The sequence below is a fragment of the Sphingobium sp. FW305-3-2-15-F-TSA7 genome, assembly GCF_058787155.1.
In genome coordinates this window covers 1-56,014 of sequence record NZ_JBYSZM010000023.1, presented here as the reverse complement: position 1 = coordinate 56,014, position 56,014 = coordinate 1, and the positions used below count along the sequence as shown (strand labels likewise).

The following is a 56,014-nucleotide window of genomic DNA, read 5'->3' as shown; positions in this document are numbered from 1 at the left end:
ACGCGATCATGCCGCTTGCCGAATGGCTCGGCCCCGCGCGCAAATGGATCGACCTGTTCATGAAGCAGGGCGCGGGCTTCGGCGTGAAGACGCTGGGCGAACATCGCTTCCGCTTTCCCGGCAACTGGAAGATCCAGCTCGAGAACACCACCGACGCCTATCATTTCCCGATCGTCCACAAGACCTTCCTGTCCTCGCTCGACGAGGACACCGAGAATCTGATGGACGTGCTCGGCCAGGGCGGCTGGGTGGAGGATCTGGGCAATGGCCATAGCGTGATGGTGATGATCCCCGATCTGATCGATCTGGAGGAGAATCTCGACGCGCCGATCCCCGATCGCTTCGCGGCGCTGGCGGCGGAGCTGGTGGCCGAAGGGCATGACGGTGATCAGGTGCGCCGCATCGTCCGCGCTGTCGGCGGCAGCGGTTTCAACCTGAACCTGTTCCCCAATGTCGCCTGTTCGATGGCGTTCTTCCGCGTGCTGCGCCCGGTGGCGGTGAACGAGACCGAGATCCAGCATATCGCGATCGGCATGGATGGTGGCCCGGAAGCGGGCAACCGGGCGCGGTTGCGGCTGCACGAGCATTTCCAGGGGCCGATGGGCTTCGGCACGCCCGACGACGCCGAGGGCTGGGAGCGTGTCCAGCGTGGCGCCGCCGCCGGGGACGCGCTTTGGGTGATGCTCAACCGTGGCGTCGATGCGCCGGAGGGGCGGCCCGAACCCGGCCATGAAGCCGGCGACGTCAGCGCCGAAACCGGCATGCGTGCCGCCTATCAGATGTGGAAAAGGATGATGACGGCATGAGCGTCGACATGGCGATAGCCGGCATTTCGATGGCGGAGGCGCAGGAGTTCATCTGGCGCGAAGCCGATATGCTCGACCGGCTCGATTATCGCGAATGGCTGAAGCTATGGACGGCCGAGGGCGAGTATATCGTGCCGATCGAGCGCGACGCGGAGGATTATGCGGCGGCGCTCAACATCGTCCATGACAATGCCGAAATGCGCGAGGCCCGTGCGAAACGCCTGCTGTCGGGTTTCTCGATGTCGTCGGCACCGCCTGCGCGGACGGTGCGCACCGTCTCCCGCTTCGTCATGCTCAAGACCGCGCCCGAACGGGTGAAGCTGCGCTGCGCGATGCATATCGTCGAGTATAAATATGATCGCACGCGCCTGCTCGCGGCGGACGTCACTTATCGGCTCAACGTGACGCCGCAGGGCATCGCGCTCGATCGCAAGATCGTCCAGCTCGTCAATTCGGACGATGCCCAGTTCGGCATCGGTTATCTGCTGTGAGCGCGGCGCTCGTCACCGGCGGGGCGCAGGGGCTGGGCGCCGCGATCGTCCGCGCGCTGCACGCCGCCGGCCACAAGGTCGCGATCGGCGACATCGACATGGACGCCGCCTCGGCGCTGGCCGGCGAACTCGGCGACGGCGCGATGGCGCTGCGGCTCGACGTGCGCGAGCAGGCGAGCTTCGAAGCTGCGCTGGCGGCGATGGTCGCCGCATGGGGATCGGCGGAGATCCTGGTCAACAATGCGGTGATGACGGTCGCGCGGCCGGTGCTGGAGATCAGCCCGGAGGAATTCGATGCGGTGATCGCGGTCAATCTGCGCGGCACCTTTATCGGCAGCCAGGTCTTCGGCCGGTATTTCCGCGACCGCAACCATGGCCGGATCGTCAATATCGCCTCACTGGCCGGGCAGAATGGCGGCACCGCCACCGGCGCGCATTATGCCGCGTCGAAGGGCGGGATCATCACGCTGACCAAAGTGTTCGCGCGCGATCTCGCGCCCTTCGGGATCACGGTCAACGCGATCGCGCCGGGGCCGCTCGACCTGCCCTCGGTCCGCGCCCTGGTGCCGGCGGACGGGCTCGACGCGCTGGTCGCGGGCATTCCGGCGGGCAGCCTGGGCGATCCGGCCTTTGTCGCGGCGATGGCCGTGCAGCTTGCCTCTCCCGCCGCGGGATTCACGACCGGTGCCACCTGGGACGTGAATGGCGGCCTGTTCATGCGCTGAGGATCCATGGTCGAACCCCAGATCTTCCGCGCGGCGATGGCGCGGCTCGGCGCGCCGGTGACGATCATCACCTCCGATGGCGCGGGCGGGCGTTACGGCATGACCGCATCGGCGGTGTGCAGCGTCACCGACGACCCGCCGACCCTGCTCATCTGCGTCAACCGGTCCTCGAACGCCAATATCGTACTCAAGGCCAATGGCGCGCTGTGCGTCAACATTTTGGCCGGGCGGCATCAGCCCGTATCCGAACGCTTCGCGCGATCGGGGCTGACGATGGCGGAGCGTTTCGGCGAGGAGGCGTGGGGCACATTGGCCACCGGCGCGCCGGTGCTCGCCGATGCATCGGTCGCGCTCGATTGCCGGCTGGTCGAGGTGAGCGAGGTCGGCACGCATAGCGTCTTCTTCTGCCGGGTGGAGGATGCGCGTTTCCATGACGATGTCGAAGGGCTGATCTATTTCGACCGCGCCTATCATCGCGTCGGTCCGGCGCGGGATGGGATGCGCGCATGACGCGGATCCTGGGCTTTGGCGAGGTGCTGTTGCGGCTGGCGTCGCCGGCGGGCGTTCCGATGGCGCACGGCGCTACGCTCGATATCCATGTCGGCGGGGCGGAGGCGAACGTGCTCGGCGCGCTCGCGCAGCTCGGCCACGACGCCGCGATGCTTTCGGTGCTGCCCGATACGATGCTTGGCGACAGGGCGGCGAACGGCCTGCGCCTGATGGGCATCGATACCGCGCCGATCCGGCGCGGGCCGGGGCGGATGGGGCTTTACTGGCTGGAGCCGGGCGCGGGGCCACGACCCGGCCGGATCGTCTATGATCGCGCGGGATCGGCCTTTGCCGAAACGGCGGGCGATATCGACTGGGCCGATGCGCTCACGGGCGCGGACTGGCTGCATCTCTCCGGCATCACCCCGGCGCTGACCGGCGCGTGCGCCCGGGCGACGCTGGCGGTCGCGCGTGCGGCGCGGGCGGCGGGCGTGCGCGTCTCGCTCGACTGCAATTACCGGCCGAGCCTGTGGGCCGCCTCGGGCGGCGACGCGCCGGGCCTGCTCGCGGCACTTGCCGGAGAGGCGGAACTGCTGTTCGGCAATCATCGTGACATCGCGCTGATGACGGGTGAGGGGTTTGCCGAAGAGGATCGCGATCGGCAGGCCACGCTGGCGGCGTTCCGCCGTTTTCCGTCGTTGCGCCTGATCGCCTCAACCCGGCGCGAGGTCGAAAGCGCGGCGCAGCAGAGCCTGTCGGCGCGGCTCGACATGCGCGACGGCGCCTTCGTGTCGGATGCGGTGGCCATGACCGGTATCATCGACCGGATCGGCGCAGGCGATGCCTTTGCGGCAGGCGTGCTGCATGGTGTGTTGTCGGGGGAAAAGCCCGCTCGCATGGTGGAGCTCGGCCTTGCCGCAGCGGTGCAGAAGCATTTCATCGCCGGCGATATGTGGATCGGCGGTATCGGTGATCTGAATGCCGAGGCGGGGGATATCAGCCGGTAACACGAGATCGGGGTGTGACTTCTCCTCCCTGCGCTTCAGCGCGGGGAGGGGGACCGCGCGACGCAGTCGCGTGGTGGAGGGGAAGTGCGGTGCATCCCGCCGCACCTCATTCGCCGGAGATTGTCCCGGCGACGTAAGCTCAGGCGTCCAAGCAGTATCGACATTGTATTTCCCCTCCACCACGCCGCTTCGCGTCGCGGTCCCCCTCCCCCCGCTGAAGCGCAGGGAGGAGAGGGGAGTTCAGCCCGGCTGATCGGCACCACCAATCCACCAGCCGATATCCGCGACATCGTCGAGAAACCGCATCCGGCCGGCATCGTCGCCGGCCAGCAGCTTCGCCATCACGCGTTCGGCCACCGGATCGGCGGCCCAGCGCAGCCGGCGGCCGTCCGATCGCGATATGTCGACGATCAGCCGGCCGAGCGTGTCAGGCGCGAAGCCCTTGTCGGCATTGCGGGCATGTTCGGCCTGCTGCGCGGCGATGAGCGGATGATAGGGGGAGGCGGGGCCGCTCGCGCCCGTCATGCCTTTCGCGGCGTCGGTGAACAAATTGGTCGAGAAGCCCGCGGGCTCGACCAGCGCGACGCGGATGTCCCAGCGCGCGACTTCCTGGCGCAGCGCTTCGGCCAGTCCCTCCAGCGCGAACTTGCTCGCGGCATAGATGGCGTCGCCGCCGCGACCCGCCAGGCCGGAAAGCGAGCTGATCATGATCACATAGCCGCCGCGCCGCGCGCGCATCGCCGGCAGCACCGCCCTGGTGAGCAGCGCGGCGCCGAAGAAATTGGTTTCCATGACGCGCCGGATCTCGGCCTCGTCCATGTCCTCGAACGCGCCGACCGGCAGCATCCCGGCATTGTTGACCAGCACATCGATGCGGCCGTGCCGGGCGAGCAGATCGGCGACGAAGGGCGCGAAGCGTTCGGATCGGGTGACGTCGAGCGCGGCGATCTCGATGGTCAGGCCGCGCGCTTTCGCAGCCTCGGCGAGCGCGCGCCCGCGCGCGGGATCGCGCATCGTCGCGATCACGGTGTCTCCGCTTTCGGCGAAGGCGAGCGCCGTGGCGAGGCCGATGCCGCTCGAACAGCCGGTGATGAGAATGGTCCTGCCCATCGGATCAGCTCAGCAACATGGTGACGCCGACGCCGATAAAGGTGCCGATCGCCTTGCCGAAGATCGCGCACATCACGCCGGGCGTCACCAGCGCGTACCAGCCGCGCGCCGAGGCGATGGCGGCGGCGGGGGCCGGCCCCACGACATTGGCGGCGGACGCGATCACCGCTTCTGCGAGGTCGATCCGGAACAGCTTCGCGGCGCCCAGGATCAGCGTGAAATGCACGGCCAGCACGATCACGCCGAACACGAACATCGGCAGTGCATTGTCGATAAAGGCGAGCGCGTTGGTGGTCATGCCGATGCACGCGAAGAAGACGTACATCAGCAGCATGCCGAGATCGAAATCGGCGCGGAACCGTTCCATCTGGCGCGGGAACAGATTGGCGATGGCGAGCGAGATCAGGGTGACGACGAGGATCGAATAATGCTCGATCCCGAATCGGACCGCGATCATGTGCGCCGCGGCGCAGATCGACAGGCTGAGCGCGAGCAGGCCGGTAATCTCGACGGGGCGGAAGGGCGGGGTGGTATCGACCCTGGCCTCGACGCTCTCGGTTTCGATCGTGTCGAAACGCGTCGGGATGGCGCGGCGGATGAAGCCGATCGCCGGGATGCTGACCAATGTGATCAGCCCGAGCACGCTGACCGGGCTCGACGCGCTGATCGCGGCCGCAAAATCGGTCTTGGTCAGCTCGACCGCATCGGCCACCGCGACAAGTGCGACCGCGCCGCCGATCCAGCCGCCGGTATAGACGCCCGCGACCTTGGCGCCGAGCGGCCCGAGATCGATCAGCAGGAACGCGACGGTGCTGCCGATCATCACGGTGACGCTGCCGAGCAGGAAGATGATCAGCAACCTGCCGGTTTCGCGGACGATCTTGCGGATATTCGCCTTGAACAGGAACAGCGGAATCGCGGCGGGCACGATCACCGAAAAGACGAAGCCATAGGTCGGCGCCTCGAACGGCACGACCTTGAAATTCGACAGTGCCATGCCGCCGACGATCACCCAAAGCACGCCCGAGGTGCGCTTGAGGATGCGGTGGCCGTCCGCCCAGAAGCCCAGAAAGGCCAGGGCGATCAGCAAGGCGGACAGCAATTGTACATTGTCCGCGGCGATCAGGGGCATCGTCCACTCCTTGGCCCAGCGGGCCGGATGACCCCCATCTTTGCCCAGTGTTGCCGTATATCGGGGCGATACAACTCAATGTTGCTCATCCGGGCAATCAACAAAGCTAATTTTATGCGGATCCTGCGGCCACCTAGGCTGGCGACTGGACGATTTTCCAGGAAGCAGGTGGTGCGGTGTCCGATTTCGACGTTGTGATTGCGGGCGGCGGGGTGAACGCCCTGGCTTGCGCGGCCACGCTGGCCCGCCACGGATTGAGCGTGTGCGTGCTCGAACGCAACGCCAATGTCGGCGGCGGCGCGATCACCGAGGAAGTGACGCTGCCCGGCTTCAGGCACGATCTTTACGGGTCGTCGCATGTCTGGATCCAGTGCAACGAGGATTTCAAGGCGATCCAGCCCGAGCTGGAACGCTATGGCCTGAAATATATCGAGCCGAGCGACCATATCACCGGCCACCCCGATCGCGGCGGCGGGCCGGGCATCGTCATCCACAAGGATATCGAGAAGACCTGCGCCTCGATCGCCGCTTATTCCAAGGCAGATGCCGCGCGCTATCGCGGGGTCTATGCCGATTTCGAGCAGGTGCGCGAAGGCTTCATCAAGGCGTTCTTCTCGCCGCCGGCCATGCCCTCCGCGCTGCCGCGCGCGCTGGAGACGAGCGAGGCCGGATTGCGGCGGCTGCGCGAATTCTCGATGTCGGCGCGCGCCTGGGTCGAAAGCAATTTCGAGAATGATTTCATCAAGGCGGTGATGCTCAACTGGGCGCTGGCGCCGCAGATCCTGCCCGACCAGGAAGGGGCGGGGCAAAGCTTCTACATCATGATCCCGGCCATCCATTATTATGGCCAGGCGATCCCGGAAGGTGGCAGCATGGAGCTGCCCAAGGCGATGGCCCGCTATGTCGAGGCGCATGGCGGCAAGGTGATGACGCGCGCCAGCGTGGCCTCCGTCATCGTCGAGAATGGCCGCGCGGCGGGCGTGCGGCTGGAGGATGGGCAGGAAGTGCGCGGGCGCCGCGCCACCGTCTCCGCGCTCGACCCCAAGCAGACTTTCCTCAAGCTGCTCGGCGAGGAGCGGCTGGAGCCCGGCTTCGCGTCGATGGTGAAGGGCTATTCGTTCGGCAAGATCTCGATCTGCCGCGCGCAGCTCGCGCTCAGCGAAGCGCCCGAATTCCTCAACGGCGCGGACATGAGCGCCTGTCCCTTCCACCGCATCGTCGATTCAATGCCGCAGATGATCAAATTCTATGCGGAGATCGCGATGGGCGTGCCGCCTTCCGATCCGTTCCTGTGGTCGGCCTGCTGGACCAAGCTCGATCCCAGCCGCGCGCCGGCGGGCAAGCACACGCTGATCTTCGACACCTATGTCTCCAACTGGCTGGCCGATGGCCGGACCTGGAACGATATCGGCGAGGATTATTATGCGCGCGTGCTGCTGCCCAAGCTGCAGCAATATGCGCCCAATATCGCCGGCGACGTGATCCTGGGCCATCACATCCAGCATCGCGGCACGCTGGAGGCCGCCAATCTCAGCTTCGTCGAGGGCACGACCAATGGCGGCGAGCGCATCGCCGCGCAGCTCGGCTCGTTCCGCCCGTTCCCCGGCTATGCGCACTACCGTTCGCCGGTGCGCGACCTCTACATGACCGGGCCGCATTGCCACCCCGGCGGCGGCATCTCCGCGATGGGCACGATCACGGCCCGCGTGATGCTCGACGACATGGGCATCGCGCCCGCCAATTTCTGGTGATCTGATTCAGGAGACCGACGACATGACCACACCCGCGCCCAAGATCGACAAATATACCGCCCTCATCATGCAGCCGCATGTCGAGGTGGCGGAGGACCGTGACGGCATCACCCGCAACCTCGACCGCGCGATCAACATGATCGATTTCGGCGTCGGCTATTTCTGGGAATTGCCCGCCAAGCTCGTCGTCTTCCCCGAATATTTCATGCAGGGCGTCACCACGCCGGGCAAGGGCGAGCATGGCATCGACGGCTTCATGAAAAAGGCGATCGAGCTCGACGGGCCGGAGATGCGGCGGCTGGGCGACACCGCGCGCGAATATGGCCTGTATATCGCGGGCGGCGGCGTGATCGAGCGCGTGCCCCAATTCCCCGATCGCTGGTTCAACACCGCCTTCATTATCGGCCCGTCGGGCGATGTCGTGCTGCGCTACCACAAATGGCACATCCCGGCCTCGATCGGCCTGGGGACTTCTCCGCACGATATTTTCGACGAATATCGCGAGGTGTTCGGCGGCGATATCTCGACGCTGTTCCCGGTGATCGACACCGAGATCGGCAAGCTCGGCACGATGACCTGCCATGACGGCTGCACGCCGGAGGTGTCGCGCGCGCTGGGCTATAACGGGGCGGAGGTGATCTGCCATCCGGTCGCGCTGCAGGAAGTGGAGGGCGTTTCCGAACCCTGGGATTTCTGGGTGTTCACGCGCCGCGCCCGCGCGCACGACAATATGGCCTATGTGCTCGGCTCCAACTGGGGCACGGTCGATTACGCCTATTATCCCAAGGCCTTCTGCCCCGGCGGCTCCTTCGCCATCGATTATACCGGCATGATGATGCGCCACGCGCCCTATCCGCAGGAACAGGTGCTGGGCGTCACCATCGACATCGAATCGCTGCGCGAGCACCGGTCGCGCTGCAACCACAACACCTGGGTCGATGTCCGGACCGAGGGTTTCCGCCAGATCTACGAAAAGCCGATCTATCCGGCCAACCAGTTCCCCTCGGGCAAGCCGCCGCGCACGCTGGCGGACAAGATGGGGCCGGTGAAGGAGGTCTTCACCGATCTCTACGGCCGTGGCCAGTTCACGCCGCCGGCGGGCAAGACGGTGGCCGACATGGCCAACCAGCATGCGAACCGCGTCGCCGCCGCGCAGGAACGCGGCACGCTGCGCAAGAGCTGAGGAGAGGCAGGATGCGTGTCGTCAGTTCGCTCGCCGATATCGACTTCAATGTGGGCCGGGTGCGCCGCGAAAGCGGCAATCTGGTGATCGAAAGCAGCGCGGACAGCACGCTGGAAACCACCGTCACGATCACGCCGCGCGACGCGCGCCATGCGCTCAGGCGGCTGATCGGGGCGGGGGCGGTCTGGGGTTTCCTGCCCGCGATCCTGTTCGGGGGCAGCGGCGGTGAAGCGCCCGTCGCCGCGACCGATCATTGGGAGGAACGCCGCAAGTCGACGGGGCTCAACAAGCCCTGGTGACGCGCGGTCCATTCGGGCAAGCCGAAAAAGGCCCGCTTCCCCGTCCAGCTATCCGATGTGTTTCGGGCGGCTGGACGGGGAAGCGGGCTTTCATCATTCGCAAGCGGCGTTTCGAACGACCCTCACCAGTTCCACAAGGTTCCGTCCTCAAGCCGGTTCACCGGCAGATAGGAGGGCTGGTAGGGATATTTGGTCGCCAGCGCCTCGTCGATCTCCACGCCATGGCCGGGCACATCGCCGGGCAGCATATAACCCGCGTCGAAGCTGTAGGCGTGCGGGAAGACGGCATCGGTCGCTTCGGTATGGCGCATATATTCCTGCACGCCGAAATTGGGGACGCTGATGTCGAAATGCAGCGCGGCGCCCATGCACACCGGCGACAGGTCGGTCGCGCCGTGGCAGCCGGTACGCACCTGGTAGAGCGCGGCGAGGTCGGCGATGCGGCGCAGATGGCTGATGCCGCCGGCATGGACCACCGTCGCGCGGATATAGTCGATCAGCTGGTTCTGGATCAGATCCTTGGCGTCCCAGATCGTGTTGAACACCTCACCCACCGCGATGGGGGTGACGGTGTGCTGGCGGATCAGGCGGAACGCCTCCTGATTCTCGGCGGGGGTCGGATCCTCCATCCAGAACAGCCGATAGGGTTCGAGCGACTTGCCGAGCCGGCCCGCCTCGATCGGGGTCAGCCGGTGGTGAACGTCATGGAGCAGGTGATGCTCGAAGCCGAAACGGCTGCGCAGCGCCTCGAACAGCTTGGGCGCGTGATCGAGATATTTCTCGGTCGACCAGATATTCTCGGTGGGGAGCGCGCCGTCGGCGGGCTCGTAGTACATCTTGTCCTTCGACACGCCATAGGTGGAGGCGAGGCCGGGAACGCCCGACTGGGCGCGGATCGCCTTGTAGCCCATCTCGATATAGCGCTGCACTTCGTCGACGGTCTCGGCGATGTCGGCGCCATTGGCATGGCCATAGACCATCACGCCGTCGCGGCTGCGTCCGCCGAGCAGCTGGTAGAGCGGAAGCCCCGCCGCCTTTGCCTTGATGTCCCACAAGGCGGTGTCGACCGCCGCGATCGCGCTCATCGTCACCGGGCCGCGCCGCCAATAGGCGCCGCGATAGAGATATTGCCAGATATCCTCGATGCGATGCGCGTCGCGGCCGATCAGGCAGGGGATGACGTGATCGGTCAGATAGGATGCCACGGCGAGTTCGCGGCCGTTGAGCGTTGCATCGCCGATGCCGGTCAGCCCCTGGTCGGTTTCGATCTTCAGCGTCACGAAATTGCGGTCGGGGCAGGTGACGATGATGCGGGCACCCGTAATCTTCACGTTCATTATCCTTGTTCGATAGGGCGGTTGGGACGACATAGTGGCCGGTGGCCGAGGGCGCGACAAACTGGCGCTGGTCATCGGCGCGATCAGATTTTCTTATCGATGCGAAGGAAGAAGCGATGAACCGGAAGCTGCCACCCCTACTGGGTCTGCGCGTGTTCGAATGCGTCGCCCGGCATCTGAGCTTCACGCGCGCCGCCGACGAATTGTGCGTCACCCAGGCGGCGGTCAGCCATCAGGTGAAGGCGCTGGAGGACTGGCTGGGCGCGCCGCTGTTCCAGCGGCTGAGCCGCACGATCAAGCTGACCGAGCTGGGCGAGACGATGGTGGGGCCGCTCACCCGCGCCTTCGACATCATGGCGGAGGCGACGGGCCAGGCGCTGGAGCGTGACCAGGTGGTGCCGCTGACCGTCGCCACGTTCGATTCCTTCGCGAGCGCGTGGATCATCCCGCGCCTGTCGCGTTTCCAGGAGCGCTTTCCCGATATCGACGTCCGCTTCATCGCCAAGCGGCAGGAGGACGACGCGCTGTCGAGCGGCGATGCCGATATCGAGATCCGCTATGGCAATGGCGGCTGGCCCAATCTGCAGGTCGAGAAGCTGATGGGCGAAAGCGTGGTGCCGGTCTGCGCGCCATCGCTGCTCGAAAAACATGGTGCGCCGACTGAGCTGGCGGAGGTCGGCATGCTGCCGCTGCTCCACGACGTCTTCGCGATCGACTGGACCGAGTTCCTCAACCATTTCGACATACGTGGCGTGAATGTGCGGCGCGGCTTCGGCTTCAGCCATTCGCATCTGGTGAAGCGCGCATGCATGGCGGGCTATGGCGTCGCGCTCGGCCGCTGGCCGCTGGTCGCGGACGAAGTGAAATCGGGCGTGCTGGTGCGGCCGTTCGAAGAGGCGCTGATGCTCGACGACGCTTATTATGTGGTGTGCCGCAGGAGCGTGTCGGACGAGGCCAATGTGAAGGCCTTCGCCTATTGGATGCTCGACGAGGCCGAACTGTTCCTCAAAGAGTCCGGACCATCACCGACTTGAATTCGGTGAAGGCCTCGAGCCCGGCAAAGCCGTGCTCGCGGCCATGGCCCGATTGCTTCATCCCGCCGATCGGCATCGACAGTTCGGGAAAGCCGTGGCTGTTGACCCAGACGATGCCGGCCTGGATGTCGGCGGCGACGCGGTGCGCGCGGCCGACATCGCGCGTCCAGATGCTCGCGGCGAGGCCATAATCGGAATCATTGGCCAGGCGCAGTGCGTCCGCCTCGTCGTCGAAGGGGATGACGGTCAGCACCGGGCCGAACACTTCCTGACGGACGATCGCGCTTTGCTGGTCGACGCCCGTGAGGATGGTCGGTTCGTAGAAGAAGCCGGGGCCGTCGCGGAACGAGCCGCCCGTCGCCACCTGCGCACCATCGGCCCGCGCGCGTTCGACATGGCCGTGCACCGACTGTCGGTGCGCGGCGCTGATCAGCGGGCCCATCTGCGTATCGGGGGCGAAACCCGAGCCGAGCTTCAACGCGGCGGCATGGTCGGCGAGCCCGGCCACCACCTCGTCGAGCACTGAACGTTGAACATAGAGGCGCGAGCCCGCGACGCAGACCTGGCCGGCATTGCCGAAGATCGCGTCGGCGGCGCCGGCGATCGCCTGGGGCAGATCGGCATCGGCGAAGATCAGGACGGGCGATTTGCCGCCCAGTTCAAGCGACAGGCGTTTGAGGCTGCCGCTGGCATCGGCCATCAGCTGACGGCCGACCGCGGTCGAGCCGGTGAACGAGATCTTGGCGATCAGCGGATGCCGCACCATCGCGGCACCCAGTTCGGGGCCGGGACCGTGCAGCACCGAGATCACGCCCTCGGGCACGCCGGCCTCCAGCGCAAGCGCGGCGAGATGAAGCGTGGTGAAGGGCGTCAGTTCGGAGGGTTTGACGATCGCCGAGCAGCCCGCGGCAAGCGCGGGTGCGAGTTTCCACGCCGCCAGCGCCAGCGGCCCGTTCCAGGGCGTGATCAGCCCGGCGACGCCGATCGGTTCCCGGATGCCATAGCCGAGAAAGCTCTGGCCGGGCAGCGAGGGGGAGAAAGTGCCGCCGTCGATCTTGGTAACCCAGCCGGCATAATAGCGGAAGGTATCGGCGCTGTGCGCGACCTCGCCGTGGAATGCCGCGCCGAAGGGCTTGCCGCCGTTCAGCGTTTCGAGTTCGGCGAGCAATTGCGCGTCGCGTTCGATCAGTTCGGCGATGCGCAGCAGGATGCGCTGGCGCTCGGCCGGTGTCTTGCCGCGCCAGCGCTTGTCGGCGAATGCCTGCGATGCGGCCTGGGCCGCGCGATCGAGATCCGCAATGCCCGCCGCATGGGCTTCGCCGAACGCTTCGCCCGTCGCCGGATCGATTCCGATGGTCGGTGCGCCGGCACCCTCGGCCCATTGGGCACCCGCCAGAAAGGGGCGCGGCCTGGCCAGAAAGGCCCGGGTTTCGGGCGCCAGCGCGTCGCTCATGACGCCATATACTCGGTCAGCACCTGGATGACGCGATCATTCTGGTGGGGCCGACCGACCGAGATGCGCAGCGCCGCTTCCGGCCCGCCCGCGGCGACCGGGCGCGGAATGATGCCGCGCGCCTCCAGATAATGCGCCGCGCCGTCCGGATCGTGGCCCGGGGTCGGGAAACGGATGAGGTAGAAGTTTGCGACGGAGGGGATGACGTCGATGCCCGCATCGCCAAGCGCCGCCGCGATCCGCGCCAGTTCGGCATTGTTCTCCGCCCGCACCATTGCGGCATAATCGACGTCGCGCACTGCCGCTTCGGCGGCCGCAAGTGCTGCAGCATTGCCGTTGAAGGGGGTGCGGATGCGCTGGACCATGTCGATGATCGCCCGGGGCGCGTACATCCAGCCGATGCGCAGCCCGGCCAAGCCGTAGAGCTTGGAGAAGGTGCGTGTCATCACGACATTGTCGTGATCGCCGACAAGCGCCGCGCCCGCCTCGTAATCGGGGGCATCGACATAATCGGCATAGGCGCTGTCGAGCAGCAGGATCACGTCGCCGGGCAGCCCGGCATGCAGCCGCCGCAATTCGTCGCGCGGCAGATATTGGCCCACCGGATTGTTCGGGCTGGCGAGCACGACCATCCGCGTCCTGGGCGTCAGCGCCGCCAGCAGCCCGTCGACATCGGGGCGCAGATCGGGCTCGTCGACCGCGATCGCATTGGCGCCCTGCGCGATGCTGTGCACGAACGCCATGGCGAAGCTGTACTGGCTCAGCACGACATCGTCGCCGGGGCCGGCATAGGTGCGGATCAACAGCTGGATCAGTTCGTCGGAACCGTTGCCGCAGACGATGCGATCGGGATCGATGCCGTGCACTTCGCCGATCGCGGTACGCAAAGCCGATTGCGATCCGTCGGGATAGAGCTGGAGCTCCGACGCCAGCGCCCGATAGGCCTCGAGCGCACGGGGGCTGGGGCCGAGCATCGATTCGTTCGACGACAATTTCAGCGGCTGGGCCACGTCGTCGAGCGCGATCTTGCCCTGGCGATAGGGGGCGAGGCCGGCGATCGCGGGCAGGGGGCGTGGGCGCGTGTCCGCCATGCCGGTCACTCCACGCCCTCGAATGCGGGCGGGCGGATGATAAAGGGCCAGGGCGAATCCATGTCGCCGCACGGCACCTCGATCAGTGCGGGTTCGTTCCGCTCCAGCGCCGCCTTCACCGCCTTGTGCAGCGCCTCGGGCGTGGTGACGCGCTCGGCGCGGATGCCGAAGCTTTCGGCGAACTTGCAGAAATCGGGGTTTTTGAGATCGGACGCGATCAGCCGGCCGCCGAACCATTCCTTTTGCTGGCGCTGGACATTCTGGAACTTGTTGTTGTTGAACAGCACGGTGACCAGCGCGATATTGTGCTGCGCGGCGGTCGCCATCTCGTTGGCGGTGAACAGGAAACCGCCGTCGCCGGCGATATTGACCACCGCCTTGTCCGGATGCGCGGCCTTCACGCCCAGCGCGGTCGCATAGCCATAGCCCAGCGTGCCCTGATAGCCGCAGGTGACGATATGGCGCGGTTCATAGACCGGGAAGGCATACCAGGACGTATAGCCGACCTGGGTGATCTCATCGACGAAATAGCCGTCATCGGGCAGCGCCGACCGGATCGCGGCCAGATAGGATGCCTGGGGCTGGACGCGATCCTCGACATCGCCGCGGATGCGTGCGGCAAGCTGGGTCAGCTCGTCTTCGCGCGAGGCCCTTTTGTCGAGCACGCCCGCCAGCTTCTCGACCAATGCGGGCACGGCGTCGGCGGCGTCTGCATGGATGGCGACGGCGGGTGCGGCGATCCGGTCGAGCTCCTCCGCATCGATGTCGATGCGGATCACCTTCATGTGCGGCGGCACTTTCCAGTAGAGATATTGCTGTTCCATCCGGGTGCCGAGGCCGATCACGACATCGGCATTCTTCCACAGCTCATAGCCGGCGGGGAACATCTGCGAGAGCGGGGAGCGATCGGACACCACGCCGCGCCCGCTGCGGAACGACACCACCGGCGCCTGCAGCATTTCCGCGAGCTGATGGAGCGATGCGCCGGCCGCGATCGCGCCGCCACCGGCCAGGATCAAGGGATTGCGCGCAGTCTTCAGCAGCGCGACCGCGTCGGCAATGGCGTCCTCGTTCAACGCGGGGGCCTTGTCGATCACGGCGGCGGGCAGCAATTGCGCGTCGGCGCGGTCGCCCATCACGTCCATCGGCATTTCCAGGCTGACCGGGCGGGGGCGTCCGCTCAGCATCCGGTTGAAGCCCTCATTGACCAAGGCGGGTGCGCCTTCGACGGTCATGGCGCGGTCGGCCCATTTGGTCAGCGTCCGCATCGTGGCGAGCTGGTCGGGCAGTTCGTGGAGATAGCCGATGCCCTTTCCAAGCCCCGCCGTGGGAATCTGGCCGGTCAGGCAGAAGACCGGGGCATTGGTGGCATAAGCGGAGCAAAGTGCCGCGGTGGTGTTGAGCACGCCGGGGCCGGGAACGACGGTATAGACGCCGGGCTTGCCGGTCGACCGGGCATAGCCGAACGCCATATAGGCCGCGCCCTGTTCATGGCGCGTGCCGAACAGGCGCAATTTGTCGCCGGCACCGTGCATGGCATCGAAGAAATGATCGAGCTGCCCGCCCGGGAGCCCGAAAATCGTATCGACCCCATTGACCATCAACTGGCCTAAAAGGGCCTCGGCTCCGCTCATCGACATGAATTCCGCCTCTATAACAGAAGGATGTTTTGTTGCGGCAAACCTGTCCGAAACAGGGCGGCAGTGGCAATTGAATCAAACTTCTGGCGGCCATTAGGTGGTTTCATGGCCGCGCCCCGCCAGGGCCGAATTGGATTAGCGAGGATTATGGTCGCGATCAGTAAGCTTCGTTTGAAGCTGTGCGCGACCTCCGCCGATAGTTCACCCGAAAGATTTGGCCCAGCCTGCGGGACAGGCCGTCGGTATAGACGGCTGGTCGCAGGGGCTTATGGATCGGGGAGATCATGATGCGCACGACCTGCAAGACCTTGTTTCTGACGGCCACGGCCATCGCCTCCATCGCGGTGGCGATGCCGGCGATGGCGCAGGACGCATCGACCCCCGACGAAGCGGCTGCCGTTTCGCAAGACGATATCGTCGTCACCGCGCAGCGCCGCGAGCAGAATCTGCGCGATGTGCCGATCAGCATCTCGGCCTTCTCGGCAAAGGCGCTGGAAAAGGCCAATGTGTCGGAGGCCAAGGATTATCTGGCGTTCGCGCCCAATGTCAGCTTCACCGAGGATGGCGAAACCGGCAACCGTTCGATCAACATCTCGATCCGCGGCGTCAGCAATATCGATCTGGGCGAAGCATCGACCCAGCAGTCGATCGGCTATTATCTCGACGAGCTGAGCGTCGGTTCGACCGCCAACGGCACCTATAATCCGCCCTTGCTCGACGTCGAACGCGTCGAGGTGCTGCGCGGGCCGCAGGGCACCTATTTCGGCCGCAACGCATCGGGCGGCGCGCTCAACATCACCACCAAGAAGCCCGGGCCGGACTTCTATGCCGAAGGCGGCGCCGAATATGCCAGCTTCGACACGTACAAGGCCTATGGCATCGTCAACGTGCCGCTGGCGCAGGGCCTGTATTTCCGGGGCCTCGCGTCATGGGACAAGAGCAACGGCCTGATCCGCAACGTCAATCCCAACGGCACGCCCAATAGCGGCTATGAATATCTCCATTTCCGCGGCGCCGTCCGCGCGCAGCCGGTCGACAATGTGACGATCGACCTGTCGGCCGCCTATTCGGACGAGGATGAGGGCTTCGACGCGACGGTGCCGTCGGGCGTGCTCGACCTCGACACCAAGAGCATTTTCGGCCCCGATTTCGCGGCGCTGCCCGACGGCGTCGGTTTCTATCCGACCAATCAGCGCCGGGTGAACCACAATGCGCCCGAATATAACCGCAACAAGTTCCTGCTGATCAACAACCGCATCTCGGTCGATTTCGACGGTTTCGCGCTGCGTTCGGTGACCGGCTATATCGACAGCAAGAACGGCCGCCTGTTCGACCAGGACAATATCTCGGCCGATGCGATCAACCGTATCAACCGCAATCGCGGACGCTCGTTCAGCCAGGAGCTGCGTCTGCAGTCGACGGGCAAGCAGAAGCTCGACTGGGTCGTGGGCGCGCTCTACGCCAAGGACCGTATCCGCCAGTTCAACAGCATCCAGGCGGGCGCCGACACCAGCTATGTCGATCCGCTGACCGGCAACGTCATCGGCCTGTTGCCGCCGATCCCGCAGGGCTTCCGGATCAACGAGAACAACAAGATCTTCAAGACCGAGAGCATGGCCGCCTTTGCCGACGTCACGCTCAACCTCGATCGCCTGCACCTGACGCTGGGCGGGCGCTATACGCGCGACAAGATCAGCAACAGCGCCTTCGGCGTCTATGCGTTCGAAAGCGCGGTCCCCGATATCGCGGGCAGCAAGAGCTTCACCGATTTCTCGCCGCGCGCGGTGCTGCGCTACGAATTCAGCGACAACGACAATATCTATGCGTCGGTGTCGAAGGGCTACAAGGCCGGCGGCGTCGACATCAATTCGGGCATCACCTCGCCCTTCCGGCCGGAAGAGCTATGGAACTATGAAGTCGGCCTGAAGGGCAGTGCGCTCGATAACACCCTCCAGTACAGCCTGTCGGCCTTTTATCTGAAATGGTCCGACCTTCAGGTACAGACCAATTTCCTGCGCGATCCGAACGACATCAGCTCGGCGGTCGAGCTGACGCTGAACGCGGCCAAGGCCTCGAACAAGGGCTTCGAGATGGAGCTGCAGGGCCGCCTGTCGCGCGAGCTGCGTGCCATGGTCGCCTTCGGCTATCTCGACAGCAAGTTCGACAGTTTCCCGCAAGCGGTGCTTGCCGGCGGCAATGCGGTCAACCTGACCGGGCTGCGCCTGCCCAAGACGCCACGCTTCACCGTGACCACCGCGCTCGATTACGAGCGCCAGATGACCGACGCTCTCAGCCTGTACGGGCGCGCCGAGCTGAACTTCCGATCGGCGGCGGCGGGCGATCTGGAGGGCGTCGCGTCGGAGCAGCTCAATCTGCCGCGCTTCCCTTACAACCCTTCGGCTTATGCCGTCGTCAATCTGCGCATGGGGGTGACGACCGATCGTTTCGAGATCGGCGCTTATGTCGAGAATCTGACCAAGACCGACTATTATACGGGCACCCAGGACAATTTCGGCCTTGGCGGCATCCGCCTGCGCCCGCATCCGCGCGTGTTCGGCGTGACCGGCAAGGTCAAGTTCGGCAGCTGAGCCGGTTAGGCTTTCTCCTCCCTGCGCTCCAGCGCGGGGAGGGGGGCCACGGCGCGAAGCGCCGTGGTGGAGGGGAATTGGGATGCATCATTCCTCTCCGCATCTGCCGGAAATTGTTCGACTGGTTGCGCGCAATCCCGTGGGGTGTCGGCATCGCATTTCCCCTCCACCACCAGCCTTTGGCTGGCGGTCCCCCTCCCCGCGCTGAAGCGCAGGGAGGAGAGGTTCGACGGCGCGAACTCCTAACCTCTTCCGGCACCCCCGCCCGACATTTTCTCAATCGGGGTCGAGCAGCCGCGCGCCGCTCCCCTCCCGCCCAAGCGCATCCTCCGGGTTGCGCAACGGGCAATCCTCGATCGACAGGCAGCCGCAGCCGATGCAGCCGCTCATCTGGTCGCGCAGCCGGGTCAGGCGCGCGATGCGGTCGTCGAGTTCGTCGCGCCATTCGGTCGACAGCCGCGCCCAGTCGGCGGCGGTCACCCTGGGGCCGTGGCCGACCGTCGCCAGCCGCTCGCGGATCGTCGCAAGCGGAATGCCCGCGCGCTGCGCGATCTTGATCACCGCGATCGCGCGCAGCACGCCCCGACCATAACGCCGCTGGTTGCCGGCGTTGCGATCGCTCCACAACAGGCCCTGCGCTTCGTAGAAATGCAGGGTGGAGACGGGTACGCCGGCGCGCGCGGCGACCTCGCCCACGCTCAGCTCGCGATGCACATCGAATGGCCGGATCTTTGCGCGCATGCCGGTTTTCCTATTTACCTCAACTAATGTTGAGGTTTTATAGGGGCGCTTCCGATTCGAAAAGGAAGCAGCCTTGCCGCCCCCATCATGCGTTCCCGTCCCGCTTTTCCGGGCTTTCGTCCGGTCAGGCGGCGATCATCCGCAGATAGAGCCGGGCGAGCATCTCGCCGATCTGGCCGGGCGTGCGGCCGGTGACGATGGTTTCGTCGACCGCGCCGTGCAGGCCGTGGAACATGACCACCGACACGCTCCCAGGATCGTCGACCGTCCAGATGCCGGCCTTGTCGCCGGCGGCGAGCAGATCGGCCAGGTTCCGCACCAGCGGGATATCGCCCATCGCCTCGCGCAGCGGCATCTCCGCGCCGTGGAACACGACGTCGTGCAGCGCGCGCATGTCGAAATAGGCGTCGACCGCCGCGGCGATCCATGTGGTCAGCCGGCCGTTCCAGTCGGTTTCGTCGTGGCGGCCGACGGCGGCGAGCACACGATCGAGGAATTCGTCGGAAAATTGGGTGCGCAGCGCGTCGAGCAGATCCGCCTTGGTGTCGAAATAATGATAGAAAGTGCCCTTCGCGACGCCCGCGCGCGCCGCCACCTCGTCGACCGTCGTCGCCTCTACGCCGTTCTCGACGAACAGCACCCCCGCCGCCTCGACCAGCGAGGCGCGTCTCATGTCCGCGCGGCGCGGCGGCGGTTCGGTTTTCGCCAGGCGCGACTTCAGCCGGTCCATGCGGGTGGGGCGGCCATATTTTCCTTCGCTCATGTCACGTTCCTGCGCGCTCGATCGTCAAAGTGCGAGTGGCTTGACCGATCGAAGCTTAAATAATAATCATTCGCAATAATATCGACTCATAGTCGATTCATGACGAAAGCGCGATAGCATGACAACCGAGACCCCCGAATCCCCCTTGCCCGCGCGCCTTGGCGGCCTTGGCGGGCGCCCGTTGCTGATCGCGCTGGTCGCGGTGCTGCTGCTGTTCGCGCTGCTCTACGGCTGGCGGACGGCGCGCAGTTCCGCAGCGCCGCAAGGCGCGCCGCCGCCCGTTCCCGTTTCCGCCGTCGCCGTCGCGCCGACCGAGGTGCCCGCCGCGCTGGAAGCGGTCGGATCGCTGCGCGCGGTGCGGGAAGTGATGCTGGCGCCCGAAGTCGCCGGCCGCGTCGTCGCCATCCGGTTCGAGGCGGGCATGCGGGTGGGGGCGGGCGCGCCGCTTGTCCAGCTCTATGACGCGCCCGAACGCGCCGATCGCAGCGCCGCCCGCGCCCGCGCCAATTTCGCGGGCGTCCAGCTTGCGCGGTCGCAGGAACTGGCGCCGAGCGGCGCGGAACCGCGCGAGCTGCTCCAGCAGCGCCGTGCCGAGCGCGACCAGGCGGCGGCCTCCGTCCAGCAGTTCGACGCGCGGATCGCGCAGAAACAGGTGCGCGCGCCGTTCGCTGGCGTGCTGGGCGTGCGCCGCGTCAATCCGGGCCAATATCTCAATCCCGGCGATCCGATCGCGACCCTGACCGCGCTCGACACGCTGTTTGTCGATTTCGCGCTGCCGCAGCAGGAACTGGCGCGGCTGCATGTCGGCGCCACGGTGAACGTGACCGTCGATGCCTGGCCCGGCCGCGTCTTCGCCGCGCGCGTCAACGCGATCGAGCCGCGCATCGGCGCGGACACGCGCAACGTCTCGGTCCAGGCGGTGCTTTCCAATCGCGACGGCGCGCTTCGCCCCGGCATGTATGTGACGGCGGCGCTCGAACTGCCGCCCGAGCGCGGCGCGCTCGTCGTGCCGGCGACCGCGATCCAGACCTCGGCGTCGGGCGACAGCGTCACCGTGATCCGCGGCCCCGATGCGCGCCGCAAGGGCAAGGCGGAAGCGGTTTCGGTCACGACCGGCCGCCGCATCGGCAACCGCGTGATCGTGACGCGCGGGCTGAAGCCGGGCGACGTCGTCGTGACCGAAGGGCAGCTTCGCGTGCAGCCCGGCGCCGATGTCGTCGTCGCGCCCGCTCGTCCGGTCGGAGCACGCTGAGATGCGCTTCACCGACATCTTCATCCGCCGCCCGATCCTGGCGATCGTCGTCAGCCTGCTGATCCTGCTGGTCGGCGGCAGCGCGATGTTCCTGCTTCCCGTCCGGCAATATCCGAACATGGAAAGCGCGACGATCGTCATCGACACCAGCTATCCCGGCGCCACGCAGGACGTGATGCAGGGCTTCGTCACCACGCCGATCGCGCAGGCGATCGCGACCGCGAACGGCATCGAATATCTGACCTCGATTTCGAGCCAGGGCAAAAGCCAGGTCAAGGCGAAGCTGGTGCTCAATGCCAATGCCGACCGTTCGATGACCGAGATCCTGGCCAAGGTGCAGCAGGTGAAATATCGCCTGCCGCCCGGCGCCACCGATCCGGTGATCACCAAGATCACCGACGGCGCGTCCGAGATCCAGTATATCTCGTTCACCAGCGATACGCTGAGCGTGCCGCAGATCACCGATTTCGCGACACGCGTCGCCCAGCCGCTGATCACCGCGGTTCCCGGCGTCGCCTCCGCCAAGCTGGAGGGCGGGCAGGCGCTGGCGATGCGCATCTGGGTGGATCCGACCAAGCTCGCCGCGCGCGGCCTGTCGGCGGGCGACATCGCCGCCGCCTTGCGTTCCAACAACGTCCAGGCGGCGCCCGGCCAGCTCAAGGGCAGCGACACCGCGATCAACATCACCGCGACGACCGATCTGACCGGGGTCGAGGATTTCCGCCAGATGGTGGTCAAGAGCGGCACCGACGGGCTGGTGCGGCTGGGCGATGTCGCGACGCTCGAACTGGGCGGGCAGAATTACGATTCCAATGCCACCGCCGACGGCAAGGTCGGCATGTTCATCGGCATCGCGCCCACGTCCGACGGCAATCCGCTGGAGATCATCAAGGGCGTCAACGATCTGCTGCCCGGCATCCAGAAGGTCGCGCCGCCGGGCCTGAAGGTGTTCAACCAGTTCGACGTGGCGCATTTCGTCAACGCCTCGATCGACGAGGTCACGCACACATTGGTCGAAGCGATCGTAATCGTGATCATCGTCATCTTCCTGTTCCTGGGCTCGTTCCGCGCCGTCATCATCCCGGTGATCACCATTCCGCTCTCGCTGGTCGGCACCGCCGCGCTGATGCTGGCCTTCGGCTTCTCGCTGAACCTGCTGACCCTGCTCGCGATGGTGCTGGCGATCGGCCTGGTCGTCGACGACGCGATCGTCGTGGTCGAGAATATCCACCGCCATATCGAGGAGGGGCTGAGCCCGATCCGGGCGTCGCTGATCGGCGCGCGCGAGATCGTGGCGCCGGTGATCGCGATGACGATCACGCTGGCGGCGGTCTATACGCCGATCGGCCTGATGAGCGGCCTCACCGGTGCGCTGTTCCGCGAATTCGCCTTCACCCTCGCCGGATCGGTGATCGTATCGGGCGTGATCGCGCTGACCTTGTCGCCGATGATGAGTTCGGTGCTGCTCAACGCCAAGGTCAACGAAGGGCGGCTCGCCCAGGCGATCGAACGCAATATGGAGCGGGTGACCGCCGGCTATTCGCGCATCCTCGATCGCACGCTCGCCGCGCGCGGGGCGGTGCTGGTCGTCGGGCTGGGCGTGCTGGCGGCGATCGTCGTGCTGTTCACCGGCGCGCAGCGCGAACTCGCGCCGCAGGAGGACCAGGGCTATGTCTTCGTCGCGTCGAAAGCGCCGCAATATGCCAATATCGATTACACCTCGCGCTTCAGCGGCGATATCGAACGCATGTTCCGCACGCTTTCCGAATATCGCAGCAGCTGGTTCGCCAACGGCACCGACGGCACCAATAACGGCTTTGGCGGCGTCATCCTGAAGGACTGGGATCAGCGCGCACGCTCCGCCGACGAGATCCAGGCCGAGCTGAACGGCAAGGGCGGCGCCATCACCGGCATCTATGCCACGGCGTTCCAGCCCGCGCCGCTCCCGGCGGGCAGCGGCGGGCTGCCCGTGCAGATGGTGATCCGCTCGTCCGACGAATTCCCCGAGATCTTCGCCACGCTCGAACGCATCAAGGGTGCGGCATGGGGCAGCGGCCTGTTCGCCTTTGTCGACAGCGATCTGGCGTTCGATAGTCCGGAGGCGCGGATCGTCGTCGATCGCGCCAAGGCGGGCCAGATGGGCGTCTCGATGGAGGCGATCGCCGACACGCTCGCGATCCTGGTGGGCGAGAATTACATCAACCGCTTCAACTGGCACGATCGTTCCTATGACGTGATCACCCAGGCGCCGCCGGGTCAGCGGCTGACGCCCGACAATCTCGGCCGCTTCCATGTGAAGGCCGCGTCGGGCGAGCAGGTGCCGCTGTCGACCGTCGTGCGTGTCGACATGCGGCCCCAGGCCAACAAGCTGCCCCAGTTCAACCAGATGAACGCGGCGACGCTGTCGGCGGTGCTGGCGCCCGGCGTCACCATGGGCCAGGCCGTCGACTTCCTGAAGAACCAGCAGGTCCCCGCCGGCACGACGATCGACTGGCTGTCCGACAGCCGCCAATATGTGAGCGAGGGCGACCGGCTAACGATCAGCTTCGGTTTCGCGCTGATCGTCATCTTCCTGGTGCTGGCGGCGCAGTTCGAAAGCTTCCGCGATCCGCTCGTCATCCTGGTGACGGTGCCGCTCGCGGTCTGCGGGGCGCTGGTGCCGCTCTATCTCGGTTTCGCCACGCTCAACATTTACACCCAGATCGGCCTCGTCACGCTGATCGGCCTGATCTCGAAGCACGGCATCCTGATGGTGTCCTTCGCCAACGAGATCCAGAAGCATGACGGGCTCGATCGCGTCGCGGCGATCCGCCGTTCGGCGGCGGTGCGCATGCGGCCGGTGCTGATGACGACCGCCGCGATGGTCGCCGGGCTCGTGCCGCTGCTGTTCGCGAGCGGGGCGGGTGCATCGAGCCGTTTCGCGATCGGCATCGTCGTGGTGATGGGCATGCTGGTCGGCACGCTCTTCACCCTGTTCGTCCTGCCCACCGTCTACAGCCTGATCGCGCGCGACCACCGCGTCGAGGCGCAGTCGTCACGCGAGCATGAACTCGCCACAGCGGAGCTTGCTCATGCGTAAACTGATCCAGGCCCTGATGCTGATGTCGACCGCCGCCTGCGCGGTCGGCCCCGACTATCGCCCGCCCGAACGCGCATCGGCCGCGCCCGGCGCGTTCGTGACGACGATCGCCACGACCGATCCGGCGCTGCCCTTGCCCGACGATTGGTGGCGGCTCTACCAGGATCCGGTGCTCGACGCGCTGGTGACGCGCGCGCTTGCCGCCAACACCGATCTGCGCGTCGCCTCCGCCAATCTGGCGCGCGCGCGCGCCGTGCTGGGGGAGGCGCGCGCCGGCCGCCTGCCGAGCACGGGCGTTTCGGGGGGCGCCAGCTATGGCGATGCGATCCAGGGCAATCCGGTGGGCGGCGCGGACCGGCAATGGAGCTATTCGGGCGGCCTGTCGCTTTCCTGGGAAGCCGATCTGTTCGGCCGGGTCGGCCGCGCGATCGAGGCGGCGCGCGCCGATACCCAGGCGGTGGAGGCCGCGCGCGACATGGTGCGGGTGACGGTGGCCGCCGAAACCGCGCGTGCCTATCTCGACGCCTGCGCCTTCGCCGAAACCGCCGCCATCGCGCGCGCCTCGCTCGAAACCGCCGATCATGGGCTGCGCATCGTGACTGCGCAGCAGCGGGCGGGATCGGCCGGCCGGCTCGACGTCGAGCGCGCCGCGACGGCGGTGGCGAACGCCCGCGCAGCGATCGCGCCGGCGGACGCGCAGCGCAGCGTCGCGCTGTTCGAACTGGCCGCGTTGCTGGGGGAGGCGCCGAGCGGCGTTCCTGCCGATGCCGCGCGCTGCGCCGCGCCGCCATCGCCCGTCGCGGCGCTGCCGGTGGGCGACGGCACCGCGCTGTTGCGCCGGCGGCCCGATCTGCGCGAGGCGGAGCGCATGCTGGCGGCGGATACCGCACGGATCGGCGTCGCGACCGCCGATCTCTATCCGCGCATCTCGCTGGGCGCGTCGGGCAATTATTTCCGCAACGACAGCGTGCGCGGCAATGACAGCTTCTCCTTCTCGCTGGGGCCGTTGCTGTCGTGGAGCTTCCCCAATGTCGCGGTGGCGCGCAGCCGCATCCGCCAGGCGGAGGCGCAGGGTGAGGCATCGCTCGCCGCGTTCGATGGCCGGGTGATCACCGCGCTCAAGGAAGTGGAACAGGCGCTCACGCTCTACGGCAGCGAGCGCGAGCGCAATCTGGCGCTCACCGAGGCGCGGACGCGGGCGCAGACCGCGTTCGAACTGGCGGATGTCCGCTACCGCGCCGGATCGATCGCCTATCTCGACCTGCTCGTCGCGCAGCGCGAACTGATCGACACCCGCGCCGCGCTCGCCGTTTCGGCGCAGCGGCTGGGCTCGGCGCGGGTCGATCTGTTCAAGGCGCTTGGCGGCGGGTGGCAGGAGCCGGGCTGATACCGTCGTTCCGGATCAGGCGGCGTCGACCAGGACGATCTCGCTGTCTTCGGTCGCCGTCACGCGCAGTATCTCGACATCCTTGATCGCCGCGCCGTCGCGGGCATTCACCCGGATGCCCTCGATCTCGACCGCGCCGGTGGCGGGGACGAGATAGCCGCGGCGATCCTTGCCGAGTGGATATTCCGCTGTCTCGCCGGCCTTGAGCGAGGCGCCGACGACGCGCGCGTCGGTGCGGATCGGCAGAGCGTCATTGTCGTTCTCGAACCCTGAAGCGAGCACCACGAACTGACCGGCCCGGTCGCTCTTGGGGAAGGGCTTGGCGCCCCAGCTCGGCTGTTCGCCGGTCTTCGACGGAATGATCCAGATCTGGAAGATCCGCGTCGTCACATCCTCCAGATTATATTCCGAATGCCGGACGCCCGTGCCGGCGGACATCACCTGCACGTCGCCCGCTTCGGTCCTGCCCTTGTTGCCCAGGCTGTCCTCATGGGTGATCGCGCCTTCGCGGACATAGGTGATGATTTCCATGTCGCGATGCGGGTGTGGGGGAAAGCCGGTCTTCGGGGCGATGGTGTCGTCGTTCCAGACGCGCAGGTCGCCCCAGTTCATCCGCGCATCGTCGTGATAGCCGGCGAACGAGAAATGATGCTTGGCATCCAGCCAGCCGTGATTGGCGCCGCCAAGATCTGCGAAAGGGCGAAGTTCGATCATGTCCTGTCTCCTCGATGCCCGTCGGGGCCTCTGCTGTGATGGTGTGGAGATAGAGGTTGAGACCTTTCTATTGAACTGGCATAAAATCGGTATAAATGTTCGAAGGAGTTGAAAGGTGGCGAACCCGGGCACGCCCACGCTCGACCAGCTCAGAATCTTCCTCGCTATCGTCGATACCGGCAGCTTTGCGGCGGCGGGACGTCGGCTCAACCGCGCGGTTTCGGTGATCAGCTATGGCATCGTGAACCTGGAACAGCAGCTCGGGCTGACGCTGTTCGAGCGCGAGGGATCGCGCAAGCCCGTGCTCACCACGGCCGGCCGCGCGCTGCTGGCGGAGGCGCGCGCGATCTCGCAGGGCATCGACGGCTTGCGCGCCAAGGTGAAGGGCCTGCTCGACGGGCTGGAGGCCGAGGTCGACCTGGCCGTCGACGTGATGCTGCCCGCCGATCGGCTCGGAAAGGTGCTGCGCGCCTTCGCGGCGGAGTTCCCGACGGTGTCCTTGCGCCTTCATGCCGAGGCACTGGGCGCGATCACCGCGATGGTGCTCGACAGGACCGCCGTGGTCGGCATTTCGGGGCCATTGGCGGCGGGCGTCGAGGGGGTCGAATGCATCTCCGCCGGATCGGTGCCGATGGTGCCCGTCGCCGCGCCCGATCATCCGCTGGGTCGCACGGAGCGGATCGCGCCGGGCGCGGGACGCGATTATACCCAGCTCGTGCTCACCGATCGCTCGCGCTTCACCGAGGGGCAGGATTTCTCGGTGCTCAGCCCGAAGACCTGGCGGCTGGCCGATCTCGGTGCCAAGCATGCGCTGCTGCGCGAGGGGATCGGCTGGGGCAACATGCCGCTGCAGATGATCGAGCCCGATCTGGTTGCCGGCACGCTGGTGCGCCTGCACATGCCCGATCATCCCGGCGGCACCTATCGCTTCGCGGGTGTTTGGCGCCGCGACACCCCGCCCGGACCGGCCGCGTCATGGCTGCTCGACCAGTTCGTGGCGTTGGGCGCGAACGATGTCGAGGAAGAGGGGTTCGGGGATATCTGAGCCCGGTCACGCCGGCCGTGCCGACCCGGGATGGAACGCGCAGGCGGCGGTGCCCGCGAGCACAAGTGCGCCGGCCAGGATCAGCGGCACTGTCAGCCCGGTGCGCATCACCAGCACCGCGCCCAATGCGGCGCCCCCGAAGATCGCGGCGACGCTGCCGATGCGCCGCCGCCAGTTGATATTGGCGCCGCCAGCCAGGCTCGAATCGGCGGCGAGCCCGGTCAGCGTCAGCGTCAGCACGGTCGTGGTGAGATCCGGCACCTTGAGCTGGCGGATGGTCGCGTTGCGGAAGCCCATGGCCAGACCGGTCAGGATGATGACGGCATAGACGCTGCGATCGGGCGTCTGTGTCGCCACGTCGAAGTCGATCGCGATGGCGGCGGCGATCCACAGCAGCACCGCCTCGATCGTCGCGGCGATCATCAGCCATCGGCGCAGCGGCCGGCCGGCATGCGCCTTGCCCGTCCGGCCCGCGACCAGCGCGCCGGCCAGAAAGGCGATGATCGCGACCAGATAGGGCGCGACGCGAAAGCCCGGCGTGCCCGCCGCCGCGAAGCCGAAAAAGACGATATTGCCCGTCATATTGGCGGTGAACACCTTGCCCAGGCCGAGCACGCTGATCGCGTCGACCAGCCCGGTGGTGACCGAAAGCAGCAGGAGAAGCCCGGCAAGCGGCGGCGATTGGGGCGGCGATTGGGTCGGGGCGGGCATGATCATGGCGTGCCTTTCAGATCCGGAAATTGGCTTCTAGGCCGAACAGGCCGATGGTGCGGGCCGGCCCGGTCTGGCGGATGAAGCCGCCGGGCTGGAATGCGGAGAGCGATGTCGAGAGTTCGAGTTCGGGCGTCGCCTGCCAGCTCAGCGCCGCCTCGATCTCCTTGCCGATGAAGCGGCTGCGCGCCGTGCCGGGCGCGCGGATGAGATTGCCGGGAATGTCGTAGACGCCGTCGCCGCGCGCATAGCGCCAATAGGCCATGCCGGCGATCCCGAGCGAGAGATTGCCGCCCAGGTCGAGCGAAACGCTGGGGTTGAGGTTGACGATATTATAGGGGCCGACCGGGGAGAGCTCTCCGAAATATTTGCCCTTGGGGAATAGCGCGTTGAAGGTACCGAGCGTGCCGTCGGCGGGATCGCGGTCGCCGCTGACGATATTGAAGCGCATCACCGCGTGCGGCGCGAGCGGCGCCCTTGGAAAATGCCGGCCGACTTCGCTGCCGAGCGTCCATGCTCTGATCTTTTGGGCCCTGATCGCCCGTCCGGCGAAGCGGCCGAACTGCGCGACTGCCTCGACATTCCAGTGCCAGTCGCCCGCATCGCCATGGCTGCGCAGCCCCAGGCTGTGCCGTCGCTCCTCGCCCGAAACGCCGCCGAAGCGCGCTTCGCTGTTGCGATAGCCGAGATAATATAGGTCGAGCCCCGGCAGCGCGGCATAGGCGCCCCAGAGCGACTTTGTCGGCGACGAGCGGTCGTCGAACGATCCGGTGCCGGGCCTGACCGGCCGCGCCGCGAACAGGCTGATTTTCGCGGAGCCACGCACCAGATCGGCGCGCGCGCCGTCAAAGGCGAGCGGGACATTGGGGCCGTAGCGCGTGCCGATCAGTCGCTCGGTGCCCAATGACAGCATCTGCCGGCCGGCGCGCAGCGAAAGCCGGGTGTCGCCGTCCAGGGGCAGTTCGACTTCGCCGAAGCCCTGGAGCAGGTCGACGCGGCTCCGGTCGATCGGCCCGGCGGCCGGCGCCATGCCGATGGCATAGGCCGCGATCGGCTGAACGAACGCGCGGACCGCGCCGACATGCAGGTCGGCATAGGGAAGGGCGCGGACCCAGAGATAGGAATCGCCGGGCGCGTCGGCGCTGCCCCACAGCGCGTTGCGATTGCTTTCGGAGCGCAGGCGGACTTCGATGCCCGTGGTCAGCCATGCATCGCCGGTCGTGTCGAGCGGGATATATTTGAAGGCCTCGCTCCAGCGCCCGTCGCGCGCTGCCGGATCGGCGAGTTTCGACCAGTCCTCGTCATAGCGCGTGTTGGTGAGCGTCGGCGCCCGCCAGGCTTCGCCGGTCTGCGCCGCCGCGGGCGCGCCGCCGCTCAGCAGCAGGGCGATGGCGAAGGCCCGGTTAGCCACGGTCTGTCCGCCGGTGCGAAACGATCGCGACCAGCACGAAACCGCCGATCAGCCCCAGATGCTCGAAAAAGGCGTTGGTCGCCATGAAGCGATCGGGGCCGTCCATCGTCCAGAAGGCATTGGCGACGATGGCGGCGAACAGCGTGAACACGCCCAGCATGCCGGCGCCCAGCCAGGCCATCCGGTCGAACAGGATCAGCGCGGGACCGATCAGTTCGACCAGGATGGTGAGCGCCGCGAACACCGCTGCAGGCTGGACGCCGAAATGCGCCTGTTCCGCCACGGCGCCCTGCCAGTCGGCCAGCTTGACCACGCCGCCGATCAGATAGGGCCCGACCAGTGCCAGCCGTGCGACGAACCAGCTTGCCGGCCAGTCGAGGATCGCGGCGATCGGGCGGGGTGTGGTGCCGGTCCGTGCCATCCTGTCTCTCCCGCCCGTCACGCTCAGACCGCCCAGCAGCCGCAGCCCAGCGTGCCCCAGAAGCTCTGGACGTCGGCGGCGGGCACTGCGGCGCCCAGCGCCGCGGCATGGTCATGGCCATGAACCTGGCAGGCCGAATGGCAGGCGCAGGCCGATGCCAGCTTCTGCGCGGTTTCGGGCTTGCGCCAATAGCCGCCGAATGTCGCGACCGGCGACCAGTCCGGCATGGGGCGCGGGGCGGGCGGGGCGAGATCGGCGAAATCGCCTTCGCCATGCACCACCTTGCCGCCGAGCATCGTCAGCACGGCGCGCAGGCCGGTGATCTCGTCTTCGGGCACCGCGAAATAATCGTCCGAAAGCAGCGCGAGATCGGCGAGCTGGCCGGCCTTGATCTGGCCCTTCTTGCCCTGTTCGTTGGAGAACCAGGTGTTCGCCTCGGTCCACAGCCGCAGCGCCGTTTCGCGATCGAGCCGATTGGCCTGCGGATAGAGCCTGAGTCCGCCCACCGTCTTCGACGTCACCAGCCAGGAGAGCGAGACCCAGGGATTGTAGCTCGCCACGCGTGTTGCGTCGGTGCCGGCGCCCACGGGAATGCCCGCCGCCATCATCATCTTGATCGGCGGGGTGCGTTCGGCCGCCTTCGCGCCATAGCGCTCGACGAAATATTCGCCCTGATAGGCCATGCGATGCTGCACGGCGATGCCGCCGCCCAGCGCCGCGATGCGATCGATATTGCGGTCGCTGATCGTCTCGGCATGGTCGAAGAACCAGTTGAGGCCCTTCAGTGGAATGTCGCGATCGACCTTTTCGAACACGTCGAGCGCGCGGCCGATCGTCTGGTCGTAGGTCGCGTGCAGCCGCCACGGCCAGCGCCGTTCGGCGAGCAGGCGGATCACCGGTTCCAGGTCGCTTTCCATGTTCGGCGGCATGTCCGGCCGGGCGACGCGGAAATCCTCGAAATCGGCGGCCGAATAGACCAGCATCTCGCCCGCACCATTGTGGCGATAGCTGTCGTCGCCGTCGCCGGGCTTCACCTGGGTGGACCAGGTCGCGAAGTCCTTCAGTTCCTCCTTCGGCTTCTGGGTGAACAGGTTGTAGGCGATGCGCAAAGTCAGTTCGCCGTCGCGGTGCAGTTTCTCGATGATCTCGTAATCGTCGGGATAATTCTGGAAACCGCCGCCCGCGTCGATGACGCTGGTGACGCCCAGCGAATTGAGCTCGCGCATGAAATGGCGGGTCGAGTTGAGCTGATATTCGGGCGGCAGCTTCGGCCCCTTGGCGAGCGTCGCATAGAGGATGGTGGCGTTGGGCTGCGCGAGCAGCAGGCCGGTCGGGTTGCCCGCCGCGTCGCGGACGATCTCGCCGCCCGGCGGATTGGGCGTGTCCCTGGTATAGCCCACCGCGCGCAATGCCGCCGCGTTGAGCAGTGCGCGATCGTAAAGGTGCAGGATGAACACCGGCGTCTCCGGGGCGGCGGCGTTGATCTCCTCGATCGTCGGCAGCCGTTTCTCGGCGAACTGATGCTCGGTGAAGCCGCCGACGACGCGCACCCATTGCGGCGGAGGCGTGTTCTCCGCCTGGCGCTTGAGCATCGCCATGGCGTCCGCCAGCGTCGGAACACCCTCCCAGCGCAGCTCCATATTATAGTTGAGGCCACCGCGGATGACGTGGATGTGGCTGTCGATCAGGCCGGGGATCAGGCGACGGCCGCCTGCGTCGATCACGGTCGCGTCGGCGCCGGCGGCTGCGCGGACCTCCTGTTCGGAGCCGACGGCGATGAAGGTGCCGTCGCGGATCGCCACGGCCTGCGCCTGCGGGTTTTCGCGATCGAGCGTGGTCACCTTGGCGTTGGTCAGAACGAGAGTGGGCATGGCGGGTCTTCCGGCTGAAGCAAAGGAGGGGGCGGCGAGGGCGGCGGCAGCGCCGGCACCCACGCCGGCAAGCGTCTGGCGGCGGGTGTAACGGCTCATGCGGTTTCATCCTTCCGATTTGCCCGGGCTGGCGCGCCGAGCACCTGGTCGGCGCAGTCGGTCCGGACATAGGCCAGCGCATCCTGGCCCCGGAACACCCGCTTGGCGACGGGCAACACCTGTTCGCCGAGCAGGATGCCGAGCAGGCCGATCAGCGCGATCGTCGGCGGGGCGGGGGAACGGACGTTGAGCAGGCTGTAGACGATGCCGACCAGCAGCCCCGCACCCAGCGAAAGCAGATAGGGTTTCATCGATCCGTCCTCCCGTCCTGTCAGATACGCGCGAACGCGAGGAGATCGGCGTTGAGCCGATCCTGATGCGTGGCGGTCAGGCCGTGCGGCGCGCCTTCGTAGATCTTGAGCGTCGCGTTCGGCACGATCTTCGCGGAGAGGAGACCGGCATTGCCGATCGGCACGATCTGGTCGTCATCGCCATGGATCACCAGCGTCGGCACGTCGATGCTGCGCAGATCCTCGGTATAGTCGACCTCGGAAAATTCGCGGACGCACAGATATTGGCCGAGGACCGATCCCGCCATGCCCTGCGCCCAGAAGGACTGGCGCAGACCTTCATTGGGCTCGACGCCGTCGCGGTTGAAGCCGAAGAATGCGGTCGGCAGATCGAGATAGAATTGCGAACGATTGTCGAGCACCGCCTTGCGGATGCCGTCGAACACGTCGATCGGCAGGCCGTCGGGATAGGCCTCGCTCTTCGCCATGGTCGGCGGCACCGCGCCGACCAGCACCATCTTCGCGACGCGGGCGGTGCCATGGCGGCCGACATAATGGCTGATCTCGCCGCCGCCCGTCGAATGGCCGACCAATATCGCCTGCTTCAGGTCGAGCGCGTCGATCACGGCGGCCAGGTCGTCGGCATAGCTGTCCATGTCGTTGCCGGTGGCGGGCTGGTCCGAGCGGCCATGGCCGCGACGGTCGTGCGCGACGACGCGATAGCCCTGCTGGAGCATGAAGAGCATTTGTCCGTCCCATGCATCGGCGCTGAGCGGCCAGCCGTGTGAGAAGACGATGGGCTGGGCGTCCTTGCTGCCCCAGTCCTTGTAGAAGATGCGGGTGCCGTCGCTGGTGGTCACGAAGCTCATGGCGGAATCCTTTCGATATGATGCGATCGATGGACAGGCCGGGCGGGTGCCCGGCCCGCAAAGGGTCAGGCGTGGCCGCCCTCGGACGCGCCGAACATGGTCTTGGCATAGGTGACGCCCAGGCCATAGGCGCCACCCCATCGCTTCGCGACGCCGGTCGTGAAGTCGTAGGTTTCGGCGCGCGCCCAGTCGCGCTGCAGTTCGAGCAGATATTGCAGCGCGGTCATCGGCTTGGCGCCGAGCTGAATCATGCGCTGGACCGCGCGTTCATGCGCTTCCTCGGAAATGTCGCCACAGGCGTCGGCGATGAAATAGACGTCGAAGCCCTGGTCGATCGCGGAAGCGACGGGGCCGACGATGCAGACCGAGGTCCACAGGCCCGCGAACACCAGACGTTCCTTGCCGATCCGGTTGACCGCGTCGATCACCGCCGCGTCTTCCCATGTGTTCATCGACGTGCGGTCGAGCAGTGTCTGGCCCGGAAAGGCATCGGTGACCTCGCTGAACATCGGCCCGGAAAAGCTCTTTTCGGCGACGGTGGTCAGGATGGTGGGGACGTTGAAGCCTGCGGCGGCGTTGGCGACCAGCGCGGCATTGTTGCGCAGCAGCGTGGGATCGATCGACTTGGTGGCGAAGGCCATTTGCGACTGGAAATCGATCAGGACCAGCGCGTGATCGGTCGGGGAAAGCAGGCTCTTGCCCGGGGTCGGCGTGGCGGTGAGGGTCATCGTGAAATCTCCATTCCTTGGCTTGCTCCGGCCAGCAGCGCTGCCGTGAAGCCGGTGATATGGAGAATTGCTTCGACGAAATACTGGGATAAGTTCCGATATTATGTTCTATTTTTTAGAATGGTCGCCCGCCGCATGGATATGCGGCGGGCGCTGAAATCCCGCTGACAATGCGGGTCAATTGGCCTTGATATAGGCGACCATCTGGTCGACCACCGTGCCCCAGCCTTCGTGGAAACCCATTTTCTCGTGGGTTTCGCGGCCGGCCTCGTCGGCATGGACCGCGACCGCGGTGTAGCGCGTGCCCGTCGCGGTGGGTTCGAGCAGCAGGCCGGCAGTGAAGAAGGGCTTGGGCGCCGGGCGGAAGCCGGGCAGCAGCGCGTCGGTGAAGATCAGCCGCTGATTGGGCACGATCTCCAGATAGCAGCCGAGATTGGGGAATTCGTCGCCCTCGGGCGAGCGCATCACGGTGCGAAAGGTGCCGCCGACGCGCAGGTCGATCTCGCATTCGGTGACCGTCCAGGGCTTGGGCACGAACCAGTTCCTGAGGTGGTCGGGCGTGGTCCATGCCTTCCATACCAGTTCGACGGGCACGTCGATCTCGCGTTCGAGCACGAGATCCAGCTTGGGATCGGGCTTTCCAAGGGGGGATGTCATTCGGGCGTCTCCTCTTTCATCGTCAACAGATAGGCATCGAGCCGGTCGAGCCGTCGCTCCCAGAGCGTGCGCTGCTTCCCCAGCCAGTCTTCGGCAAGCTTCAACTGCTCGGGCGCGAGGCTGTAGGTGCGCACCCGCCCGGCCTTGCGCGAACGCACCAGCCCGCTTTTCTCCAGCACCTTCAGATGCTCGACAAAGCTTGGCAGCGCCATGCGATAGGGGGCGGCTAGCTCGCTCACCGAGGCCGGCCGCGCGCTCAGCCGTTCCAGCACATGGCGCCGCGTCGGATCGGATAGCGCCCTGAAGATGCCGTCTATCACCGGTGCGGTCTGGCTGGCTGGCATCATCATGCGATCCTCGCTGCGACTCGATGACGGTGTCGTAGAGCATCTCCAATACTTAGGTCAAATCCTAAGTATTGGAGATGCTCTTGCGGACGCGTGTTGGCGGGTTATTCGGGCACCATCCAGAATCGCAGGAGTGATGCCCATGAGCCGTCGTCTGATTTCGAGCGGATCGCCTTTCGAAGCGACCATCGGCTATTCGCGCGCGGTGGTGCAGGGCGATTTCTGCTTCGTGGCGGGCTGCACCGGCTATGATCCGGACACGCGGATCATGCCCGACGACGCGGCGGAGCAGGCGCGCAACGCCTTTCGCGTGATTGCCGCCGCGCTGGACGAGGCGGGCTTCGCCATGGCCGATGTCGTGCGCGCCACTTATTACGTCACCGATATCGCCTGGTGGCACGCGATCGTGCCTGTGCTCGCCGAAACCTTTGGCGAGATCCGGCCGGCGGCGACCGGGCTGATCGTCTCCGGCTTCGTCGCGCCCGAGATGAAGATCGAGATCGAGGTGACGGCGATGCGGAGCGGGGCATGATCGCACCGCTCGGCGTCGACGCTATTCCCGCGCTTGCGGCGCTGTGGGACGCGTGCGGGCTGACGCGTCCCTGGAACGATCCGGCATCGGATGCGCGGATCGCGATCGAAGGACCGGTGTCCGTGATCCTTGGCGCATGGAATGGTGGCGTGCTCGTCGGTTCGGTGATGGTCGGTTTCGACGGCCATCGCGGCTGGGTCTATTATCTCGCGGTCGCCCCCGATCGGCGGCGCTCCGGGCTCGGGCGCGATCTGATGCTTGCAGCCGAAACCTGGCTTGAAGCGCGCGATTGTCCGGCCATTCGCCTGATGGTGCGCGACGACAATGTTCAGGCGCTCGGTTTCTACGCCGCCATCGGCTATGAGGTTCAAAAGGTGGCGACGATCGGCAAGAGGCTGGACAATAAGTGACGAAGACCCGGTATCGCGTGATCCATCAGCGCAAGTCGATGATCGAGGCGATCTTCAGCGGTCGCACCTGGACCGACTGGTACATCGCCCAGCGCCGCCGCTGGTATGGCTGGGAGAAGCTGGGCATTTTCCAGAGCGTGCAGGAGGCGGAGGACGCATGCGAGGAACATGCCGGAGGCCGGCTGCTGCGCGGCGGCAGCCGGATCGTCTCGGAATTCGGTGAGCGGGAGTGACGCGTGACCATTACAATGTACGGCATCAAGAATTGCGACACGATCAAGAAGGCGCGGACCTGGCTGGAGAGCCATGGCGTCGCTTATGATTTCCACGATTACAAGGCGCTGGGCGCCGACGCGGCGAAGCTTCGCGGCTGGGTGGCCGAACATGGCTGGGAAGTGATCCTCAACCGCGCCGGCACCACCTTTCGCGCGCTGCCCGATGCCGACAAGCAGGGCATCGATGCCGACAAGGCGGTGGCGCTGATGCAGGCCAATCCGTCGATGATCAAGCGGCCGGTGCTCGACCTGGGCGGCGAGACCATCGTCGGGTTCAAGCCCGAACGTTATGAAGCCGCCATCAAGGCGTAACCAAGCCGCGCCAGGGAATGGCTTCGCGATGCGGAGGGTTTCATGCGCTGGTTCATTTTCCTGTCACTGGCGTCGCTTGCGATGACCGCGCCGGCGCTCGCCAGTCCGATCGTGATCGCGCATCGCGGCGCCAGCGGCGAGCGGCCCGAACATACGATCGCATCCTATACGCTGGCGATCGAGCAGGGGGCCGATTTCATCGAGCCCGATCTGGTGATGACCAGTGACGGCGTGCTGGTGGCGCGCCACGAGAATGAGATATCGGGCACCACCGATGTCGCCGATCATCCCGAATTCGCGGCGCGCAAGGCGAAGAAGACGATCGACGGCCAGTCGGTGACCGGCTGGTTCACCGAGGATTTCACGCTTGCCGAGCTGAAGACGTTGCGCGCGAAGGAAAGGCTGCCGATGCTGCGGCCCGGCAACGCGGCCTATGACGGCAAGTTCGAGATCCCGACCTTCCAGGAGATCATCGATCTTGCCCGGGCGAAGGAGAAGGAAACCGGCCGCCGGATCGGGCTGTATCCCGAGACCAAGCATCCCAGCTATTTCCGCTCGATCGGCCTGGCTCTCGAGGAGCCGCTGGCCGCGCTGCTCGCGAAGAACGGCTATAAGGCGAAGGACGATCCGGTCTTCATCCAGTCGTTCGAACTGGAGAATCTGAAGACGCTGCGCGGCCTGACCGGGCTCAGGCTGATCTTCCTGATGGATGCCAGCGGCGGGCCGGCCGATGGATCGGGCAAGACCTATGCCGCGCTGGCGACACCCGCCGGGCTTGCCGAGGTGGCGAAGACCGCCGACGGCATCGGCACGGCCAAGGAGTTGATCGTACCGCGCACCGTGCTTGGCCGTTCGGGCGCGCCGACCAGCCTGGTCAAGGACGCGCATGCGGCGGGCCTCAAGGTCCATGTCTGGACCTTCCGCACCGAGAATTATTTCCTGCCGCTGGAGATGCGAAAGGGCGTGGATCCGCGCAAGGCCGGCGATGTCGCGGCAGAGATCAGGCAGTTCGCCGCGCTTGGCGTCGACGGCGTGTTCAGCGATTTTCCCGGCATCGCGGTCGCGACGTTGAAGCATTTGAGCGATTTGTAGTTCGATGGAATCATCGAACGACTCGAAAATCGCGACAAAACAAAAGCGTAGGGCATGTGATCCGCTTTCGGCGGATCACATGCCCTAGGGCGCGATCGGACTCTCCGTCCCTATGCCGCAACCACCTCCACGGGCAGGTTCGACCAGCTCCTGATCGTGTTGTTGTAATGGCGGACGGGCGCGCCCGCGAGGCCGATGCGGCGTGCCCGGCGGGCCAGGGCGGTCAGCACCGCTTCGCCCTCCATCCGGGCGAGCAGCCGGCCGACACAGCTATGGATGCCCGCGCCGAAGCCGACATGGTTGGTCGTGCGGCGGCCGATATCGTAGCGGTCGGGTTCGTCCCAGGCATCGGGGTCGCGATTGGCGGCGCCCAGGAACATCAGGATCTTGTCGCCTTCGCGCACTGGCAGGCCGCCCAGTTCGGTGGTGCGGGTCGCGGTGCGGAAAAAGGTCTGGACGGGGGATTCGAAACGCACCGCTTCCTCGAATGCGTTCCTGGCCAGTTCGGGGCTGGCGCGCAGCCGGTCGAACTCGGCCGGGAAGCGTGCCAGTGCATGGACTGCCGCCGCGATCGAATTGATCGTCGTGTCGAGCCCCGCCTGGAGCAGCGCCCGGACCAGCATCGGCGCGTCGTTCCGGCCGATCTCGCCGCGATCCGCCGCTTCATGGATCATCATGCCGAGACCGCCGTTTGCCAACCGGTCGCGATGGCCCTGCGCCTCGATCCATTCGAAATTCACTTTCGCGGTCGATGCCTGGAACAGCGCATTGCGCGGGCCGAACGAGTTGAACAGCGCATCGGCATGGGGAAGCAGCTTCTCGCGATTTTCGGGGCCCATGCCGACGGCGTCGGGGAAGACGCGCAGCGGATAGGCGCGTGCAAGATCGGCGATCGCGTCGAAGGTCCGGCGATGGACGAGGTCGGCGACCATGTCGTCCGCCGCCGCGAAGAAGTCCTCGCGAAGTTTCGCCAGCACGGCGGGCGATAGCACGCGGTTGAGCACGCGGCGCGCAGCGTCGTGCTCGGGCGGATCGACTTCGAGGATCAGGCTGCGCAGCCGGAACCGGCCATGGCGCGCAAAATCTTCCATGCCGACGCCGCGCGAGGAGCAATAGCTCTGCCAGTCGGTCAGCACCGTGCGGACGCTGTCGTGGCGGGCCACCGCACCGATGCCGTAGCGCGATAGCCAGAAATAGGGGCCCGCCGCGCGCATGGCCGCCTGCGCCGGATAGGGATCGTCGAAATAATCCGTGTCGAACGGGTCGATATCGAGCACCGGCACGCCGGGCGGCGGATCGCCGTCATAGATCGCATAAGGGGATCGCATTGCATGGGCCTCCTGCGCGATCATATTGATAAGTCAATATGATATGTCAATCTGCAATCGCGATTTGGCAGGCGGCGGGCATATTGTAGGCTGACGCGATGACCGAGACCGACAAGCCGCGCGCGCACCCTGCACAGTTGACGATGGATCTGGATCGATCCGTCTCCGTGCTGATCAATTTCGTCGCGACCAAACTGACCTCGAGCGGTTCGGCCGCCTATCGCCCGCGGTTCGGGCTCAACATCACCGAATTCCGCGTGCTGGCGATGCTCGCGGTCGAACCCGACATTCTCGGCCAGCGCTTTTGCGAGGTGATGGGGCTCGATCCCGGCGCGACCAGCCGGACGCTGAAGGCGCTGGAGGCGCGGGACCTGGTGGTCAGCCGGCCCGACGATCGGCACCCGGCCTATCGCCGCTGGTCGCTGACCGCCAGCGGCGCGGCGCTGCAGGATCGGGCGGTGCCGGTGGCGCTGGAGCGCGCCCGTGTGCTGCTTCAGGATTTCAGCGCGGACGAGGAAGCGCAGCTCGTCATTTTCCTGCGCCGCATGCTCGGGCGGATGCCCGATGTGGTCGCGCTCAACGGCGATGACGGAGGGGATCGATGATCGATACGGGATCGGGCGTCGGGAGAGTGGCAGCGGGGCTGGTCGCGCTGGTCGGCTGGGTCGGGATGGCGGTGCAGCTCGATGCCAGTATCGGCCTGGCGGGTTCGGCAATGGGGGCGATCTGGGCGATGCTGCTTTTCTTCACGATCATCGCGAACCTGCTCGCGGCGATGGTGCTGACCGGGATCGCGCTCGGCAGGCAGGGTTTCGCTGCACCCGTGCTGATCGGCGGGGTGGTGATCGCGATGCTGCTCGTCGGCGTGGTCTATGCGCTGTTGTTGCGCGGATTGCTGGAATTGAGCGGCGGGGCCGCGCTGGCGGACTTGCTGCTCCACAGCGTCACGCCGGTTCTCGTGCCGCTTTACTGGCTGTTGTTCGCCCCCAAGGGCGGGATGACGCGCCGCGATCCGTTCGTCTGGGCCGGCCTTCCTGTCCTGTATTTCGGCTATGCGCTGATGCGGGGTGCGATCGAGGGGCGTTATCCCTATCCCTTCATGAACGTCGCGCAGATCGGATGGGGTGCGACGCTGACGAATGCGCTGGCGATGGCCGTCGGCTTTCTCGTCGTCGGCTTCGTGCTGGTGTGGATCGACGGCCGGCTGGCGCGCAAGCGCGTCTGAACCCGGCGCAACCTTTCGGCCGGGTCGGGGGTTCAATTCCCGATGGACCTGACCGAGCATCACGACCTTCGCGGTGGCGATCCGGTCTGGCAACCGCGCGATCGGCCTGCGCCACCCGCCGATCCGCTTCCCGACACCGCCGATATCGCGATCGTTGGATCGGGAATCATGGGATCGATCCTCGCCGAACGGCTGAGCGCCGATGGGCATCGCGTCGTCCTGCTCGACAGGCGCGCCTCGGGCCATGGCAGCACCGGCGCGTCCACCGCGGAACTGATGTGGGCCATGGACGTCCCGCTGATCCATTTGTCGCGAAGGATCGGCGAGCCGGAGGCCGCGCGTCGCTGGATCCGCGTCCATGGGGCGGTGCGGGCGCTGGGCGAACGGATCGATGCGCTGGGCATTGAATGCGCCCGGGTCGATCGGCCGACTCTGTATCTGGAAGGCACGTTGCTCGACGCCGAAGCGCTGGCCGAGGAGGGCGCGATGCATCGCGCCCACGGCCTGCCAAGCGCATTTCTGGACGCCGGGGCGGTCGCGGACCGCTTCGGCATCGCGCCGCGCGCGGGGCTGGTGTCGACCGGCGGGTTTGAAGTCGATCCGGTCGCGCTGACCCACGGCTTGCTCGATCTCGCAAAGTCGCGCGGCGCAGCACTTTGCTATCCGCGCGACGTGGTTGCGCTCGAACAGCATTCCGACGGGATCGCGCTGATCCTGGGCGATGGCGCAAGGCTTGTGGCGAAGGCCGCGATCCTTGCCGGCGGTTATGAGCGGGCGCGGATGTTCCTGCCCGCGGATTTCTCGCTGCTCTCCAGCTTCGCCTTTGCCAGCGCACCGGGGCTGGCGCCGCTGTGGCGCGAGAATGCGATGATCTGGGAAGCCGCCGATCCCTATCTCTATGTCCGCACCACAGCCGACGGCCGTATCGTCGCGGGCGGCGAGGACGAGGATTTCCACGATCCCGTTCGCCGCGACGCGCTGATCGAGGCAAAGGCGGGACTCATCTCGGCAAAGCTGCAGGCGATGCTTGGATCGGGGGCGATCGCGGTCGATCGGGGCTGGGCCGCGACCTTCGGCGCGTCGCCCGACGGTCTGCCCGCGATCGGCCGTGCCGCCAATGCCGAACATCTGTGGATCGCGGCGGGTTTCGGCGGCAACGGCATCGCCTTTGCCGGGCTGGCGGCGGAGATCATCGCGGCCGATCTGTCGGGCGCGCCCGATCCCGACGCCGGCTGTTTCAGCCCCTATCGCTTTGCCGGTTGACGCGCGGACCGATCAGCCCGGCCAGGCAAAGCTTAGCGCGGTTTCCCCCGCGGCGCCGCCCGCCGGCGTGTAGCGCCGCTCGATGATGACGCCATGGCCGCGTTCGTCGATCGCGACCACGGTGCTGCACCGCGTGCCATAGACCGGATTGCGGATGAAGATCGGCGACAATGCTGGTTCCTGCGGCACGTCCGATGCGGCTGCGGTCCGGAGCCCGACATCGGGCAGCACGTCCTCGCGCAGGCCGTCGAGCAGGGTTGCGGGATGCGGCGCGCCGCGGACGATCCAGTCGAGCATCAGTTCTTTCAGCCTGAGCGTCTTGGGCCAGGGTTCGTCGAGCGTGCCGTTGGAGACGCCGTAAATGCCGGGCGCCAGGAGGCTGCGTGTCGCCCCGGGCCGATTCGACAGGAACAGCGCGCGTTCCCGGTCGGCGACGATCAGGTTGAACGGGTTGAAATCCGACAGCGTCGCGTGGTCGGGATCGGCATAATCGCCTTCGCCCGCGAGCAGATCGGCGATCAGCGTGCCGCGCGAGGCGCGATCCGGCTCGGGGCCGCCATAGCCGCGCAAATTGGTGACGACGGCGAAGCGGCCTTGTTCCGAAACGCCGAGCCATGTGCCGCCCGATGCCAGGTCGCGCCCGGCGATCAGATGATCGGGATCCGCCCATCGCGCGAGCGGGGCGGCGGGGCGGGCATGAAGCTCGTCACGATTGCCGGCGGCGATCAACTGCCAGCGCGGATGCGACCGCCATGCGAAAGCCAGAACGCACATGGTGCGACTATTGCCCGTCCGCGCGGCGGCTGGCGATGGAAAAACGCGCTCGCGACAAAAGCCGTGACAAATTTTGGGCGGGAAGACAGTCTCGCCTCCGTCGAACCCCTTTGAAGGGAGTATCGCCATGACCGACACGATCATTTTCATATCGCTTCTCGTCGCCGCGATCGGCAGCATCGTCGTCGGCGGAATCTTCCATGCCTTCTCGTCCTTCGTGATGGCCGGTCTCGGGCGGATTCCGTCCGAACAGGGCGCCAATGCCATGCGATCGATCAACGTCACCGTGTTCACGCCCAGCTTCATGATCCCGTTCATGGGCATGGCGCTGTTCAGCCTGGTGTTGGCGGGCTGGGCGCTGTTCGCCTGGGATCGCGCGGGTTCGGGCCTGATCCTGGTCGCCAGCCTGTTATATCTGGTCGGCTGTTTCGGGGTGACGATGGTCTTCAACGTGCCCCTCAACAATCGGCTCGTCGCGGTCCAGCCTGCGGAGGAAGCGGCGTTATGGGCGCATTATCTGAGGGTGTGGACGCGCTGGAACACCGTGCGGACGATCGCGCCGACGCTGGGGGGCCTGTTGTTCATCCTCGCGCTCGTCCCACGCTGATCGCGGATGCCGGATCACCGATCAGGATTAACCGTCCATGCACCCTGATATCATTTAGCGCGTTTAGCTTCTCTTCAGCATGGCGGGCCTAACGACCCAGACGCGAAGGGAGCCGAGTGTCCGTACGTAACATCCTGCCGATCCTGTTCCTGCTTCTCGCGGTCCTGTGGCCGGGGGCGGCATCGGCGGAAAGCGTCGAACTGCGGTCGCATTTCTGCCATGCGAACGCGCCGGCGGATCGCGCGCCCGATGCGCAGACGGTTCGCGGCCTGACCTTCGATTGCAGCGGAAGCAAGGCGGCCGGCTATCACGACCGCTGGCTCTGGCTGCGGCTCGATACCACGCGGCTCGCCGGCGCGGATGCGGCCGGGATGGCGGCGCTGCCGGTAAGATGGCGCCTGCTCATCGATCAGGCGCGTTTCGACCGGATCGCGATCGTGGTCGTCGACTCGCATGGGCGCAGCCAGGAAATCGTGCGGGCGGCCGGCGATCTCGACAAGAATTGGGCGCCTGGCGGATTGCAGCGCTTCATCGTCGACCAGGCAGGCCGTGACGTCCGGCAGATCCATATCGGCTATTTCAAGCTCGCCGACCTAGGCCTGATGCGCAAGGTGACGGCGGCGAGCCCGGAAACGGCCAAAAAGCTGAGCGATCGCTGGCTGTTGCTGATGGGCCTTTTCAGCGGCGCGTTGCTGTCGGCCTTCGCCTATAATCTGGTGATCTATATCGGCCATCGCCAGGTGTTCCAGCGCTGGTATCTCATCTGGGCTGCCACCGTGCTCGCCTATGGGCTGATCTGGACCAATGTGATCGCGCTGCTGCTGCCCGGATTCGTCGGGCCGGTCGCGGTTCGGCTCGACTTCATCCTGGTCGGCATCATGATCGGCACCGGCAACGTCTTTTTCCTGGCGGTGGTCGAAGAGGGCGTGTTGCCGCAATGGCTGCATCGGGCAGGCCGCGCGCTGGCGCTGATCGGAATATTGCTCGGCGCCGCCGCATCGGCTGATCAACTGCTTCCCGCCGCCCTGATGGACCGGCTGATGAATTACGCCATCCTGGCGAGCGCGATCTCGGTGTTCATCGGGGTCTGCTACGCGATCCGCCGGGGCAGCCGCATCGTCTGGTTCTATCTGCTGGGCTGGACGCCGGTGCTGATCATCTTTGCGCTGCGGCTGGCGCGCAATCTGGGTTTCCTGCCGCAGAACGATCTGGTCGATCTGGCGACCTTCGCCACGCTCGCCTTCGAATCGATCGCATTGTCGCTCGCCATCGCCGATCGTTTCCGCCTGTTGCGGCGCGAACGCGATCTGGCCGAACAGGCGCGCGCCGCGATCACGATCGAAAGCGAGACGCTGCGCCGCGCCGCGCAGACCGATTTCCTGACCGGCCTGGGCAATCGCGCCTCCTTTCAGGCGGCGCTGCGCACCAGCATGGAATCGACCGCGCGCGGCATCCAGCTGTATCTGATCGACGTCGACAATCTGAAGGAGATCAACGACCGGCTGGGCCATGACGGCGGCGATGCGCTGCTCGTGCATGTCGGCGAGATGCTGAACGGTGCGGTCGGCGCCGACGAACATGTGGCGCGTATCGGTGGCGACGAATTCGCGCTGATCCTGACCCGGGCGGACGAGCGGCGGATCGCCGAAATCTCCGAAACGCTCGACATCATGCAGGGCGAGATCTGGACGCATGGCGGGCGGAGCTGGGCATTGTCGCTCAGCATCGGCATGGCGCGCTATCCCGAGGACGCGCTCGATGCGGACCCGCTCTACAAGAATGCCGATCTCGCCTTGTACGAGGCGAAGCAGCGCGGGCGCCGTCGCCTGCATCGCTACGATCCCAGCCTGCGCGCGGAGATCGATCGCAGCGCCGCTCTGGCGCGCGACGCGCATCTCGGCCTCGAGCGCGACGAATTCGTCCTCCATTATCAGCCGATCGTCGCGCTGGAGAGCGGCCGGCCGACCAGTTACGAAGCGCTGCTGCGCTGGCAGCATCCCGAACATGGCGTGTTGACGCCGGCGGTGTTCGGCAGCGTGCTCGTCGATCCCAAGATCGGCACGGCGGTACAGGATCGTGTCCTCTCGCGCGTGCTTGCGACGCTGGCCGAGCGCCCCGACGAGATGCCGGCGGTCGCGATGAACTTCACCGCCGCGCAGCTCGACGGCGCACACGCCGCCCGCCGCCTGCTCGACCGGCTGGAGAGTGCCGGCGTCGCGCCCGGCCGGCTGTGCATCGAGGTGACCGAGGATATCGTGCTCGGCCGTTCGGTCGATGCGATGAGCGAAGCGCTCCACATGCTCCATGATGCCGGGCTTCAGATCGCACTCGACGATTTCGGCACCGGCTATGCCTCGCTCATCCATCTGAAGCGTATGCCGATCGACATCCTCAAGATCGACCGGTCCTTCATCCTCAGCCTGTTCGACGCCGACGGCAGCAGCGAGGCGATCGTGCGCGCGATCATCGGGCTCGGGCAGGGGCTGCGCAAATCGGTGATCGCCGAAGGGGTCGAAACGGCCGCCCAGCGCCGGCGGCTGATCGAGCTCGGCTGCGTGCTCGGGCAAGGCTATCTGTTCGCGCGGCCCGGGCCGCTGACGGAGGCTCGGGACGGTCGTTAAGACCTGTCGTGGCATAAGGCGGATGACGGCGCCACTGCCGCCGCCAATGTCAGGAATCACCCATGAACGCCGGATTTGTTTCGACGACCGTGTCACGCCGCGATGCGGCCGATGTCGTGTTCGATGGCAGGATCATCGCGACCATCACCGGCAACAAGGACGATCGCGGCTGGAAGGAGCTTTCGCTGTTCGAACTGAGCGATACATCCTGGCTGGCGGTGACCAAGGATTGCACCGACGGCCCCGAAATGGACAGCGGAGAGGTCTTGCTGATCCAGGCCGAGCGCCCGTCGAACATGCAGATCAAGGCAATGACATTATGGGGCTGGTCCTGGCTCGCCAAGGATCTCGCGAAGAATGCGGGCTGGGACGTGCGCGAACGGATCGGCCGCCCCGATCGCACCGCCGCGCTTTAGGGGCTGATCCGTCGAGGTTGAGCACCTCGCATTGTCATTCCCGCGCATGCGGGAATCCAGCTCCTTCTTCCTTCTGATGCTTCACGGAATAGCTGGATTCCCGCATGCGCGGGAATGACACAGGTGCTTCAATCCAGCTGGATCTCGCTCCAGCCTGGTGCGGGCGCGCAGGCCGTGTCGTACCGCTGCTTGCCACGCCCTGCCATGGGGTCCATGCGCATGGAGACGCGGAGGAGAAGCGGAATGGGACTCGACGAAACCTTGGCGCTCGAAATCTGGAAGGCGCTGCGCGGCCGACCGATCAACGATACCGAGATTGCGCGGGAGATCGCGGATTATCGGCGATGCCTGGACGCGGTTCGCGCGGCGGACGCCCAGCGCAAGCCGGACTGATCCATAACCGGAGCGGGCGGGTCAGGCTTTTGCGTCTTCCGCCGCGGGCATGATCGATCCGGGCGCCATGCCGATCGCGGCCTGCTCCTGTCTGCGCGCGATCTGGGTCAGCCGTTCGCCGACGAAATCGAGCACCACTCGCACCCGGGGCGTATGACGCAGCCGTTCATGGGTGAGCAGCCAGACGCCGCGTTCCACTTCTTTGGGAATCGGGATGCAGCGGATCAGTTCGGGATCGGTATCGGCGACGAAGCAGGGCAGGGTGGCGAGCCCCATGCCCGATCGCACCGCGGAGAGCAGGCCGGTCGGCGAATCATGATGGATGGCGACGGTGTCGACCAGGCCATATTGTTCCAGCCAGGCGCGGTAGATGCGCCAGACGCCCTTGCCGCCGCCGCCGATGATCACATGATCGATCATATCGCGCGGGCGGCGCGGGGTGCCATGACGCGCGGCGTAATCGCGGCTGCAATAGACCGTCCAGGGTTCGTCGGCGACGCGGCGGCCGACCAGTCCCGCGCCTGACGGGCGTCCGGCGCAGCGCAGCGCGATATCCGCCTCTCCCGCCTCCAGGTCGCGGACCTGTTCGCTGGTGTCGAGCTCGATGCGGATCGCGGGATGCGCCTCACGCAGATCGCGCAGGATCGGCGCCATGATCGTGACGGCGTGGATTTCCTGCATGGTCAGGCGCACGGTGCCGCTCGCCTCGCGGCCATGCGATCCGGCATCCTCGGCAAAGCGATGCGCGGCCGCCTCCACCGCTTCGGCGCGTTCGAGCAGCGCCTCACCGACCACGGTCAGCACATAGCCGGCCTGGCGCCGTTCGAACAATGTCACGCCCGCCGCCGCCTCGAGCGCGGCGACCCGGCGCGCGGCGGTGGTCTGGCTCACGCGCAGCGACTTTCCGGCCGCAAGCGTGCTGCCCGTGCGCGCGACGGCGAGGAAATAGCGAAGGTCGTTCCAGTCGAGCATCTGCGGCATCATGCCCCGATCGCGTGCACAGGGCATTCTGCAATAATGCAGCATCGCAGTGCAACATCGTTGTTCACGCCTGCGTGCCATGCCGGTGTATATCGGTCGGGCCGGACAAGACCGGCAACTCAGACAGAATGGAGACGGTCATGAAGACCTTGCTAGCGCTCTCCGCGCTTGCCGGAGCCCTGTGCGTGGCGCCGGCCGCCGCGGCCGAAACCCGCCACCCGCCCGTCGTCCGCGCAGTCGCGCATGGCGACCTCGACCTCAACACCGCAAAGGGGCGCCAGAGCCTCGATCGTCGCATCGAGGTCGCGATCGCGACGGCATGCGGCGACGCATCGAGCGCCGATCCGATGGGCTGGAAAGCGATCCAGCGCTGCCGCATCGATGCGGCGGACCGGGTGACGGCGCAGCGCGACGGCGTGATCGCCGCGGCACAGCGATCGGGGAGCGCGCGCATCGCCGCGCAATGAGCGCGGGCCACAGATGGTTCGAATGCGAAGACGGCGCAAGCGGCACGATGTCGCTTGCGCCGTCTTCGCATTTGCGCCTCAGCCGGAACGAAACGGATCGTGGAGAGAAACCGAAAGCGGCGGGCCATGATCCCCACCGGATATTCTGAAACGCCGGTTTGCTCATATCCTTGCCTGGGTTCTTTTGGCCGGCGGCGCGAATATCGAACATAAAAAACTATGAACCTCCAATATGGATCATATTGTCGATCGGGATTCAAATTATCTGCCTTGATGAAACAATCTCCATAATGATCAATGGCCGTATTCGAGCCGAAGCGGGCGTGGACGAAACATGAAAACAGGCCGATGGATTGGCGATCGACATATGGAAGTCGGCAACGCCTTTGACAGGCGGGCAAACCTGGATCGAACGACGCCCATTCATTCGAAGCCGGTACCGCATACGCTTTCTATCAAGAATGTGGTGCTCGGAACGGTGCTGCTCTGCGTTCCCTCGCTCTCCAGCGCGGATCCATCCAGGACCGTTTATACCTATGACGGTTTGGGCCGGGTAAAAACCGTGTGCGATGCCCGGCCTGCGAGTGGCGATCTGCCCGTATATACCTATGATGCGGCCGGAAATCGGCAGGCCTACTCGCACAGCAGGACGGAACAGTTGCTGTTGGCGGATACCGGCATCTTTTCACCGAACGGCAAATTCCAGTTCAGGATGCAGGCCGATGGCAATCTGGTAGCCTATGGTAATTTCGGCTCGGGCTGGACTCCGCTTGGATGGCCCACCAACACCGTCGGATCCGGTACGAATGCGGCGGCATTCCAGAGCGATGGCAATCTCGTGCTCTATACCGGATCCGGTTCGGTCTGGTCATCGAACACATATCAATATCATTGTGCCACGATTTCCGTTCAGAATGACGGCAACGTCGTGATCAAGGATATCGCCGGAAATATCGTGTGGCAGACCAATACTGGCGGACATTGACTATCATCGAATTACCCTAAAATCCGCCCAGGCCTTTGGGCAGTCACCGTATATCTCGGAAATTTCGGATTTTCCGGAGTTGTCGGCATCATTTCTCTGTCGATCATCCGAATCTGGATAAGAAAGTATAAACCTCCGATGTGGACCATGTTTGTCGATCGGATTTAACATTTTATGATTGCTGAAACCACATTCTCTGTGATCATTGATCATATTCGAATCTAATCGGGGGGACGGAGCATAATGGCTCGTATTGATCTGGACAGATATACGCATGCCGCTCGAAAATCCCATATACCCGAAAATATCCAATATATCTGAAGAACGGAGATTCAGAAATGAAGATTTCGATATTGAGATTGTCCCTATTGACTGCTTCTCTGTCGGCTTTCGTTCCGGCATATGCGTCCGATCAGACAGGATCTGTTACCAACACTGCGTGGGCTGGCGGGCGTTTCTTCTTCTCTCTCAGCGGTTCCAGAACCGCTACGCCATCTTGCTCATGCTGTAATCGTTGGGAAATATCGCCCAGTACCGACGGCAACAGGACGCTGATTGCCATGATTCTCACTGCTCAAGGTACAGGAAAACCGGTCATCATTTCGGGATCCGGTGCATGCGTCAGCGGATCGAATGACACTGAAGGCGTAGCTTATGGCCAAGTCGGTAGTTAAGCGATCGGATTGGAGAATAGGTAGAGAATAGAAATGAACGTCCGAAAATATTCGACGTTGATTTATAAATCGTCAATAAAAACTTCTATGACAAGATTGGAGGAGATCATCGATGCGCAATCTCATCATGGTCGGTACCATCGCGGCTCTGGCGCAGATTTTACCCGTCCATGCAAATAGCACCACAACCTACACCTATGACGCGCTTGGGCGTCTCGTCGCAACGAGCAACACCGGAACGTCCAATAACGGATTAAGCACGAATATTGAATATGATAGTGCCGGTAATCGGAAGACATATCAGGTTTCGGGCGCTGCAAGCAGGGTTATTGTGGTGCCATTGAACGGTTTTACCGTGATTAAAATGCAAAATTAGACGTCACGTGGGCAGGAATACGTCTTCGCAAGGGAATTCCTGCATCGATTAAATGACTTATCTGTTGTAACGAGTGGAGTTTGAGTATGAGTTGGAAGAAATATCTTGTCATGGCTTTGGCAATGACTTCGCAGTCCGCATATGCATCCACCTCAAGCAATGGCATGGTGCAGGGCTTCGTCACGCTCTCCGGCGGTGTCGTGCTCGTCTATTCCAATGGAACCAGAACGGCCCCGCCGGCTTGCTCGAATACGAGCTTTACCCGGCGTTGGGCCTTCGACGGAACCACGACGAAGGGGCAGGCCATGCTCAGCATTCTGCTGACGGCCCGCGCGATGAACGACCCGGTATCCCTTTACGGAACGGGTACGTGCAGCCTGCTTGGAGACGCGGAAACGATCGACAGCATCGTGACCAACAATCTTCAGTGACCTGACGGCCCGTCCCTCGCAGAAGCTTCAGATTCCATCGACCGAGCTGTGTGACGTGCGATGGGCTTGTCACCGACATGTGGACGGTCGGCGCTGCGCTTGATGATGCAGTGAACCGATCTGCTGCTCCCTGCCTATGAGCGGGGTCGTTCAGGTATCTGCTCGGCGGCTGGGGCGGCAAGCATAATTGCAGCCGGGCACTCGGATATCGATCCTAAAAAAGTATAAATCTCCAATATGGATCATGTTGTCGGTTTAGGTTGGAATAATTTCCATTGCGGAAAAGACGTTCATGATGATCAATAGATTTATATGAATCGAAACAGGCGCGGGGGAAAATGGAAAGCAGATCGATCCGTCTAGGCGTGTTGCCTATATCTTTAATTCTAGCGACGAATACGGCGTCAGGCAGTGAAACCGTCACTTATGTCTATGACCCACTAGGGAGGCTGGTGTCTTCATCGACGTCGGGCACGGTGAATAACGGCTTGTCGGTGACGGCGACCTTCGATCCTGCGGGAAATCGATCTAATTATGCGGTGACGGGCGCGGCCAGCACGCCGACAATCATCACGCCGACGACTTACTCAGCGAGTTCCAGCTATACCACTTACACCGGTTTGTCCGGCGCGGGTGCGGGCATGCGAGACGCGGTCTATAATTCGATGACCAGCGTTCACGGGACCAACAGTGGTGCCAACGAATGGGTGATGATGGATCTGGGTTCGGCCAAACCGGTCGGCAAGGTGGTCCTGGTTCCCATCGACTCCAGCTTCAGTGGAGGGTGGGGGCCGACATATCTGGACACCGCGGCGCTGGAGCGATCGGATGACGGCAGCAGCTGGACCTTGGTCACGACCGTATCCGGGACTGCGGATGGAGTTAAGACCGAATTCACGGTCGGCGCGACCACGCGATATTTGCGGGTTCGAAAGAATAGTTGGCTCGGTGTCGGCGATTTTCACGCAATGACACCATAATATATCGATCTGTATTATATCTTTTCACGAATCAAACGGGCGGTATTATGAATTATAAAAGGTCATCGAGGGCATTTGCTTTAAAAGTAGCTGCCATGTCGTGTGGAGTTGTATTTTCATCATCTTCGCTCGAAATTCGGGCCCAGTCCTTGAATCCTCCGCAGAATCCTGCGGTGGATGAGAATAGTGTTAATATTCCTAACGGAGATATTCAGCTCTCGCAAAGGGACATATCGATCGGGCCAGACGATAAGTTTGGTATATATTACGAGAGATATCTAAGCGGTGGACAATGGAGGGACAATTTTTTAAACGAAATTGTAACGGAGCAATTTTTCTCCGGTGATGTATTCACATATGCAAAATTCGGAAACTACTACGAGCCATTCTCTCTGGGCGGCCCTATGTCGGCAACTGGATCATTTTCTACCAGAACTTTCGTGCAACTGAAGGATGGTACTTACATTAGTTATAATGATCTGTTCTACTCATTTGGACCGGATTCAACGGGATATGGAAAAGATTGGAATATTTCCGATTATCGTCAGAGTAAAAATGGCGTAAGATGGAGTATTCATCACAAGAAAGCGACGATTGGGGGGATACCGGTATTCAGGATTCAATCAGTAACAACAAATACAGGTTATCAGTTAAAAATCAACTATAAAACATCGGCTACAACAAATATACTTGATTGGAGAACGATCGTATCGGTAACTGCAATTAATAATGCATATGAATATTGTGATCCAAGCGCGGATTCTTGCAGTTTAACTGGTCCATGGAAATCTTCCAATTACCCTGCGGGGTTCTTGCCGGATGCTCTTTCTACATATGATGCTGTGGATGCATCGGGCAATACGACAAAGTATGTATTCGATGGAACGAACATTAAAATAAGAACCTCGGACAGTTCATATGATAATATTGTATATGCCTACCCATATGTTGGAAATATATGCGGATCTTCGAGATATTGTCCAACAAACAACGGGAGAATGGTATCATCTGTAAATATTAATGGAAAATCCATTACATATTCGTATGTATATAATTCATCAACGGACAAGATAACTCTATCAAAAACTGGATCACTGTCACTATCCGACACATATGTTATAGATCCTGCTTTCGGTGGTATAAGTAGCTACAGAAATTCTCTGCTAAAAACAAAATCATACACCTATAATAGCGGAATTATAACGAAGGAAACTTTCCCTGAGGGGAACTATGTGTCCATCGTTCCTGATATGTCCGGAAATCCAACGCAGACGATTGCGCGTGCGAAGAGCGGATCGGGGCTTGCTGACTTGACCGAGGCGCGTAGCTTCGGGCCCTGCGCGCAGCCTACATCCGTTACGGACGCGCGTTCCAACGTGACGACCTATACCTATTCGACCGCTCATTGTGGGGTCCTGACCGAAACGGGGCCTTCCGTTGGTGGAATAGCGCCGGTCAAGCGCTATGCTTATGCGGAACGTTATGCGTGGATCAAGAACAGCGCGGGAAGCTACGTCCAGGCGGCAACGCCTGTCTGGCTCAAGACCGAGGAGCGAACCTGCCGCACCACCGCGACCGTCAGCGGCGCTTGCGCCGGCGGCAGCGCGGATGAGGTCGTTACCGCTTATGATTATGGACCGAACAGCGGCCCGAATAACCTCCTGCTCCGGGGCATAGCGGTTACATCAGGCGGTGCGACGCTGCGTACCTGTTATTCGTATGATGTATACGGAAACAAGATCAGCGAAACTAAGCCGAGAGCTGGCCTGACCAGCTGCCCATAATAAGCGCCACCCATGCGGGCGAGCGATCTTCATTCATATCATAAAGGGGATAGGCGATGGTACGTCATTTGGCGTTGCTGCTGCTGGGTAGTGCGGCGTTGCCGCAAATTGCGATGGCGCAGACCAGCGCTTCGGACTTTACAACGGCATATCGTTACGACGCGATGCGGCGGATAACGGGAACGATCAGGCCCGATCCCGACGATACCCGCCCGATCAAATATGGCGCTGAGCGCAATACCTATGATGGTATGGGGCGCCTGAAAAAGGTCGAGAAGGGGGAATTGGCGGCGTGGCAGTCCGACGCGATCGCGCCATCGGCCTGGTCGAATTTTACGATCTTCCAGATCATAGAAACCGAATATGATAATCGTGGTCGCAAGACCAAGGAGATCGTGAAGGATGGCGCTTCTCCCTACGCTTCGTTGAAAGTGACGCAATATAGCTACGACGCGCTTGACCGGCTGGAATGCACGGCGGTCAGGATGAATCCAGCGGTGTTTGGCAGTCTGCCATCTAGCGCTTGCGACATGGGTACGCGCGGAACGGGCAGCGGGGATTTCGGACCAGATCGGATCACGAAGAATATCTATGACGCCGCAGGCCAGTTGCTGCAGATTCGTAAAGGTGTTGGAGCGACAAGCCCTGCCCTTGAGCAAGCCTATGTTACCTATGGCTATAGCGACAATGGTAAGCAGCGCTTCGTGGTGGACGCCAACGGGAACAAGGCGGAATATGTGTATGATGGCTTCGATCGTCTGTCCCGATGGAAATTTCCTTCGCAGACTTTGCCATCGTCCTTCAACCCTTCGACGCCTGCCAATGCGCTGTCGACGTCGGGGGCGGTCAGTTCGAGCGACTATGAGGAATATGGTTATGATGCCAACAGTAACATAACTTCGCTCAGAAAGCGGGAGGGGCTCAGCTTCGGCTTCACATATGATGTTTCAAACCGTATGACGATCAAGGTGGTTCCCGAACGATCGGGCTTGTCAGCTACGCATACGCGGGATGTTTATTATGAATATGATTTGCTCGGGGCGCTGACCAAGGCGCGTTTCGACAGTATCAGCGGCGAGGGCATCACCAACGAATATGACGGTTTTGGTCGATTGAAGAAAGCCATCGTCAATATGGGCGGATATAGTCGAGCTCTCGAATACGAGAATGATCCGAACGGAAATCGTTGGCGTGTCAAGCATCCGGATGGAAATTACTTTGACTACGCGTTCGATAAGCTTGATCGTATGTATTATGCAAATCAAAATAGCGGGCTTGGACTTTTTGAAACTGCTTTCAATAGCAAAGGGCTAACTTCGACGACGCATCGTACCAATAATAATCATAGTGTATACGCTTATGATGCGGCTTATCGTCTGAAGGATCTGGCGAACGCGTTTATCGGTAGCACTGGGACCGTCGAATATACCTATGCCCGAAATCCGGCCGACCAGATTATCAACAAGGTGCGTAATAACGATGCTTATGCGTATCTGGACAATGTGAATGTCAGCCGCGCCTATACCAAAAACGGCCTCAATCAATATCTGACGGCCGGTGCGGCAACGTTCGGCTACGACGGCAACGGCAACCTCGCTTCCGATGGCACGTCGACCTATGTGTACGATCTGGAAAATCGGTTGGTCTCTGCGAGTGGAGCGGCCAGTATCGGCCTTCTCTATGATCCGTTTGGGCGCCTGTTCCAGATCAGCGGCGGCAGTGCCGGAACCACGCAGTTCCTGTATGATGGCGATGCGCTGGTCGCCGAATATTCGAGCACGAATACGGTTCTTCGCCGTTATGTTCATGGTGCAGGGCCCGACGAGCCATTGGTCTGGTATGAGGGATCGAGCCTTTCGGCGCCGAAATATCTCCATGCCGATCATCAGGGCTCGATCACAGCGATCGCCAATGCGGATGGCACGCTTTCGACGATCAATAGCTATGACGAATATGGGATTCCTTCATCTGGGGCAGTCGGCCGCTTCCGCTACACGGGGCAGGTCTGGCTCGACGAGTTGGGGATGTACTATTATAAAGCCCGGATGTATTCTTCGACATTGGGAAGATTCATGCAAACAGATCCAATCGGATATGACGATCAAATGAATTTATATTCATATGTTGATAATGATCCTTTAAATATGGTTGACCCAACAGGAGAGAAAGAAGAATGTCGAGTTAACTCAGAAGGTATCATGGTCTGTACGGATGATGAAGATATAGTTGTGGTCGGTGATAGGAGTTCAATAACTTCTGATTCAGATTTTCCAAGTTTTAGTGATATTTTTTCTGGAGCAAAGGTTCTGTATTGCTCGCTTCCATCTATCGGATTGGGAGGCACTGCCAGTGGGTATGCGGGATTAGGGGGGGGTGTTTCATTGGAGGTAGCCTTCGATCCAAAAAGTGGTGTGTTCGGAATATCTGGTGGACTCAATGTTGGTGTCGGAATAGGAATTAGTTCATCTGTAACCGGTACGTCTGGCAGGGGCGTGTCTAAGGGCTGGTCTGGAAGTGTGGGAGCCAATGCAAATGCACGTATTCCCGGAATGAGGGGAGGGGTCAGTGCAACTTTAATAGATAAAAAAGGATTTAATCCGAAATTCAATGGTGTTAATGGTGGTTTTGCTCCTGGCGTTGGAGCAACGATTAATGCAAATGCAACTGTAAGAGGCGGTGTGGCGGTTCAGGTTATGCCATCATGTTAAAATCAAAGCTTGGAATAAAGATATTATTTTTCTTAGGTAAGATATTCTCAGTATTGCTGATTTTTGAGTTTATTGTGTTTAGAACATGTTGGTCATTTATTGTAATATTTGTAATTTCTGCTTATGTGCTGTTATTTTTTAGATGTGCGAACTGTGGAATATCGATCGCAGACAGTAGAATTTTTCATAAGTTGAAAAACGATCTGAATTTTCTAGAGGTGTGCCCGAACTGCGGGAATAGCATGTTTGATGAGGCTAAATTGAGAAATGATGATAGTTCATAAAGACTAGATATAATATTACATTATTCGGAGTTTTTATCGAATCCGCAAGCCGTACGATCTGATCAATACCCGCTGCTTCAATACGCAAAGCGGCACCGGCTTCGGCCTGACCTTGCGCAATCGACGAACCAGGCTCACCAAGCGCGCTTGCCAGTCTCGGAAGCAGGCTATCTTTCCGGGGCTCTGACAGGCCAGAACTGAAGGTGAAGACGTCTCCCAGGCATGTGGCCGAGGCTTCAGGTCCACCGCCTAGCGCAATGCTCAGTTCTTCAAAGGACGAGACAATCCGCCGCGCACCGCGATAAGCACCCAGCCGATCCAGAATGATCCGCCGCTGTCCGGCCGCCACACCAAGCCCCATCAGCGCCCGATCGATGCGCTCCAGCGATGCCTCGTTGATATCCAGCCGTCCGCTCTCGCTCGACATGCGCACCTGGATCGCATCCGTGCCGATCCGCACGCTGCCATTCGCCGGCAGCAGCCACCATTGGCTGCGCACGCCGTTGAACAGCCGGTCCGCCAGCACCGTTTCCACGGCACCCTCCGCCAGCAGCTTCCGCGACAGCGCCTTGCCCGCCGCATCGGCGTCGGTCGCGCGCGACATGCCGCGCAGCATCAGCACCGCGACGATCGCG

At 63.8% G+C, this 56,014-nt stretch carries 55 protein-coding genes (1 of these 55 cut by a window edge); 33 read left to right on the top strand and 22 right to left on the bottom strand.

Translation table 11 applies throughout. The features are described 5' to 3' along the window. The 5 genes in view from AC3WN8_RS18275 to AC3WN8_RS18255 are tightly spaced (at most 6 nt apart) and all read left to right on the top strand, a layout consistent with a single transcriptional unit that may run on beyond the window. A protein-coding gene (locus AC3WN8_RS18275) for an aromatic ring-hydroxylating oxygenase subunit alpha (RefSeq protein WP_492670898.1) crosses the window boundary here: on the top strand, positions 1-806 show its 3' portion. The gene continues 448 nt to the left of window position 1, outside the view; 806 of the gene's 1,254 nt are visible here — the last part of the coding sequence; its start codon lies beyond the left edge, outside the window; the stop codon is at positions 804-806. Continuing rightward, entirely contained in the window at positions 803-1,297 is a 495-nt protein-coding gene (locus tag AC3WN8_RS18270) for an aromatic-ring-hydroxylating dioxygenase subunit beta (protein WP_492670897.1), read from the top strand. Before AC3WN8_RS18275 ends, AC3WN8_RS18270 begins: the two co-directional genes overlap by 4 nt. Then, positions 1,294-2,022, top strand: a complete 729-nt coding sequence (locus AC3WN8_RS18265) for an SDR family NAD(P)-dependent oxidoreductase (RefSeq protein ID WP_492670896.1) — start codon at positions 1,294-1,296, stop codon at positions 2,020-2,022. The genes AC3WN8_RS18270 and AC3WN8_RS18265 overlap by 4 nt, the downstream gene beginning before the upstream one ends. A 6-nt stretch (positions 2,023-2,028) precedes the next feature. Continuing rightward, a complete protein-coding gene (locus tag AC3WN8_RS18260) occupies positions 2,029-2,532 on the top strand; it encodes a flavin reductase (protein WP_492670895.1) in 504 nt (167 codons plus the stop codon). Further along, positions 2,529-3,518 (top strand): sugar kinase, encoded by a 990-nt coding sequence (locus AC3WN8_RS18255; RefSeq protein WP_492670894.1) that lies wholly within the window; start codon positions 2,529-2,531, stop codon positions 3,516-3,518. Before AC3WN8_RS18260 ends, AC3WN8_RS18255 begins: the two co-directional genes overlap by 4 nt. 240 nt (positions 3,519-3,758) lie before the next feature. On the opposite strand, the gene AC3WN8_RS18250 is transcribed toward AC3WN8_RS18255, so the two are convergent. Next, on the bottom strand, positions 3,759-4,628 hold the full coding sequence (locus tag AC3WN8_RS18250; RefSeq protein ID WP_492670893.1) for an SDR family oxidoreductase: 870 nt from the start codon (positions 4,626-4,628) through the stop codon (positions 3,759-3,761). Positions 4,629-4,632: 4 nt separating this feature from the next. After that, complete coding sequence (locus AC3WN8_RS18245) at positions 4,633-5,760, bottom strand: DUF819 family protein (RefSeq protein WP_492670892.1); 1,128 nt, start codon at positions 5,758-5,760, stop codon at positions 4,633-4,635. 176 nt (positions 5,761-5,936) lie between these two features. On the opposite strand from AC3WN8_RS18245, the gene AC3WN8_RS18240 reads away from it, so the two are divergent. From AC3WN8_RS18240 to AC3WN8_RS18230, 3 genes are read left to right on the top strand one after another with little or no spacing between them, the layout of a single operon-like run. Next, complete coding sequence (locus AC3WN8_RS18240) at positions 5,937-7,511, top strand: phytoene desaturase family protein (RefSeq protein ID WP_492670891.1); 1,575 nt, start codon at positions 5,937-5,939, stop codon at positions 7,509-7,511. 22 nt (positions 7,512-7,533) lie between these two features. Then, the gene (locus AC3WN8_RS18235) at positions 7,534-8,694 is read left to right on the top strand and encodes a nitrilase-related carbon-nitrogen hydrolase (RefSeq protein ID WP_492670890.1); all 1,161 of its coding nucleotides are present in this window, start codon (positions 7,534-7,536) and stop codon (positions 8,692-8,694) included. An 11-nt stretch (positions 8,695-8,705) separates the two neighbouring features. Beyond that, positions 8,706-8,993, top strand: a complete 288-nt coding sequence (locus AC3WN8_RS18230; RefSeq protein ID WP_492670889.1) for a hypothetical protein — start codon at positions 8,706-8,708, stop codon at positions 8,991-8,993. A gap of 122 nt (positions 8,994-9,115) precedes the next feature. Here the strand turns inward: AC3WN8_RS18230 and manD are convergent, their stop codons facing one another. Further along, positions 9,116-10,330: a D-mannonate dehydratase ManD gene (manD, locus tag AC3WN8_RS18225; protein ID WP_492670888.1), complete on the bottom strand. Its 1,215-nt coding sequence runs from the start codon at positions 10,328-10,330 to the stop codon at positions 9,116-9,118. Between the two features lie 116 nt (positions 10,331-10,446). On the opposite strand from manD, the gene gcvA reads away from it, so the two are divergent. After that, the gene (gene gcvA, locus AC3WN8_RS18220) at positions 10,447-11,364 is read left to right on the top strand and encodes a transcriptional regulator GcvA (RefSeq protein ID WP_492670887.1); all 918 of its coding nucleotides are present in this window, start codon (positions 10,447-10,449) and stop codon (positions 11,362-11,364) included. Here gcvA and AC3WN8_RS18215 read toward each other — a convergent pair. From AC3WN8_RS18215 to AC3WN8_RS18205, 3 genes are read right to left on the bottom strand one after another with little or no spacing between them, the layout of a single operon-like run. Continuing rightward, complete coding sequence (locus AC3WN8_RS18215; RefSeq protein WP_492670886.1) at positions 11,336-12,817, bottom strand: aldehyde dehydrogenase family protein; 1,482 nt, start codon at positions 12,815-12,817, stop codon at positions 11,336-11,338. The two genes, gcvA and AC3WN8_RS18215, sit on opposite strands and share 29 nt — an antisense overlap. Continuing rightward, entirely contained in the window at positions 12,814-13,908 is a 1,095-nt protein-coding gene (locus AC3WN8_RS18210) for a pyridoxal phosphate-dependent aminotransferase (RefSeq protein WP_492670885.1), read from the bottom strand. Before AC3WN8_RS18210 ends, AC3WN8_RS18215 begins: the two co-directional genes overlap by 4 nt. A 5-nt stretch (positions 13,909-13,913) precedes the next feature. After that, complete coding sequence (locus tag AC3WN8_RS18205) at positions 13,914-15,548, bottom strand: thiamine pyrophosphate-dependent enzyme (RefSeq protein WP_492670884.1); 1,635 nt, start codon at positions 15,546-15,548, stop codon at positions 13,914-13,916. Positions 15,549-15,835: 287 nt separating this feature from the next. Here AC3WN8_RS18205 and AC3WN8_RS18200 point away from each other — a divergent pair, with 287 nt between their 5' ends. Next, entirely contained in the window at positions 15,836-18,136 is a 2,301-nt protein-coding gene (locus AC3WN8_RS18200; RefSeq protein ID WP_492670883.1) for a TonB-dependent receptor, read from the top strand. A gap of 276 nt (positions 18,137-18,412) precedes the next feature. Here AC3WN8_RS18200 and soxR read toward each other — a convergent pair whose 3' ends face one another. After that, on the bottom strand, positions 18,413-18,877 hold the full coding sequence (gene soxR, locus AC3WN8_RS18195) for a redox-sensitive transcriptional activator SoxR (RefSeq protein ID WP_492670882.1): 465 nt from the start codon (positions 18,875-18,877) through the stop codon (positions 18,413-18,415). Between the two features lie 124 nt (positions 18,878-19,001). Then, the gene (locus AC3WN8_RS18190; protein WP_492670881.1) at positions 19,002-19,640 is read right to left on the bottom strand and encodes a TetR/AcrR family transcriptional regulator; all 639 of its coding nucleotides are present in this window, start codon (positions 19,638-19,640) and stop codon (positions 19,002-19,004) included. Between the two features lie 118 nt (positions 19,641-19,758). On the opposite strand from AC3WN8_RS18190, the gene AC3WN8_RS18185 reads away from it, so the two are divergent. From AC3WN8_RS18185 to AC3WN8_RS18175, 3 genes are read left to right on the top strand one after another with little or no spacing between them, the layout of a single operon-like run. Beyond that, on the top strand, positions 19,759-20,892 hold the full coding sequence (locus AC3WN8_RS18185; protein ID WP_492670880.1) for an efflux RND transporter periplasmic adaptor subunit: 1,134 nt from the start codon (positions 19,759-19,761) through the stop codon (positions 20,890-20,892). A 1-nt stretch (position 20,893) separates the two neighbouring features. After that, positions 20,894-23,971: an efflux RND transporter permease subunit gene (locus tag AC3WN8_RS18180; protein ID WP_492670879.1), complete on the top strand. Its 3,078-nt coding sequence runs from the start codon at positions 20,894-20,896 to the stop codon at positions 23,969-23,971. Continuing rightward, positions 23,964-25,358, top strand: a complete 1,395-nt coding sequence (locus AC3WN8_RS18175) for an efflux transporter outer membrane subunit (protein WP_492670878.1) — start codon at positions 23,964-23,966, stop codon at positions 25,356-25,358. The genes AC3WN8_RS18180 and AC3WN8_RS18175 overlap by 8 nt, the downstream gene beginning before the upstream one ends. Positions 25,359-25,373: 15 nt before the next feature. Here AC3WN8_RS18175 and AC3WN8_RS18170 read toward each other — a convergent pair whose 3' ends face one another. Next, complete coding sequence (locus AC3WN8_RS18170; RefSeq protein ID WP_492670877.1) at positions 25,374-26,072, bottom strand: pirin family protein; 699 nt, start codon at positions 26,070-26,072, stop codon at positions 25,374-25,376. 115 nt (positions 26,073-26,187) lie between these two features. Between AC3WN8_RS18170 and AC3WN8_RS18165 the strand changes: the two genes are divergently transcribed. After that, complete coding sequence (locus tag AC3WN8_RS18165) at positions 26,188-27,117, top strand: LysR family transcriptional regulator (protein ID WP_492670876.1); 930 nt, start codon at positions 26,188-26,190, stop codon at positions 27,115-27,117. Positions 27,118-27,123: 6 nt separating this feature from the next. On the opposite strand, the gene AC3WN8_RS18160 is transcribed toward AC3WN8_RS18165, so the two are convergent. The 9 genes from AC3WN8_RS18160 to AC3WN8_RS18120 all read right to left on the bottom strand — a co-directional run bounded on the left by AC3WN8_RS18160 (position 27,124) and on the right by AC3WN8_RS18120 (position 34,461). After that, positions 27,124-27,828, bottom strand: coding sequence for a YoaK family protein (locus AC3WN8_RS18160; protein ID WP_492670946.1), 705 nt, complete (start codon positions 27,826-27,828; stop codon positions 27,124-27,126). A gap of 16 nt (positions 27,829-27,844) precedes the next feature. After that, complete coding sequence (locus AC3WN8_RS18155; RefSeq protein WP_492670875.1) at positions 27,845-29,239, bottom strand: alginate export family protein; 1,395 nt, start codon at positions 29,237-29,239, stop codon at positions 27,845-27,847. After that, positions 29,232-29,660 carry a DoxX family protein gene (locus AC3WN8_RS18150; protein WP_492670874.1) on the bottom strand — a complete coding sequence of 143 codons (429 nt, stop codon included), beginning with the start codon at positions 29,658-29,660 and terminating at the stop codon, positions 29,232-29,234. The genes AC3WN8_RS18155 and AC3WN8_RS18150 overlap by 8 nt, the downstream gene beginning before the upstream one ends. Positions 29,661-29,683: 23 nt before the next feature. Then, complete coding sequence (locus AC3WN8_RS18145) at positions 29,684-31,630, bottom strand: amidohydrolase (RefSeq protein WP_492670873.1); 1,947 nt, start codon at positions 31,628-31,630, stop codon at positions 29,684-29,686. After that, positions 31,627-31,881 (bottom strand): DUF1427 family protein, encoded by a 255-nt coding sequence (locus AC3WN8_RS18140; RefSeq protein ID WP_492670872.1) that lies wholly within the window; start codon positions 31,879-31,881, stop codon positions 31,627-31,629. The genes AC3WN8_RS18145 and AC3WN8_RS18140 overlap by 4 nt, the downstream gene beginning before the upstream one ends. A 20-nt stretch (positions 31,882-31,901) precedes the next feature. Beyond that, on the bottom strand, positions 31,902-32,729 hold the full coding sequence (locus AC3WN8_RS18135; RefSeq protein WP_492670871.1) for an alpha/beta fold hydrolase: 828 nt from the start codon (positions 32,727-32,729) through the stop codon (positions 31,902-31,904). A gap of 65 nt (positions 32,730-32,794) precedes the next feature. Next, entirely contained in the window at positions 32,795-33,457 is a 663-nt protein-coding gene (locus tag AC3WN8_RS18130) for a hydrolase (RefSeq protein WP_492670870.1), read from the bottom strand. A 177-nt stretch (positions 33,458-33,634) separates the two neighbouring features. After that, positions 33,635-34,114, bottom strand: a complete 480-nt coding sequence (locus AC3WN8_RS18125; RefSeq protein WP_492670869.1) for an SRPBCC family protein — start codon at positions 34,112-34,114, stop codon at positions 33,635-33,637. Next, positions 34,111-34,461, bottom strand: coding sequence for an ArsR/SmtB family transcription factor (locus AC3WN8_RS18120; RefSeq protein WP_492670868.1), 351 nt, complete (start codon positions 34,459-34,461; stop codon positions 34,111-34,113). The genes AC3WN8_RS18125 and AC3WN8_RS18120 overlap by 4 nt, the downstream gene beginning before the upstream one ends. A gap of 142 nt (positions 34,462-34,603) precedes the next feature. Between AC3WN8_RS18120 and AC3WN8_RS18115 the strand changes: the two genes are divergently transcribed. From AC3WN8_RS18115 to AC3WN8_RS18095, 5 genes are read left to right on the top strand one after another with little or no spacing between them, the layout of a single operon-like run. Further along, positions 34,604-34,993 carry a RidA family protein gene (locus AC3WN8_RS18115; protein WP_492670867.1) on the top strand — a complete coding sequence of 130 codons (390 nt, stop codon included), beginning with the start codon at positions 34,604-34,606 and terminating at the stop codon, positions 34,991-34,993. Continuing rightward, the gene (locus AC3WN8_RS18110; protein ID WP_492670866.1) at positions 34,990-35,403 is read left to right on the top strand and encodes a GNAT family acetyltransferase; all 414 of its coding nucleotides are present in this window, start codon (positions 34,990-34,992) and stop codon (positions 35,401-35,403) included. Before AC3WN8_RS18115 ends, AC3WN8_RS18110 begins: the two co-directional genes overlap by 4 nt. Further along, positions 35,400-35,636: a hypothetical protein gene (locus tag AC3WN8_RS18105; protein WP_492670865.1), complete on the top strand. Its 237-nt coding sequence runs from the start codon at positions 35,400-35,402 to the stop codon at positions 35,634-35,636. The genes AC3WN8_RS18110 and AC3WN8_RS18105 overlap by 4 nt, the downstream gene beginning before the upstream one ends. A gap of 15 nt (positions 35,637-35,651) precedes the next feature. Continuing rightward, complete coding sequence (locus AC3WN8_RS18100) at positions 35,652-35,990, top strand: ArsC family reductase (RefSeq protein WP_492670945.1); 339 nt, start codon at positions 35,652-35,654, stop codon at positions 35,988-35,990. Between the two features lie 42 nt (positions 35,991-36,032). Then, positions 36,033-37,082 (top strand): glycerophosphodiester phosphodiesterase, encoded by a 1,050-nt coding sequence (locus tag AC3WN8_RS18095; protein ID WP_492670864.1) that lies wholly within the window; start codon positions 36,033-36,035, stop codon positions 37,080-37,082. A 110-nt stretch (positions 37,083-37,192) separates the two neighbouring features. On the opposite strand, the gene AC3WN8_RS18090 is transcribed toward AC3WN8_RS18095, so the two are convergent. Further along, positions 37,193-38,410 (bottom strand): cytochrome P450, encoded by a 1,218-nt coding sequence (locus tag AC3WN8_RS18090; RefSeq protein ID WP_492670863.1) that lies wholly within the window; start codon positions 38,408-38,410, stop codon positions 37,193-37,195. Between the two features lie 98 nt (positions 38,411-38,508). Here AC3WN8_RS18090 and AC3WN8_RS18085 point away from each other — a divergent pair, with 98 nt between their 5' ends. From AC3WN8_RS18085 to AC3WN8_RS18075, 3 genes are read left to right on the top strand one after another with little or no spacing between them, the layout of a single operon-like run. Continuing rightward, a complete protein-coding gene (locus tag AC3WN8_RS18085) occupies positions 38,509-39,015 on the top strand; it encodes a MarR family winged helix-turn-helix transcriptional regulator (protein ID WP_492670862.1) in 507 nt (168 codons plus the stop codon). Further along, positions 39,012-39,635, top strand: coding sequence for a Pr6Pr family membrane protein (locus AC3WN8_RS18080; protein ID WP_492670861.1), 624 nt, complete (start codon positions 39,012-39,014; stop codon positions 39,633-39,635). Before AC3WN8_RS18085 ends, AC3WN8_RS18080 begins: the two co-directional genes overlap by 4 nt. A gap of 42 nt (positions 39,636-39,677) precedes the next feature. Then, positions 39,678-40,898 carry an NAD(P)/FAD-dependent oxidoreductase gene (locus AC3WN8_RS18075; protein ID WP_492670860.1) on the top strand — a complete coding sequence of 407 codons (1,221 nt, stop codon included), beginning with the start codon at positions 39,678-39,680 and terminating at the stop codon, positions 40,896-40,898. Positions 40,899-40,910: 12 nt separating this feature from the next. Here the strand turns inward: AC3WN8_RS18075 and AC3WN8_RS18070 are convergent, their stop codons facing one another. After that, entirely contained in the window at positions 40,911-41,672 is a 762-nt protein-coding gene (locus AC3WN8_RS18070) for an NRDE family protein (protein ID WP_492670859.1), read from the bottom strand. A 127-nt stretch (positions 41,673-41,799) separates the two neighbouring features. Between AC3WN8_RS18070 and AC3WN8_RS18065 the strand changes: the two genes are divergently transcribed. The 4 genes from AC3WN8_RS18065 to AC3WN8_RS18050 all read left to right on the top strand — a co-directional run bounded on the left by AC3WN8_RS18065 (position 41,800) and on the right by AC3WN8_RS18050 (position 45,709). Beyond that, positions 41,800-42,279, top strand: coding sequence for an anthrone oxygenase family protein (locus AC3WN8_RS18065; protein WP_492670858.1), 480 nt, complete (start codon positions 41,800-41,802; stop codon positions 42,277-42,279). A 116-nt stretch (positions 42,280-42,395) separates the two neighbouring features. Continuing rightward, positions 42,396-44,900: a putative bifunctional diguanylate cyclase/phosphodiesterase gene (locus tag AC3WN8_RS18060; RefSeq protein ID WP_492670857.1), complete on the top strand. Its 2,505-nt coding sequence runs from the start codon at positions 42,396-42,398 to the stop codon at positions 44,898-44,900. Positions 44,901-44,962: 62 nt separating this feature from the next. Next, positions 44,963-45,316, top strand: coding sequence for a hypothetical protein (locus AC3WN8_RS18055; protein WP_492670856.1), 354 nt, complete (start codon positions 44,963-44,965; stop codon positions 45,314-45,316). A gap of 243 nt (positions 45,317-45,559) precedes the next feature. Beyond that, positions 45,560-45,709 (top strand): hypothetical protein, encoded by a 150-nt coding sequence (locus AC3WN8_RS18050; RefSeq protein ID WP_492670855.1) that lies wholly within the window; start codon positions 45,560-45,562, stop codon positions 45,707-45,709. 21 nt (positions 45,710-45,730) lie between these two features. Here AC3WN8_RS18050 and AC3WN8_RS18045 read toward each other — a convergent pair whose 3' ends face one another. After that, positions 45,731-46,693 (bottom strand): LysR family transcriptional regulator, encoded by a 963-nt coding sequence (locus tag AC3WN8_RS18045; protein WP_492670854.1) that lies wholly within the window; start codon positions 46,691-46,693, stop codon positions 45,731-45,733. A gap of 137 nt (positions 46,694-46,830) precedes the next feature. Between AC3WN8_RS18045 and AC3WN8_RS18040 the strand changes: the two genes are divergently transcribed. The 7 genes from AC3WN8_RS18040 to AC3WN8_RS18010 all read left to right on the top strand — a co-directional run bounded on the left by AC3WN8_RS18040 (position 46,831) and on the right by AC3WN8_RS18010 (position 55,095). Next, on the top strand, positions 46,831-47,157 hold the full coding sequence (locus AC3WN8_RS18040) for a UrcA family protein (RefSeq protein WP_492670853.1): 327 nt from the start codon (positions 46,831-46,833) through the stop codon (positions 47,155-47,157). Between the two features lie 367 nt (positions 47,158-47,524). Next, positions 47,525-48,142, top strand: a complete 618-nt coding sequence (locus AC3WN8_RS18035) for a hypothetical protein (protein WP_492670852.1) — start codon at positions 47,525-47,527, stop codon at positions 48,140-48,142. 786 nt (positions 48,143-48,928) lie between these two features. After that, positions 48,929-49,192, top strand: coding sequence for a hypothetical protein (locus tag AC3WN8_RS18030; protein WP_492670851.1), 264 nt, complete (start codon positions 48,929-48,931; stop codon positions 49,190-49,192). Positions 49,193-49,278: 86 nt separating this feature from the next. Beyond that, positions 49,279-49,623, top strand: a complete 345-nt coding sequence (locus tag AC3WN8_RS18025; RefSeq protein ID WP_492670850.1) for a hypothetical protein — start codon at positions 49,279-49,281, stop codon at positions 49,621-49,623. Between the two features lie 338 nt (positions 49,624-49,961). Beyond that, positions 49,962-50,603 carry a discoidin domain-containing protein gene (locus tag AC3WN8_RS18020; protein ID WP_492670849.1) on the top strand — a complete coding sequence of 214 codons (642 nt, stop codon included), beginning with the start codon at positions 49,962-49,964 and terminating at the stop codon, positions 50,601-50,603. 47 nt (positions 50,604-50,650) lie between these two features. Further along, complete coding sequence (locus tag AC3WN8_RS18015; protein ID WP_492670848.1) at positions 50,651-52,387, top strand: hypothetical protein; 1,737 nt, start codon at positions 50,651-50,653, stop codon at positions 52,385-52,387. A 56-nt stretch (positions 52,388-52,443) separates the two neighbouring features. Further along, positions 52,444-55,095: an RHS repeat domain-containing protein gene (locus tag AC3WN8_RS18010; protein ID WP_492670847.1), complete on the top strand. Its 2,652-nt coding sequence runs from the start codon at positions 52,444-52,446 to the stop codon at positions 55,093-55,095. 255 nt (positions 55,096-55,350) lie between these two features. On the opposite strand, the gene AC3WN8_RS18005 is transcribed toward AC3WN8_RS18010, so the two are convergent. Beyond that, positions 55,351-56,014, bottom strand: a 664-nt coding sequence (locus AC3WN8_RS18005) for a hypothetical protein (RefSeq protein ID WP_492670846.1), incomplete at its 5' end; no start/stop codon positions are given.

What these genes read in the sequence shown, in the direction of transcription:
- AC3WN8_RS18235 (WP_492670890.1), top strand. Translation starts at nt 7,534, where the DNA reads ATGACCACACCCGCGCCCAAGATCGACAAATATACCGCCCTCATCATG.
- AC3WN8_RS18120 (WP_492670868.1), bottom strand. Translation starts at nt 34,461, where the DNA reads ATGATGCCAGCCAGCCAGACCGCACCGGTGATAGACGGCATCTTCAGG.
- AC3WN8_RS18075 (WP_492670860.1), top strand. Translation starts at nt 39,678, where the DNA reads ATGGACCTGACCGAGCATCACGACCTTCGCGGTGGCGATCCGGTCTGG.
- AC3WN8_RS18180 (WP_492670879.1), top strand. Translation starts at nt 20,894, where the DNA reads ATGCGCTTCACCGACATCTTCATCCGCCGCCCGATCCTGGCGATCGTC.
- AC3WN8_RS18080 (WP_492670861.1), top strand. Translation starts at nt 39,012, where the DNA reads ATGATCGATACGGGATCGGGCGTCGGGAGAGTGGCAGCGGGGCTGGTC.
- AC3WN8_RS18050 (WP_492670855.1), top strand. Translation starts at nt 45,560, where the DNA reads ATGGGACTCGACGAAACCTTGGCGCTCGAAATCTGGAAGGCGCTGCGC.
- AC3WN8_RS18020 (WP_492670849.1), top strand. Translation starts at nt 49,962, where the DNA reads ATGGAAAGCAGATCGATCCGTCTAGGCGTGTTGCCTATATCTTTAATT.
- AC3WN8_RS18090 (WP_492670863.1), bottom strand. Translation starts at nt 38,410, where the DNA reads ATGCGATCCCCTTATGCGATCTATGACGGCGATCCGCCGCCCGGCGTG.
- AC3WN8_RS18030 (WP_492670851.1), top strand. Translation starts at nt 48,929, where the DNA reads ATGCGCAATCTCATCATGGTCGGTACCATCGCGGCTCTGGCGCAGATT.
- AC3WN8_RS18010 (WP_492670847.1), top strand. Translation starts at nt 52,444, where the DNA reads ATGGTACGTCATTTGGCGTTGCTGCTGCTGGGTAGTGCGGCGTTGCCG.
- manD (WP_492670888.1), bottom strand. Translation starts at nt 10,330, where the DNA reads ATGAACGTGAAGATTACGGGTGCCCGCATCATCGTCACCTGCCCCGAC.
- AC3WN8_RS18085 (WP_492670862.1), top strand. Translation starts at nt 38,509, where the DNA reads ATGACCGAGACCGACAAGCCGCGCGCGCACCCTGCACAGTTGACGATG.
- AC3WN8_RS18210 (WP_492670885.1), bottom strand. Translation starts at nt 13,908, where the DNA reads ATGGCGGACACGCGCCCACGCCCCCTGCCCGCGATCGCCGGCCTCGCC.
- AC3WN8_RS18135 (WP_492670871.1), bottom strand. Translation starts at nt 32,729, where the DNA reads ATGAGCTTCGTGACCACCAGCGACGGCACCCGCATCTTCTACAAGGAC.
- AC3WN8_RS18110 (WP_492670866.1), top strand. Translation starts at nt 34,990, where the DNA reads ATGATCGCACCGCTCGGCGTCGACGCTATTCCCGCGCTTGCGGCGCTG.
- AC3WN8_RS18125 (WP_492670869.1), bottom strand. Translation starts at nt 34,114, where the DNA reads ATGACATCCCCCCTTGGAAAGCCCGATCCCAAGCTGGATCTCGTGCTC.
- AC3WN8_RS18175 (WP_492670878.1), top strand. Translation starts at nt 23,964, where the DNA reads ATGCGTAAACTGATCCAGGCCCTGATGCTGATGTCGACCGCCGCCTGC.
- AC3WN8_RS18200 (WP_492670883.1), top strand. Translation starts at nt 15,836, where the DNA reads ATGCGCACGACCTGCAAGACCTTGTTTCTGACGGCCACGGCCATCGCC.
- AC3WN8_RS18245 (WP_492670892.1), bottom strand. Translation starts at nt 5,760, where the DNA reads ATGCCCCTGATCGCCGCGGACAATGTACAATTGCTGTCCGCCTTGCTG.
- AC3WN8_RS18040 (WP_492670853.1), top strand. Translation starts at nt 46,831, where the DNA reads ATGAAGACCTTGCTAGCGCTCTCCGCGCTTGCCGGAGCCCTGTGCGTG.
- AC3WN8_RS18045 (WP_492670854.1), bottom strand. Translation starts at nt 46,693, where the DNA reads ATGATGCCGCAGATGCTCGACTGGAACGACCTTCGCTATTTCCTCGCC.
- AC3WN8_RS18070 (WP_492670859.1), bottom strand. Translation starts at nt 41,672, where the DNA reads ATGTGCGTTCTGGCTTTCGCATGGCGGTCGCATCCGCGCTGGCAGTTG.
- AC3WN8_RS18260 (WP_492670895.1), top strand. Translation starts at nt 2,029, where the DNA reads ATGGTCGAACCCCAGATCTTCCGCGCGGCGATGGCGCGGCTCGGCGCG.
- AC3WN8_RS18185 (WP_492670880.1), top strand. Translation starts at nt 19,759, where the DNA reads ATGACAACCGAGACCCCCGAATCCCCCTTGCCCGCGCGCCTTGGCGGC.
- AC3WN8_RS18170 (WP_492670877.1), bottom strand. Translation starts at nt 26,072, where the DNA reads ATGATCGAACTTCGCCCTTTCGCAGATCTTGGCGGCGCCAATCACGGC.
- AC3WN8_RS18150 (WP_492670874.1), bottom strand. Translation starts at nt 29,660, where the DNA reads ATGGCACGGACCGGCACCACACCCCGCCCGATCGCCGCGATCCTCGAC.
- AC3WN8_RS18140 (WP_492670872.1), bottom strand. Translation starts at nt 31,881, where the DNA reads ATGAAACCCTATCTGCTTTCGCTGGGTGCGGGGCTGCTGGTCGGCATC.
- AC3WN8_RS18270 (WP_492670897.1), top strand. Translation starts at nt 803, where the DNA reads ATGAGCGTCGACATGGCGATAGCCGGCATTTCGATGGCGGAGGCGCAG.
- AC3WN8_RS18190 (WP_492670881.1), bottom strand. Translation starts at nt 19,640, where the DNA reads ATGAGCGAAGGAAAATATGGCCGCCCCACCCGCATGGACCGGCTGAAG.
- AC3WN8_RS18115 (WP_492670867.1), top strand. Translation starts at nt 34,604, where the DNA reads ATGAGCCGTCGTCTGATTTCGAGCGGATCGCCTTTCGAAGCGACCATC.
- AC3WN8_RS18035 (WP_492670852.1), top strand. Translation starts at nt 47,525, where the DNA reads ATGGAAGTCGGCAACGCCTTTGACAGGCGGGCAAACCTGGATCGAACG.
- AC3WN8_RS18015 (WP_492670848.1), top strand. Translation starts at nt 50,651, where the DNA reads ATGAATTATAAAAGGTCATCGAGGGCATTTGCTTTAAAAGTAGCTGCC.
- AC3WN8_RS18065 (WP_492670858.1), top strand. Translation starts at nt 41,800, where the DNA reads ATGACCGACACGATCATTTTCATATCGCTTCTCGTCGCCGCGATCGGC.
- AC3WN8_RS18100 (WP_492670945.1), top strand. Translation starts at nt 35,652, where the DNA reads ATGTACGGCATCAAGAATTGCGACACGATCAAGAAGGCGCGGACCTGG.
- AC3WN8_RS18160 (WP_492670946.1), bottom strand. Translation starts at nt 27,828, where the DNA reads ATGCCCGCCCCGACCCAATCGCCGCCCCAATCGCCGCCGCTTGCCGGG.
- AC3WN8_RS18055 (WP_492670856.1), top strand. Translation starts at nt 44,963, where the DNA reads ATGAACGCCGGATTTGTTTCGACGACCGTGTCACGCCGCGATGCGGCC.
- gcvA (WP_492670887.1), top strand. Translation starts at nt 10,447, where the DNA reads ATGAACCGGAAGCTGCCACCCCTACTGGGTCTGCGCGTGTTCGAATGC.
- AC3WN8_RS18215 (WP_492670886.1), bottom strand. Translation starts at nt 12,817, where the DNA reads ATGAGCGACGCGCTGGCGCCCGAAACCCGGGCCTTTCTGGCCAGGCCG.
- AC3WN8_RS18230 (WP_492670889.1), top strand. Translation starts at nt 8,706, where the DNA reads ATGCGTGTCGTCAGTTCGCTCGCCGATATCGACTTCAATGTGGGCCGG.
- AC3WN8_RS18255 (WP_492670894.1), top strand. Translation starts at nt 2,529, where the DNA reads ATGACGCGGATCCTGGGCTTTGGCGAGGTGCTGTTGCGGCTGGCGTCG.
- AC3WN8_RS18205 (WP_492670884.1), bottom strand. Translation starts at nt 15,548, where the DNA reads ATGTCGATGAGCGGAGCCGAGGCCCTTTTAGGCCAGTTGATGGTCAAT.
- AC3WN8_RS18130 (WP_492670870.1), bottom strand. Translation starts at nt 33,457, where the DNA reads ATGACCCTCACCGCCACGCCGACCCCGGGCAAGAGCCTGCTTTCCCCG.
- AC3WN8_RS18145 (WP_492670873.1), bottom strand. Translation starts at nt 31,630, where the DNA reads ATGAGCCGTTACACCCGCCGCCAGACGCTTGCCGGCGTGGGTGCCGGC.
- soxR (WP_492670882.1), bottom strand. Translation starts at nt 18,877, where the DNA reads ATGCGCGCAAAGATCCGGCCATTCGATGTGCATCGCGAGCTGAGCGTG.
- AC3WN8_RS18250 (WP_492670893.1), bottom strand. Translation starts at nt 4,628, where the DNA reads ATGGGCAGGACCATTCTCATCACCGGCTGTTCGAGCGGCATCGGCCTC.
- AC3WN8_RS18025 (WP_492670850.1), top strand. Translation starts at nt 49,279, where the DNA reads ATGAGTTGGAAGAAATATCTTGTCATGGCTTTGGCAATGACTTCGCAG.
- AC3WN8_RS18095 (WP_492670864.1), top strand. Translation starts at nt 36,033, where the DNA reads ATGCGCTGGTTCATTTTCCTGTCACTGGCGTCGCTTGCGATGACCGCG.